43 protein-coding genes, 1 tRNA gene and 2 pseudogenes (2 of these 46 running past the window's edge) are annotated in these 57,671 nt (G+C 71.9%); 11 read left to right on the top strand and 35 right to left on the bottom strand.

Features of this window, described 5'->3' with window-relative positions:
- Window positions 1-1,245: the 5' portion of an NAD-dependent DNA ligase LigA gene (gene ligA / locus ACWIHY_RS02890; protein ID WP_454373756.1), read on the bottom strand. 846 nt of this gene lie to the left of the window's left edge; only the first 1,245 of its 2,091 coding nucleotides appear in the window; its start codon is at window positions 1,243-1,245; its stop codon lies off the left edge, out of view.
- Window positions 1,246-1,438: 193 nt separating this feature from the next.
- Between ligA and ACWIHY_RS02885 the strand changes: the two genes are divergently transcribed.
- Complete coding sequence (locus ACWIHY_RS02885) at window positions 1,439-2,161, top strand: transcriptional regulator (protein WP_454373755.1); 723 nt, start codon at window positions 1,439-1,441, stop codon at window positions 2,159-2,161.
- A 132-nt stretch (window positions 2,162-2,293) separates the two neighbouring features.
- Here ACWIHY_RS02885 and ACWIHY_RS02880 read toward each other — a convergent pair whose 3' ends face one another.
- Complete coding sequence (locus ACWIHY_RS02880; RefSeq protein ID WP_454373754.1) at window positions 2,294-3,748, bottom strand: nucleobase:cation symporter-2 family protein; 1,455 nt, start codon at window positions 3,746-3,748, stop codon at window positions 2,294-2,296.
- A 324-nt stretch (window positions 3,749-4,072) separates the two neighbouring features.
- Here ACWIHY_RS02880 and ACWIHY_RS02875 point away from each other — a divergent pair, with 324 nt between their 5' ends.
- Window positions 4,073-5,296, top strand: coding sequence for an ROK family transcriptional regulator (locus ACWIHY_RS02875; RefSeq protein WP_454373753.1), 1,224 nt, complete (start codon window positions 4,073-4,075; stop codon window positions 5,294-5,296).
- Between the two features lie 36 nt (window positions 5,297-5,332).
- Here the strand turns inward: ACWIHY_RS02875 and xylA are convergent, their stop codons facing one another.
- On the bottom strand, window positions 5,333-6,505 hold the full coding sequence (xylA, locus tag ACWIHY_RS02870; protein ID WP_454373752.1) for a xylose isomerase: 1,173 nt from the start codon (window positions 6,503-6,505) through the stop codon (window positions 5,333-5,335).
- A gap of 89 nt (window positions 6,506-6,594) precedes the next feature.
- Here xylA and xylB point away from each other — a divergent pair, with 89 nt between their 5' ends.
- On the top strand, window positions 6,595-8,079 hold the full coding sequence (xylB, locus tag ACWIHY_RS02865; protein ID WP_454373751.1) for a xylulokinase: 1,485 nt from the start codon (window positions 6,595-6,597) through the stop codon (window positions 8,077-8,079).
- 179 nt (window positions 8,080-8,258) lie between these two features.
- On the opposite strand, the gene ACWIHY_RS02860 is transcribed toward xylB, so the two are convergent.
- The 3 genes from ACWIHY_RS02860 to ACWIHY_RS02850 form a co-directional block, all read right to left on the bottom strand.
- A complete protein-coding gene (locus tag ACWIHY_RS02860; RefSeq protein ID WP_454373750.1) occupies window positions 8,259-9,068 on the bottom strand; it encodes an SAM-dependent methyltransferase in 810 nt (269 codons plus the stop codon).
- A 116-nt stretch (window positions 9,069-9,184) separates the two neighbouring features.
- Window positions 9,185-9,421: a DUF397 domain-containing protein gene (locus ACWIHY_RS02855; protein WP_028815506.1), complete on the bottom strand. Its 237-nt coding sequence runs from the start codon at window positions 9,419-9,421 to the stop codon at window positions 9,185-9,187.
- A 1-nt stretch (window position 9,422) separates the two neighbouring features.
- Window positions 9,423-10,283: a helix-turn-helix domain-containing protein gene (locus ACWIHY_RS02850; protein ID WP_454373749.1), complete on the bottom strand. Its 861-nt coding sequence runs from the start codon at window positions 10,281-10,283 to the stop codon at window positions 9,423-9,425.
- A gap of 207 nt (window positions 10,284-10,490) precedes the next feature.
- Between ACWIHY_RS02850 and ACWIHY_RS02845 the strand changes: the two genes are divergently transcribed.
- From ACWIHY_RS02845 to ACWIHY_RS02835, 3 genes are all read left to right on the top strand, one after another.
- Complete coding sequence (locus ACWIHY_RS02845; RefSeq protein WP_454373748.1) at window positions 10,491-10,931, top strand: ATP-binding protein; 441 nt, start codon at window positions 10,491-10,493, stop codon at window positions 10,929-10,931.
- A gap of 8 nt (window positions 10,932-10,939) precedes the next feature.
- Window positions 10,940-11,443 carry a hypothetical protein gene (locus ACWIHY_RS02840; RefSeq protein ID WP_454373747.1) on the top strand — a complete coding sequence of 168 codons (504 nt, stop codon included), beginning with the start codon at window positions 10,940-10,942 and terminating at the stop codon, window positions 11,441-11,443.
- Between the two features lie 120 nt (window positions 11,444-11,563).
- A complete protein-coding gene (locus ACWIHY_RS02835) occupies window positions 11,564-12,832 on the top strand; it encodes an SGNH/GDSL hydrolase family protein (protein WP_454373746.1) in 1,269 nt (422 codons plus the stop codon).
- Between the two features lie 190 nt (window positions 12,833-13,022).
- On the opposite strand, the gene ACWIHY_RS02830 is transcribed toward ACWIHY_RS02835, so the two are convergent.
- From ACWIHY_RS02830 to ACWIHY_RS02785, 10 genes and pseudogenes are all read right to left on the bottom strand, one after another.
- Window positions 13,023-15,650 (bottom strand): ATP-binding protein, encoded by a 2,628-nt coding sequence (locus ACWIHY_RS02830; protein ID WP_454373745.1) that lies wholly within the window; start codon window positions 15,648-15,650, stop codon window positions 13,023-13,025.
- A 113-nt stretch (window positions 15,651-15,763) separates the two neighbouring features.
- On the bottom strand, window positions 15,764-18,808 hold the full coding sequence (locus tag ACWIHY_RS02825; protein ID WP_454373744.1) for an amino acid adenylation domain-containing protein: 3,045 nt from the start codon (window positions 18,806-18,808) through the stop codon (window positions 15,764-15,766).
- Window positions 18,809-18,869: 61 nt separating this feature from the next.
- The gene (locus ACWIHY_RS02820) at window positions 18,870-19,700 is read right to left on the bottom strand and encodes a mycofactocin-coupled SDR family oxidoreductase (RefSeq protein WP_454373743.1); all 831 of its coding nucleotides are present in this window, start codon (window positions 19,698-19,700) and stop codon (window positions 18,870-18,872) included.
- A 5-nt stretch (window positions 19,701-19,705) separates the two neighbouring features.
- Window positions 19,706-20,419 (bottom strand): thioesterase II family protein, encoded by a 714-nt coding sequence (locus ACWIHY_RS02815; RefSeq protein WP_454373875.1) that lies wholly within the window; start codon window positions 20,417-20,419, stop codon window positions 19,706-19,708.
- Between the two features lie 54 nt (window positions 20,420-20,473).
- Window positions 20,474-21,163 (bottom strand): annotated as a pseudogene (locus tag ACWIHY_RS02810) (thioesterase II family protein); the annotation flags it as partial.
- 6 nt (window positions 21,164-21,169) lie between these two features.
- A complete protein-coding gene (locus ACWIHY_RS02805; RefSeq protein ID WP_454373742.1) occupies window positions 21,170-22,456 on the bottom strand; it encodes a M18 family aminopeptidase in 1,287 nt (428 codons plus the stop codon).
- Window positions 22,453-24,036, bottom strand: coding sequence for a condensation domain-containing protein (locus tag ACWIHY_RS02800; protein WP_454373741.1), 1,584 nt, complete (start codon window positions 24,034-24,036; stop codon window positions 22,453-22,455). Before ACWIHY_RS02800 ends, ACWIHY_RS02805 begins: the two co-directional genes overlap by 4 nt.
- The gene (locus tag ACWIHY_RS02795) at window positions 24,033-28,487 is read right to left on the bottom strand and encodes a MupA/Atu3671 family FMN-dependent luciferase-like monooxygenase (RefSeq protein WP_454373740.1); all 4,455 of its coding nucleotides are present in this window, start codon (window positions 28,485-28,487) and stop codon (window positions 24,033-24,035) included. The genes ACWIHY_RS02800 and ACWIHY_RS02795 overlap by 4 nt, the downstream gene beginning before the upstream one ends.
- Window positions 28,484-31,777 carry a type I polyketide synthase gene (locus ACWIHY_RS02790; protein WP_454373739.1) on the bottom strand — a complete coding sequence of 1,098 codons (3,294 nt, stop codon included), beginning with the start codon at window positions 31,775-31,777 and terminating at the stop codon, window positions 28,484-28,486. Before ACWIHY_RS02790 ends, ACWIHY_RS02795 begins: the two co-directional genes overlap by 4 nt.
- The gene (locus tag ACWIHY_RS02785) at window positions 31,719-32,984 is read right to left on the bottom strand and encodes an MFS transporter (RefSeq protein ID WP_454373874.1); all 1,266 of its coding nucleotides are present in this window, start codon (window positions 32,982-32,984) and stop codon (window positions 31,719-31,721) included. The genes ACWIHY_RS02790 and ACWIHY_RS02785 overlap by 59 nt, the downstream gene beginning before the upstream one ends.
- A 505-nt stretch (window positions 32,985-33,489) precedes the next feature.
- On the opposite strand from ACWIHY_RS02785, the gene ACWIHY_RS02780 reads away from it, so the two are divergent.
- Window positions 33,490-34,317 (top strand): LuxR C-terminal-related transcriptional regulator, encoded by an 828-nt coding sequence (locus ACWIHY_RS02780; protein WP_454373738.1) that lies wholly within the window; start codon window positions 33,490-33,492, stop codon window positions 34,315-34,317.
- Here ACWIHY_RS02780 and ACWIHY_RS02775 read toward each other — a convergent pair.
- The 3 genes from ACWIHY_RS02775 to ACWIHY_RS02765 form a co-directional block, all read right to left on the bottom strand.
- Window positions 34,248-35,030 carry a 4'-phosphopantetheinyl transferase family protein gene (locus tag ACWIHY_RS02775; RefSeq protein ID WP_454373737.1) on the bottom strand — a complete coding sequence of 261 codons (783 nt, stop codon included), beginning with the start codon at window positions 35,028-35,030 and terminating at the stop codon, window positions 34,248-34,250. The two genes, ACWIHY_RS02780 and ACWIHY_RS02775, sit on opposite strands and share 70 nt — an antisense overlap.
- Before the next feature lie 177 nt (window positions 35,031-35,207).
- On the bottom strand, window positions 35,208-35,780 hold the full coding sequence (locus ACWIHY_RS02770) for a cysteine dioxygenase (protein WP_454373736.1): 573 nt from the start codon (window positions 35,778-35,780) through the stop codon (window positions 35,208-35,210).
- An 86-nt stretch (window positions 35,781-35,866) separates the two neighbouring features.
- On the bottom strand, window positions 35,867-36,772 hold the full coding sequence (locus ACWIHY_RS02765) for a LysR family transcriptional regulator (protein WP_454373735.1): 906 nt from the start codon (window positions 36,770-36,772) through the stop codon (window positions 35,867-35,869).
- 316 nt (window positions 36,773-37,088) lie between these two features.
- Here ACWIHY_RS02765 and ACWIHY_RS02760 point away from each other — a divergent pair, with 316 nt between their 5' ends.
- Window positions 37,089-37,598: a CHRD domain-containing protein gene (locus tag ACWIHY_RS02760; RefSeq protein ID WP_454373734.1), complete on the top strand. Its 510-nt coding sequence runs from the start codon at window positions 37,089-37,091 to the stop codon at window positions 37,596-37,598.
- A gap of 69 nt (window positions 37,599-37,667) precedes the next feature.
- Here the strand turns inward: ACWIHY_RS02760 and rbsD are convergent, their stop codons facing one another.
- The 11 genes from rbsD to ACWIHY_RS02705 form a co-directional block, all read right to left on the bottom strand.
- Complete coding sequence (gene rbsD, locus ACWIHY_RS02755; protein WP_454373733.1) at window positions 37,668-38,057, bottom strand: D-ribose pyranase; 390 nt, start codon at window positions 38,055-38,057, stop codon at window positions 37,668-37,670.
- Complete coding sequence (locus ACWIHY_RS02750; RefSeq protein ID WP_454373732.1) at window positions 38,054-38,974, bottom strand: ribokinase; 921 nt, start codon at window positions 38,972-38,974, stop codon at window positions 38,054-38,056. Before ACWIHY_RS02750 ends, rbsD begins: the two co-directional genes overlap by 4 nt.
- Window positions 38,975-38,994: 20 nt before the next feature.
- Window positions 38,995-40,953, bottom strand: a complete 1,959-nt coding sequence (locus tag ACWIHY_RS02745) for an ABC transporter permease/substrate-binding protein (protein ID WP_454373731.1) — start codon at window positions 40,951-40,953, stop codon at window positions 38,995-38,997.
- Entirely contained in the window at window positions 40,943-42,478 is a 1,536-nt protein-coding gene (locus tag ACWIHY_RS02740; protein ID WP_454373730.1) for a sugar ABC transporter ATP-binding protein, read from the bottom strand. The genes ACWIHY_RS02745 and ACWIHY_RS02740 overlap by 11 nt, the downstream gene beginning before the upstream one ends.
- Complete coding sequence (locus ACWIHY_RS02735; RefSeq protein WP_454373729.1) at window positions 42,475-43,491, bottom strand: LacI family DNA-binding transcriptional regulator; 1,017 nt, start codon at window positions 43,489-43,491, stop codon at window positions 42,475-42,477. Before ACWIHY_RS02735 ends, ACWIHY_RS02740 begins: the two co-directional genes overlap by 4 nt.
- Before the next feature lie 145 nt (window positions 43,492-43,636).
- Window positions 43,637-44,329, bottom strand: coding sequence for a GntR family transcriptional regulator (locus tag ACWIHY_RS02730; RefSeq protein ID WP_454373728.1), 693 nt, complete (start codon window positions 44,327-44,329; stop codon window positions 43,637-43,639).
- A 61-nt stretch (window positions 44,330-44,390) separates the two neighbouring features.
- Window positions 44,391-45,389, bottom strand: a complete 999-nt coding sequence (locus ACWIHY_RS02725; RefSeq protein WP_454373727.1) for a proline racemase family protein — start codon at window positions 45,387-45,389, stop codon at window positions 44,391-44,393.
- A gap of 18 nt (window positions 45,390-45,407) precedes the next feature.
- The gene (locus ACWIHY_RS02720; protein WP_454373726.1) at window positions 45,408-46,334 is read right to left on the bottom strand and encodes a dihydrodipicolinate synthase family protein; all 927 of its coding nucleotides are present in this window, start codon (window positions 46,332-46,334) and stop codon (window positions 45,408-45,410) included.
- 168 nt (window positions 46,335-46,502) lie between these two features.
- Window positions 46,503-48,029, bottom strand: coding sequence for an FAD/NAD(P)-dependent oxidoreductase (locus ACWIHY_RS02715; RefSeq protein WP_454373725.1), 1,527 nt, complete (start codon window positions 48,027-48,029; stop codon window positions 46,503-46,505).
- Window positions 48,007-48,345 carry a (2Fe-2S)-binding protein gene (locus tag ACWIHY_RS02710; RefSeq protein ID WP_454373724.1) on the bottom strand — a complete coding sequence of 113 codons (339 nt, stop codon included), beginning with the start codon at window positions 48,343-48,345 and terminating at the stop codon, window positions 48,007-48,009. The genes ACWIHY_RS02715 and ACWIHY_RS02710 overlap by 23 nt, the downstream gene beginning before the upstream one ends.
- Window positions 48,342-49,535, bottom strand: coding sequence for an NAD(P)/FAD-dependent oxidoreductase (locus tag ACWIHY_RS02705; RefSeq protein WP_454373723.1), 1,194 nt, complete (start codon window positions 49,533-49,535; stop codon window positions 48,342-48,344). Before ACWIHY_RS02705 ends, ACWIHY_RS02710 begins: the two co-directional genes overlap by 4 nt.
- 152 nt (window positions 49,536-49,687) lie before the next feature.
- Here ACWIHY_RS02705 and ACWIHY_RS02700 point away from each other — a divergent pair, with 152 nt between their 5' ends.
- Window positions 49,688-51,058 (top strand): aminopeptidase P family protein, encoded by a 1,371-nt coding sequence (locus tag ACWIHY_RS02700; RefSeq protein ID WP_454373873.1) that lies wholly within the window; start codon window positions 49,688-49,690, stop codon window positions 51,056-51,058.
- Between the two features lie 42 nt (window positions 51,059-51,100).
- On the opposite strand, the gene ACWIHY_RS02695 is transcribed toward ACWIHY_RS02700, so the two are convergent.
- Together ACWIHY_RS02695 and ACWIHY_RS02690 are read right to left on the bottom strand one after the other, a co-directional pair.
- Window positions 51,101-51,580: a VOC family protein gene (locus ACWIHY_RS02695; protein WP_454373722.1), complete on the bottom strand. Its 480-nt coding sequence runs from the start codon at window positions 51,578-51,580 to the stop codon at window positions 51,101-51,103.
- Window positions 51,581-51,775: 195 nt separating this feature from the next.
- Window positions 51,776-51,860: transfer RNA gene (locus tag ACWIHY_RS02690), tRNA-Leu, on the bottom strand.
- 181 nt (window positions 51,861-52,041) lie between these two features.
- Here ACWIHY_RS02690 and ACWIHY_RS02685 point away from each other — a divergent pair.
- A pseudogene (locus ACWIHY_RS02685) lies at window positions 52,042-53,369 on the top strand (DUF2254 domain-containing protein).
- A 21-nt stretch (window positions 53,370-53,390) separates the two neighbouring features.
- Here ACWIHY_RS02685 and ACWIHY_RS02680 read toward each other — a convergent pair.
- The 3 genes from ACWIHY_RS02680 to sucC form a co-directional block, all read right to left on the bottom strand.
- Window positions 53,391-54,932 carry an aldehyde dehydrogenase family protein gene (locus tag ACWIHY_RS02680; RefSeq protein ID WP_454373721.1) on the bottom strand — a complete coding sequence of 514 codons (1,542 nt, stop codon included), beginning with the start codon at window positions 54,930-54,932 and terminating at the stop codon, window positions 53,391-53,393.
- A 159-nt stretch (window positions 54,933-55,091) separates the two neighbouring features.
- A complete protein-coding gene (gene sucD / locus ACWIHY_RS02675; RefSeq protein ID WP_454373720.1) occupies window positions 55,092-55,988 on the bottom strand; it encodes a succinate--CoA ligase subunit alpha in 897 nt (298 codons plus the stop codon).
- Window positions 55,989-56,005: 17 nt separating this feature from the next.
- Window positions 56,006-57,139: an ADP-forming succinate--CoA ligase subunit beta gene (gene sucC / locus ACWIHY_RS02670; RefSeq protein ID WP_454373719.1), complete on the bottom strand. Its 1,134-nt coding sequence runs from the start codon at window positions 57,137-57,139 to the stop codon at window positions 56,006-56,008.
- A 162-nt stretch (window positions 57,140-57,301) separates the two neighbouring features.
- Here sucC and ACWIHY_RS02665 point away from each other — a divergent pair, with 162 nt between their 5' ends.
- Window positions 57,302-57,671: the beginning of a thiamine pyrophosphate-binding protein gene (locus ACWIHY_RS02665; protein WP_454373718.1), read on the top strand. Its footprint extends 1,313 nt past the window's final position; the window shows 370 of its 1,683 coding nt (coding positions 1-370); its start codon is at window positions 57,302-57,304; its stop codon lies beyond the right edge, outside the window.

The raw sequence follows: 57,671 nt of genomic DNA, 5'->3' as shown, positions 1-57,671 counted from the left end.
GAAGACGATCGGCTGTTCGTCGCCGGTGCGCAGATGCGCGACGGGCGCCTCGATGCGCGGAATGATGTCGCCGGCCTTGTAGACCATCACCTGGTCGCCCAGGCGCAGATCGCGGCGCGTGATGTCGGCCGGGTTGTGCAGCGTGGCGTAGGTGACCGTGGAGCCGTCGATCTCCACCGGTTCCAGGACGGCGCGCGGCGCGATGATCCCCGTACGTCCGACGTTCCACTCGACGGCGATCAGCCGGGTGACCTTCTCGACGGCGGGCAGCTTGTACGCGATGGCCCACCGCGGCGCCCGCGAACCGGCCCCCGCCTCACGCTGGTCCGCGGCCGAGTCGGCCTTGACGACGATCCCGTCGATGCCGAACGGCAGCTCGGCGCGCAGGGCCGCGATCTCCTCGACCCGGGCCTGCACCTCGTCGGCCGTGGCCGCCGTGCGCGGCGGCACGGCGCTGTCCGCGGCGGTGTGCACGCCGAGCGCGGCGACGCGCCGCAGGATCTCGCTGTGCGGCCACTCCCGCAGTCCCTCGCCGAGCTCGCCCGACCCGGGGAGCGGCAGGGCGCCGTACGCGAAGAACGTCATCTCCACCGTGTACGGGCGGTCCTTGGCGCGCAGGGTTCCCGCCGCACCGTTGCGCGGGTTGGCGAACGGCTCGCCGCCGTGCTCCGTACGCACCGCGTTCGCCTTCTCGAACTGCTCGGTCGTCATGAGGACTTCGCCGCGCACCTCGAAAGTGGCCGGCTCGGTCAGCTCGCCGGGCAGGCCCACGATGGTGCCCATGGCGTGCGACACGTCCTCGCCCGCCGCGCCGTCGCCGCGCGTGATGAGCTGGACGAGCTTTCCGTGGCGGTAACGGGCGGCGATGGCGAGGCCGTCCAGTTTCGGCTCGACGCTCCACCGCTCCACCGGCCGGCCGAGTCTGCGCTCCAGGGAGGCCGCCCAGGTGGTGAACTGCTCGGCGGAGAACACATTGTCCAGCGACAGCATCGCCACGGTGTGCGGCACGTCCCCGACCGCCGCGCCGCCGGCCACCTTCCCGGTCGGGGATTCCGGAAGCACCTCGTCCGGGTGCTCCTGCTCGTACGCCTCGATCAGCCGCACCAGCCGGTCGTACGCGTCGTCGTCCAGGGCGCTGTCGCCCTGGGCGTAGTAGGCGGCGGCCGCGCGGGTCGCGGTCTGGACCGCCTCGGCGTATGCGGCGGTATGTGCGAGAACGGCAGAGGTGTTCGTCATGCCCTTCATCCTGCCTCCCACCACTGACAACGCCCTTGATCCCCGCAGTGGCGGCCGTGGCGGCCCACCTTCGTATCGAAGGCCACTAGGCGGTTCGTACCACTGGACCTTCTGTTAATCTGCCCGCTCCTGGATGTTCGTCCACCTGTCCGTCTCCCCCCAAGCGCCCATGGTCCGCAGGGTGCAGCGAGGTGTCTCGTCCGTGTACAGCACTCCGTTTTCCCCCGCAGAAGCCAGAGCCGCGCGCGCCCGGATGGGCCTGACCACGACTCAGGTCGCCCACTCCATGGCCGCGTGCGGGGCCCCCGCCCACCCCGACCTGATAGCCGGCTGGGAGCAGGGCACCCATGTGCCCTCGGAGTCGCAGCTCTTCGCACTGGCCGATGTCCTGTGGTGCACCTCGACCACGTTGATGGGCGTCGAACCGCGGACGCTCGCCGAGCACCGGCTCGCCAAGCTGCTGAGCGTGGAGCGGCTCGCGTACCGGATCGGCATGGACGCGGCCGAGTACCGGGCCGCCGAGGCGGCGCAGCGCTGGGACGGGGATCCGCGCCGGACCAGGGCTCTGGTGGACGCACTGGGGCTCTCCCTGCGGAAGCTGATCGGCATCATGGGACGGGTCGACGAGCTGGCCGAGCATCTGAGGACGGCCGTCGACGGGCGGTGGAAGGCGCATGTCGCACCGGTGGCGGAGATCGTGTGCGTCGACGAGACGCTGGTGGGTGACGCGCTGCGCACGATGCACGCGGAGTTCGCGGCGTTCTCCGAGCGCTACATGGGCCATCTGGTGGCACGCAACGACGACTCCCGGCTCAAGGAGATCGCGGCCGAGCGAGCCGCGTTCCTGCGCCGGCTGGTGGACCATTTCTGGGAGCTGATCGGCGAGGCGGGCGACGAGCCGCCGTTCAACGTGATGGGCCGCTGACCGGCGGCGTACCCCGCACACACCGCACGCATTCCGACAGGCCGACTGCGCCGCACGCCCCCGCGCCGACACGCCGGTCGCGGGCCGGTGAGGGACTGAACAGCCCTCCCGGCCCGCGACCATTGGCGCGGCTCAGCGGGTGGCGGCGCCGAGGTAGGGCTTCGCCGGGGCGTCCGTGTCCGCCGGTTCTTCCATGTCCTCCCAGTCGATCTCCATCGCCTTGCGGCGCGTGAAGACGTTGAAGAACAGGTTCAGCGTGATGGCGGTGAGGCCGCCCAGCGTGATCCCGCTGTCGAGGACCGCCTGTGCGTCGTCCGACAGCCGGTCGAAGAACGTCGGGACAGTGGTGGGCAGCAGGGCGGCGCCCAGGCTGACGGCCAGGATCAGGGCGTTGCGTTCCTCCCGCAGGTCCACCTTGCCCAGGATCTGGATGCCGACCGCGGCGACCATGCCGAACATCGAGATCGCCGCGCCGCCGAGCACGGGGGGCGGAATCGCGGCGACCAGACTGCCCGCCTTGGGCAGCAGCCCCAGGACGATCATGAAGACGCCGGCCGCGACCACGACGTACCGGCTCATGACTCTGGACATCCGCACCAGGCCGATGTTCTCGGCGAACGCCACGTACGGGAACGAGTTGAGAACGCCCCCGAGAACGGTCGCGACGCCGTCGGCGCGCAGCGCCCTGGCGACGGTGTCGCCGTCGACCTTCTTGCGGGTGATCTCCCCGATGGCGTACACGTCGCCGGTGGTCTCCACCATCGTGATCAGCATGACGACGGTCATCGCGACGATCGGCAGCAGCTCGAACTTCGGCATGCCGTAATGGAACGGCGTACTGACCCCGAACCAGTCGGCATGGGTCACCGCGCCGAAGTGCGCGTCGCCGACCAGCCAGGCTACGGCCGTACCGCCCACGAGTCCGAGCAGCACGGCGAGGCTGCTGAGGAACGGCTTGCCGACCCGGACCAGGGCGAGGATGAACAGGAGCGTGCCGAGCGCGTACGCGAAGTTCTTCGGATCGCCGTACTCCGGTTCGCCGATGAGCTGGGATCCGCCGGCCGCGTCCTGCAGACCCACCGGTATGAGGGTGAGCCCGATGATGGTGAGAATCGTGCCGATGACGACCGGCGGGAAGTACTTCACCAGCTTGCTGAAGAACGGCGCGAAGAGGAACGTCGCCATGCCCGCCGTGATCACCGCGCCGTAGACGACGAGCAGACCCGCGGTGCCGCCGCCCGCGCCCAGACCGATGGCGATCATCGGTGAGACGGCGGTGAAGGTGACGCCCTGGACCAGCGGCAGCCTGGCGCCGATCCTCCAGACGCCGAGGGCCTGGATGATCGAGGCGACACCGCAGGTGAGCAGGTCCGCGTTGATCAGGTACACGAGCTCCTCCCGGGACAGGCCCATGGCGTTGCCGAGGAGGATCGGGACGATCACGGCGGCCGCGTAGAACGCGAGGACGTGCTGGAAGCCGTAGAGGGTGAGCTTGGGTAGCGGGAGCAGGTGGTCGACCGGATGGGTCTGCTGCCGGGAGAGGTTCCGGGCGGACTGCCGGGCGGACTGCCGGGAGACTCGTGCCATCTCTGCCTTGCCTTCGCGAGGTAGGTGATTGAGAGAGGACCGCCGCCGTCGAGTCCCGGATGGCGGGAGGGAGGGCGGATCGGCTCGTACGGAAGCCGACGTCTGGCGGAGTTGCCGACACCACGTCGCCCTGCACTACACATTGCGTCCTGGATTGACAGGACTTCCTTCGATTGACACACCAAAGCCCGGTTCACCCATGGGATCCGCAGGTGGTGTCGATCGGAGCGCTCACCTTAGAGCAACCTCGTCGTTCCTCGCGAGTAACCGGCGCTCCGCCCGGACGGAGGGCCGCCGCACGGCGTCGCCTAGGCTCTCGGTGCCATGAGGAGCAACCCCCCGCGCCTGGAACCCAAGGCCGACAAGGACACCGTGCGCAGACACAATCTGAGCCTGGTGCTGCGTGCCGTCCACGACGGCGGTGAGGCGACGCGCGCCGGGGTCGCGGCCCGGGTGGGGCTGACGCGGGCCGCCGTCTCCTCGCTGGTCGAGCAGCTGCTGGACAGCGGATTCGTCACCGAGTCGGGGAAGACGTTCAGCGGACAGGCGGGCCGGCCCGGCACCGTCCTGCAGGTGGCGCGTACAGGTGTCGCGGGACTGGGGGTCGAGATCAACATCGACTACGTGTCGGTGTGCGTGACCGACCTGTCCGGTGACGACCGGGTGCGGCTCACGGAGCACACAGACAACCGGGGCGAGCGGCCCGCCGAAGTCCTGGCGCGCGCCGCGTCGATCGCCTCGCGCGCACTGGAGTCGGCGGCCGGGCTGGACCTGCGGCCCGTCGGCGTACAACTGGCGCTGCCCGGTCTGGTGTCCGGCGGTACGGTCCGCCAGGCACCGAACCTGGGCTGGAACGGGGTCGCGGCGCAGGAGATCTTCGCGCGGGCGCTGACCGTACTGCTGCCGGGACGACGGATGCTGCCAGTGGGTTCGGACAACGAGGCGAATCTGGCGGCGCTGGCCGAGCTGTGGTTCGGCGGCCTGGGCCGCGAGCGTACGTTCCTCTACCTGAGCGGGGAGATCGGCGTCGGGGGCGCGCTCGTCCTGGGCGGCGAACTGCTGCGCGGCGCGCACGGTTTCGCCGGCGAGATCGGGCATGTGGTGGTGGACCCGGCAGGGCCCGAGTGCCGCTGCGGCTCCCGGGGCTGTCTGGAGCAGTACGCCGGCCAGCGGGCGATACTGCGGGCCGCCGGCATCGACGAGAACGCCGGGCTGCCGGGTGTCACGGAGCTGGAGTCGCGGGCGCGCGCGGACGACGCCCGGGCGGTCGCGGCGATCCGCGAGGCCGGGGCGATGCTGGGCCTCGTACTGTCCGGCGCGGTGAATCTCTTCGATCCGGACGCGGTGGTGCTGGGCGGGATCTACCGGACGCTGATGCCGTGGCTGTCGCCCTCCGCCGGCGGGGAGCTGAACCGCCGCGTGGTGTCCGGCCTCTGGTCCGGCGACAGCGGCCGGCTGCGCGCCTCGTCCCTCACGGGTGACGCGGCGCGCGGCGCGGCGGCGCTGGTCGTACGGGATGTACTGGCGGACCCGGTGGCGTACGCGTAGGGCGGGCCCGCGGTCCCTCGCGCCTCGGAGCCGCCGTTACTGGCGTACGCCCAGCAGGTGGTCCAGCGCCAGTTGGTCCAGGACCTCGAACGACATGCTCCGCCCGGCGGCCGCCGTGACGTCGAAGTCCTCGTACGCACCTCGGTCGGCGAGCAGGGCGGCGAGGCCGTCGGCGGCGGTCGGTCGGGCGAGGTCGTCGAGCCTGGAGGCGCGCAGGGCGTCCTGGACCGCCGGGTCGGCGCGGAAGGCGGCGGCCCGCTCCTTGAGGATCAGGTAGTTGCGCATGCAGCCGGCGGCGGAGGCCCAGACGCCGTCGGCGCCGTCGGTGCGTACCGGCTTGAAGTCGAAGTGGCGGGGGCCCTCGTAACCGGCCGTCTCCAGCAGGTCGACGAGCCAGAAGGCCTGGCGCAGGTCGCCGGCGCCGAAGCGGAAGTCCTGGTCGTACTTGATGCCGGTCTGGCCGTTGAGGTCGATGTGGAAGAGCTTGCCCGCCCACAGGGCCTGGGCGATGCCGTGCGGGAAGTTGAGGCCGGCCATCTGCTCGTGGCCGGTCTCGGGGTTCACACCGACCAGTTCGGGCCGTTCCAGGCGCTCGATGAAGGCGAGGGCGTGGCCGATGGTGGGGAGCAGGATGTCGCCGCGCGGCTCGTTGGGCTTGGGCTCGATGGCGAAGCGCAGGTCGTAGCCCTGTCCGGTGACGTACTCGCCCAGCAGGTCGAAGGCTTCCTTCATACGGTCGAGGGCGACGCGCACGTCCTTCGCGGCGCCGGACTCGGCGCCCTCCCGGCCACCCCAGGCGACGTACGTCGAGGCTCCGAGTTCGACGGCGAGGTCGATGTTGCGGATCGTCTTGCGCAGCGCGTAGCGGCGTACGTCGCGATCGTTGGCGGTGAACGCGCCGTCCTTGAAGACGGGGTGGGTGAAGAGGTTGGTGGTGGCCATCGGCACCTTCATGCCGGTGGCGTCCAGTGCCTGGCGGAACCGCTTGACGTGCGCCTCGCGCTCGGTGTCCGAGGAGCCGAAGGGGATGAGGTCGTCGTCGTGGAAGCTCACGCCGTGGGCGCCGAGGGCAGCGAGGCGCTGGACGGACTCGACCGGGTCGAGGGCGGGGCGGGTCGCCGTGCCGAAGGGATCGACGCCCTGCCACCCGACGGTCCACAGACCGAAGGTGAACTTGTCGTCGGGGGTGGGGGTGAAACGCTCCGACATGTGACCGGCCTCCATTTGTTTGTTGACATGACTAATACTGCACGACCAATCTGTTCCACAGAAGCGAACCGAGGAAACGGAGGGGTCCCATGCCGCCGAGCACGGTCGTCATCGGGGTGGACAGTTCCACCCAGTCCACGAAAGCGGCGTTCGTCGACGCCGCGACCGGCGAGCTGCTGGCCGTGGGGCGGGCCCCGCACCAGGTCACCGGCGAGGCCGGAGCGCGCGAGAGCGACCCGGAGGTGTGGTGGCAGGCGCTGGGCGAGGCCGTCGCGGCGGGACTGCCGGAGTCGGGCGTCGCGGCCTCCTCGGTCGCCGCGATCGCGGTTGCCGGCCAGCAGCACGGCCTGGTCGTCCTCGACGGCGGCGGCCGGCCGCTGCGCCCGGCCCTGCTGTGGAACGACATCCGTTCGGCGCCACAGGCCGCCGCCCTCACCGGGGCGCTCGGCGGCCCGGCGGCGTGGACGGCCCGTACCGGATCCGTGCCGGTCGCCTCCATGACGGCGGCGAAATGGCAGTGGCTGCGCGAGAACGAGCCGTACACCGCCGAGTCGGCAGCCGCCGTACGTCTGCCCCACGACTTCCTCACCGAGCGGCTGGCCGGGGTGGCCGCGACCGACCCGGGCGACGCCTCGGGCACCTGCTGGTACTCCACCGCCACCGGCGCGTACGACGCCCAACTCCTCGGCCTCGTCGGCCTGGACGAGAAACTGCTGCCGCCCGTGGCCCCGACCGGCGCCACCCGCATCGGCTCCCTCACGCGCGCGGCCGCCGCGCGGCTCGGGCTGCCCGCCGGGATCGCGGTGGCGGCGGGTACGGGCGACAACATGGCAGCGGCGGTGGGGCTGGGCCTCGGCGGCGCCGGACTGCCGGACCATCCCGTGCTCAGCCTGGGCACGTCCGGCACGGTGTTCGCGGCGACCGGCAACCGGCCCGGCTCACCCGCACTGGCCGGCTTCGCCGCCACGGACGGCGGCTACCTTCCGCTCGCCTGCACCTTGAACTGCACGCTCGCCGTCGACAAGGTCGCGGCCCTGCTGGGCCTGGACCGCGACGACGCCGCACCGGGCGGCGAGGCGGTGCTCCTCCCCTACCTCGACGGCGAACGCACCCCCGACCTACCGGCCGCCTCCGGTCTCCTGACCGGCCTGCGCCACGACACGAGCCCGCGGCAACTCCTGGGCGCCGCGTACGAGGGCGCCACCGTGACGGTGCTCCGAGCCTTGGACGAAGTACTGCGCGCCTGCGGCCTGGACCCGGCCGACCCCGCGGTCGCGTCCCGTCCACTGCGCCTGGTCGGGGGCGGGGCGCGGGGCCGCACCTGGGTGGAGACGGTACGCCGCCTCTCCGGCCGCCCGCTCCTGATCCCCGATGCGGAGGAACTGGTCGCCCTGGGCGCGGCGGCACTCGCCGCGGGGGCGGCGAGCGGGCGTGACGCGGTTGCCCTCGCCACTGACTGGGGCGCCGGGGACGGTACGGAGGTTCCGCCCCTGGAACGCGACCTGGCCACGTGGGACCGGGTGACGTCGGCGATCGACGCCCTCACGGGCGGCGGATCGCGATTGCCGGCGTAGGGCGGAGTGTCCGCCGCGTGGCGTGTTCCCCCGCCCGGCCCATCCCGGGAGCGGGGGCGAGCCCCAGGCCCCGTACGCCCCTCGCGCATGTCCGTCGAACGCCGGACGGGCCGGACGGCGCCGTGTCGCGGCACTCGTCCAGCCCGTCCGGCGCCTCACGGTGAACGGCGGTCGCCCCGTCAGGCCTTGCGGGCCACCCCCGTGTAGCCCGGGATCGGGTCGTCGCCCGCCACGGGGACCACTTCGCCGAGCTCGGGCCGCCAGTCAGCGGCCAGCGAGACGCCCGGCTCGACGAGTTCGAAGCCGTTGAAGAACTCGGCGAACTCGGCGCGGGAGCGCGGCCGCAGGGTGAGCCCCTTGGCGGAGTACAGCGCCGATGCCTTCGCCGCGCCCTCCGGGTCGAAGTCGCCGGTGACGTGGGACAGGACCAGGTAACTGCCCGGCGCCAGCCGGTCCATGAGCCGGGTCACCAGCTCGTGCGCACCGTCCTCGTCACCCACGAAGTGCAGCAGCGCGACAAGCGACAGCGCGACGGGCTGAGTGAAGTCGAGCGTCTTGCCCGCCCGCTCCAGGATGACATCGGGTTCCCGGGCGTCCGCCTGGATGTACTCCGTGGCGCCTTCCGGCGTGGAACGCAGCAGCGCCTCCGCGTGGGCGAGCACGATCGGGTCGTTGTCGCAGTAGACGATGCGCGCGTCGGGGGCGGTTCGCTGGGCGATCTGGTGCAGGTTCGGCTCGGTCGGAATGCCCGTACCGATGTCGAGGAACTGGCGTACGCCGTTCTCGGCGAGCCACCGCGTGGCGCGGTGCATGAACGCCCGGTTGACCCGCGCCATGTCGCGTCCCCGCGAGTCGAGGGTGAGGAGCTGGCGCGCCATCTCCTCGTCGACCGGGTAGTTGTCCTTGCCGCCCAGGAACCAGTCGTACATGCGCGCCGGGTGCGGCTTGCTGGTGTCGATCTCGACGGCGATACGGTCTTGCCCAGTCATACGGCACTCCATGGTCGCGGATGAACGGTGAACGGGTGAACGGGTGAGCAGGTGAACGGGGGACGGGGAGACGGGGGACGGGGGAACGGCTGGGCGGGCGGCGGGCCGGTGGCGGATCAGGTGAGCAGGAAGTCGGCCTGGCCGGCCTTCGCTCCCTGGATGAACGCGGCGATCTCGCCCGGCGTGTAGATCAGCGCGGGCCCCTCGGGATCGGCGGACTGGCGGACGGCGACCCTGCCGTCGGCCAGCTTCATGGCTTCGATGCAGTTGCCGCCGTTGCCACCGCTCCACGGCTTGTACCAGCCCTCCGCGGGCAGGTCGTTCGCGGGCATGCCGTTGTAAATCCGGTCCATCTCACAGCTCCTTGCGGAGATTTTTGAGAATCTCCTTTGTGCGTTGTGCAGTCGCGGCCTGAGCCGCCATGCGGTCCATGACCTCGAGGTGGGCCGCCACCTCGGGGCGCGCGTCGAGATAGACGGCGCCGGTCAGGTACTCGCTGTAAACCATGTCCGGAAGTTCCGGTACGGCGAAGCGGAAGAGGACGAACGGGCCGTAGGTGCCCGGGTGGTGCCCGGTGGCGAACTCGGCGATCTGGAGAGTGATGTTGGGCATCTCCACGGCCTCCAGGAGGCGGTCGATCTGCTCCCCCAGCACATCCGGGCTGCCGACCGGCCGGCGCAGGACCGTCTCGTCCATGACGACCCACAGTCTCGGGGCGTCGGAGCGGGTGAGCAGGCTCTGGCGCTCCATGCGCAGGGCCACATGCCGCTCGATGGCGTCGGGTCTGGTCCGACCGACGGCTCCGCTGCGCATGATGGCGCGGGCGTAGCTCTCGGTCTGCAGGAGGCCCGGTACGAACTGCGGCTCGTACGCCCTGATGAGCGACGCGGCGCCCTCGAGGCTCACGTACATGCTGAACCAGTCGGGCAGGATGCCGTGGAACCGCTGCCACCAGCCGGGCCTGTTGGCCTCCTCGGCCAGCTCGACGAAGGAGTCGATGTCCTCGGCGCTGTGCCCGTACGCCTGCAGTAGGAGCTGCACATAGGGGATCTTGAGCGCGACCTCGGCCGTCTCCATCCTGCGGATGGTGGCCGGGGTGACGCGGAGGACCTTGGCGGCCTCCTCGCGGCTCAGGCCGGCTCTCTCGCGCAGGTCCAGCAGGCGCTTGCCGAGAACGACCTGACCCACCGTCGGGGCGGACCTCGGTTCACTCACTTCAGACCTCCCCATGGGCTGTTGCGAGCAGTGTGCCACGCGGTTGCGGCCAAGGAAACGACACTCTGTAATTTTCATAGTGGCCCTTGCCAAGTGTCGCTTTCGGAGGGAGAGTTGCGCGGTGAACCAGTTCACGCGGATGCCGCGCGCTGCCCACCGGGGGGAAGCAGCTGTCCGGCGCTGCCCCCACACCGTGAGGAAACGCTCGTGGCACCAGGCACTGCGCTCGTCCCCCCGCTCATGGACCGCTGCCGGGGAACGGCCATACGCCGGTACGGGTTCGCATTGCCGGCACGGGGCGAATTCGTCGCCGCTGCACGGCGCCTGACCGGACGGCAGCTGGCCGAGTGGGGCGTCGACGAGGACACGTGTAACACGGCGGCGCTGATCGTCTCCGAACTGTTCACCAACGCCGTACTGCACACCGCGAGCGAGCAGGTCCTGTGCGAACTGCGTGACAGTGACGGCCGTTTGCGCGTCGCCGTGAAGGACCAGGGACTGCGCCCCACCGGGCCGCAGCTGCGCCAGGCCGGCGACGAGGAACACGGGCGCGGGCTGCAGCTGGTGGACACCCTGAGCAGCTTCTGGGGAACGCGCGATGCCGCGGACGGTCCCGGGCGCGTCGTCTGGGCGGAGCTTCCTTGCTGAGGTCCGTGATGACCGGTCTGCCGGCCGGCCGCCTGTCGCGCGGGCGACGCCACGGCAGCGGCGTACGGGCCGATGCGCGGGGCGACGGCGCACTGGGGAACGCGCAGGGGGACGGCGCGGACGCTGGTGCGCGAAGCGGCGACCGGGGCCGCCGCGGGCGGGTCCGCCTGCCCGTACCGCCCGGCCTGTCCACACCGCTCGGGTGCGACGCGGTGGGACTTCCCGCGCGGCACGGGTTCCGTACGATGGCGCACCTGTCCCGGCCGGGATGCGTCTTCGCGGACGCCGACTGGTGGTGGTGGATCGTGCCGTCCGAGTCGGACCTCGGACTCGTCTGGCCGCAGCCCGCCCGGTACGTCCCCGGGGCGTACGTTCCCGCGACGCGTCCGCGCCTGATCCACCTGCCGGAAGGCAGCGCGCCCTACACGCCGCCGATTCCGCTCTACCTGATGGTCTGCCGGGTCGCGGGCACCGCTCCGGCATGGTCCACTGTGCCGCATCAGGGGTCCTGACCGCGCCCGGGCGAGCGACTCTTCCGGTGTCGCACCCTGGACAACACCCGCCGGGGCGCGAGTCAATTCCCTGAGTGCCGGATCTCGCATGACCATGCCCAGGGGAGGAATCTCCGCGCCATGAAAAGAACCCCGTTACGTCCGTCAACACCGTTGCTCGCCCACGCCCTGCGCGCTCTGACCGCCGCAGCCGTCGCGATCGGCGCGGTCCTGGTCTCCGGGCCGCCCGCCGTCGCCGCCGAGCCCTCCCCCGGGGCCGCCGAGCCGGGCAGAACACCCGTCGTGACATGGGCGGCCAGCACGGACAGACTCTCCACCGCCGGCGCCGCCCCGGAGCGCACGTACCGGCTGATCGTGCGAACCAGCGCGGGCGGCAGCGGGCTGCGGATCCGGCTCTCCAACACCTTCGGAACCCAGCCGGTGACCTTCGGCCGGGCGTACGCCGGACTGCGGGCCACCGGCGCCGCGCTGCTGGCGGGCACCAACCGGCCCCTGTCCTTCGCCGGATCGCCTTCCGTGACCGTCCCGCCCGGCGGATCGGTCTACAGCGACCCGCTGCCCGGCACGGTGCGGGCGCGATCCGACCTGGCCGTCAGCCTGTACGTGCGGAGCGCGGGCGGCGCCGCCACCGGCCACAAGATGGCGTTGCAGACGTCGTACATCGCCCCCGCCGGCGACCACGCCGCCGACGACTCGGCCACGCCGTACACCCAGCAGATCACCTCGTGGTTCTACCTCGACGCGGTGACCGTGGGCGCCCGGCGCGGCACGGGCGCCGTGGCGACGCTCGGCGACTCGATCACCGATGGCGCCATCTCCACCCGTGACACCAACCGCCGTTGGCCGGACTTCCTGGCCCGCAGGCTGAACGCCGATCCCGGCTCGCGCGTCAGGGGCGTCGCCAACGAGGGGATCTCGGGCAACAAGGTCCTCAAGGACGGCTCCGGCGAGAGCGCGCTCAAGCGGCTCGACCGTGACGTGCTCTCGCAGCACGGCGTGCGCACGATGGTCCTGCTCGAAGGGGTCAACGACATCAAGGCCGTGCCCGCGCCGACGGCCGCCGAACTGATCGCCGGTTACCGGCAGCTCGTCGACAGGTCGCACGCCGCGGGCGTGTGCGTCGTCGGCGCGACGGTCATGCCGTACGAGGGCTGGCGGGAGTGGACTCCGGCGGGCGAGGCCGTACGGCAGGAGGTCAATGCCTTCATCCGCACCGGCGGCGCGTTCGACGCGGTCGTGGACTTCGACACGGCGGTCAAGGACCCGTCCGCGCCGTCCCGGATCCTCCCGGCGTACAACAGCGGCGACCATCTCCACCCCAACGACCTCGGGATGCGGACGATGGCCGACACCCTCGATCTGAAGAGCCTGCGCTGCTCGAGGCGGTAGCGCTCCGCACAAGCACGGGCGGGCGCGATGGAAACCCTCCCCGCGAGGAGAGGGTCGTGATCATGACACATGGGCGCCGTCGCGGACCGGCGCGGGCGGCGCGCCGCGCTCGCCGCCATCCTCCTGGTGGGCGGCAGCATCCTGCTGGTGGGCCCGACTCCGACGCACGCCCCATGGCGGGCACCGCTCCTCAGAGCGAACGCAGCGCCTCCCGGGCGCGCTTCACCAGTCCGTCGGCGCTGCACTTCTCCGCGAGCGCCAGGCCCCGGGTGAGCTCGCCCTCGGAGCGCACGGCGATGCCGTACTCGACCCGCGCCACCGCGTGCTCGTACGCACAGGGAGACCCTTCGAGGAACGCGACCGACTTGGCCAGCAGCTCCACTGCCTGCTCGCCCTCCTCCAGGGCCGCCGCACAGCGCAGTGACTCCCCGATGGCGGTGTCCGTGCCGAAGCGTTCCGCGCGGTCCCGTACGTAGCCGGCGAGGGCTGCGGCGCGGCCTGGGTCGTCGGCGGCCACCGCGCGGGCGAGATCGCTCGCCCAGGGGGCCATGACACCGTTGTGCCGACCCCGCGCGGTCAACGCTTCCCCGGCCGCTTCGAGTTCGGCGACGGCCTCCTTGGTACGGCCCTGGGCGAGCAGCAGCCTGCCGCGTACGCACTGTGCGTCGGGAATGACGATCGACGACGGGTAGGGCGGTGCGAAGGCGTGGTGATCGGCCGCCTCCTGGGCGGCGTCGATCCTGCCCCGTGCGAGCAGCGTGTCGATGAGCATGCACGCGGCGTCCCAGTGCATCGGCAGGCCATTGCCGACGCGCTCGGCAAGACGCAGGCTCTCGCGCAGGTACATCTCGGCCTGGGCAAGCCTTCCGCGCCTGCGCTGGAGGTAGCCGACGAGGGCATGGGCGAAGGCCAGGTGGCCGCCGCTCCAGCCGGAGATCTCGAAGGCGCGCAGTGCCTCGTCGAAGAGGCTCTCGGCCGGGTCGAGCCGGTCCGCGAAGGCGTACGTGAGGCCGAGCAGCGCCGGTGGCTCGAAGCCCCAGGCGGTGTTGGTCCAGCCGAGGCCCGGTGCCAGCGTGCCGTCGAGCAGGGCGCGGTCGCAGATCTGGATGATCTCCTCGGCGTTCTCCCCGCGTGCGGTCCCGTCGAAGGCCCTCAGTATGAGCAGCACGCGCTCGGAGTTGTCGCGGCCCTGGAGGCCGTCGGCCATCTCGGCGAGGCGCCGGGAGCGTCCGGGGCCGTCGTCCTCGGCGGCCTGTACGCCCTCCCACAGGAAGTGCACGGCCTGGAGCCGCATCCTGGCGGGGCCGGGGGTGGTTCTGGCCACCTCGGCGGCCACGACCTGCGCCGCTTCCCGCGTCTGGTTGTTGTGCGTGAGCGCCTGGGACAGCCGGAAGACCGCGTCCACGCGCTGGCCGGCGTCGAGGCCCGGCATGTCGAGGGCGTCACGGAGGTGCCCGACGGTGGTGACGGGCGAGGTCAGGAGGGTGGCGCAGCCCAGTTCGTACAGCACGTGGGCATGCTCTTCGGGCAGCGGAGGTTCCTGGAGGGCACGCTCCAGGCAGCGCCTGGCGGCGTCCGGAGCGCCGACGGCGAGGTGTTCGGACGCGGCCTCGCGCAATTGGGCGACCAGCTCCGGATCGTCGTCCGGGTGCACTTCGAGGAGGTGCCTCGCCGCGGCGGCCGCGCCCCGGCCCGCCCGGGTGACCGCCCAGGCGGCCCGGCCGTGCATGGCGGTACGGGTGGCCGCAGGAATGGCGCGGTAGACGGCGCCCGCGATGAGCGGGTGGACGAACTCCATCGGGTCCGTACCGGCCAGGATGCGGGCGGCGCGCAGCCGCTCGGCGCAGTCGGCCGCCTGGTCGCCGCCCAGGCCGGCGAGCGACGCTGCCAGATCCAGTGAGATCTCCGTGCCCAGGATGGCCGCCGCCCAGGCGAACCGCGTGGTGGCGGTGCCCAGTTCTTCGAGCCTGGCGATCAGGCCGGTGCCGCGCGCCGACGCGCCGAGGGCGCGCAGGGCGCCGGCGGAGCCCTCGACCGGGTCCAGCCGCTCGTCGTGCACCTTGGCGACGAGCTCCACCGTCTCGTAGAGATTGCCGCCCGTGACGGCCCACACCTCACGGCAGAACGGATCGTCCGCGTGTTCGCCGAGGGCGGCCCGTGCGAGGCTCGCCACGGCTTCGGGGGTGAGCGCCCGCAGGCAGACGCACCGCCCGGCGGCGGCCTCCATCGCCCGGATGAACTCCGCGGTGTCGCCCGTCGGTTCCTCGGTGCGGTACGCGATGACTACGAGCACGGGAAGGTCGGCGCGCCGGACGAAGGACGCCAGCCAGCCGAGGGTCTCCAGGTCGGACCAGTGCGCGTCGTCGATGATCAGGACCAGCGGCCGGTGCGTGCCGGCGAGGCGCAACAGCAGGTTGTCCAGGCCGTCACGGACGCCCTGGGGGTCGGCCCGCCCGTCGGGCGGCGCCACACCGAGCGCGGGGCCGATGATCTCGTATCCGTCGCCCAGCAGCTCCCTGGCGTCGACCGTGCCCGGCAGCGCGAGTACCGGTTGCAGGAGTTGTCGTACGACGTGGAAGGGGACGGAGGTGACGGTCTCGCCACCGCGCGCGGACCATACTGTGCACCGTCCGGCGGCGAGTCGCCGGATCTCGGACAGCAGGGCTGTCTTTCCGAGGCCGGCCTCGCCGCTGCAGACGAGAACCCCACCGGCAGGCACGTCCGCGCAGAGCGCTTCGACGGCGTGTGCGGCGGCGGCGAGTTCCGTCTCGCGTTCCAGCAGCGGGACGGTGACCGGGTGCTCCGGGCCGGACACCATCATCCCTCCCCAAACCGTGGCGGACCTCGAGCGTAGCCCGGCCGGGCTGTGGGTGGAATCGTTCCGAGCACTTTGGTCCTGTACGAGTGAACGACCGTTACCCGATGACTGCGTCACTGGTCGGCCCGGCTTGCGGATTCCGCGGCTCCGGTCAACGCGCGTACGGTCGGAGTCGTATACAACCGGCGCAAAGAGACCGGCGCAAGCCCCCGTTCCCGCAGGGCGGCGGCGACGCGGACCGCGTAGAGGGAGTTGCCGCCGAGTTCGAAGAAGTTGTCGTCGGGGCCTACAGGTACGCCCAGGACGGCCTCCCAGACCTCCGCGAGCGCGCGGGCTGATTCCCGGGGTACCGGTGGTCGTTCACCGGAAGCGTCCGGGGCCGCGTCGGCGGCCGTTCCGGGAACGGGTTCGGGCAGTTCACGTACGTCGAGTTTGCCGTTCGCGGTGAGCGGCAGCGCGGGCAGCACGGTGACCGTGGCGGGCACCATGTAGTCGGGCAGCAGCTCGGCCGCGCGGCGGCGTACCGCGTCCGTGTCCAGCCCGCGCGCCCGCCTCCGGCCGTGGCCCTGCCCTTGCTCTTGCTCTTCTTGAGGTACGACGTACGCGTCGATACGGACGGCCGCCGCGTCCTTGAGAGCGTCGCCGCCGAGCACGACGGCGGCCGAGGCGACCGAGGGGTCGTCCAGCAGGACGTTGCGGATCTCGTCCAGTTCGATGCGGAAGCCTCGCACCTTCACCTGGCTGTCGAGCCGGCCGAGGTGTTCCAGGGTGCCGTCGGGACGGAGCCTGCCGAGGTCTCCGCTGCGGTAGAGGCGGCCTTCCGCGTACGGGTCGGGTACGAATCGTTCCGCGGTGAGCTCGGGTCGGCCGAGGTACTCCTGTGCCACACCCGCGCCGCCGACCCAGATCTCGCCCTCGGTACCGGCCGGAATGGGGCGGCCGCGTCTGTCGAGCACGTACACGTACCAGCCGGCCAGAGGCCGGCCCACCGAGCGGGACCCGGCCATCGCCTCACGACGGGTCACCGTCTGCGCCGTCACGTGGACCGTGGTCTCCGTGATGCCGAACATGTTGACCAGCCGGCAACGGTTCTCCGGGTAACGGTCGAACCAGCCGGGGAGCGTGCGCGTGTCCAGCGGTTCACCGCCGAGGACGACCAGGCGCACGGGTAGTTGGGGTGGGTGCTGACGGTCGGCCTCCATGAGCTGCGCGAAGGCCGAGGGTGTCTGGTTGAGCACCGTCACGTGCTCGCGCACGAGCAGCTCATGGAACTCCGCGGGCGACCGGGACACCCAGTAGTCGACGACGACCAGCCGCGCTCCGGTGAGCAGCGCGCCCCAGATCTCCCAGACGGAGAAGTCGAAGGCGCTGGAGTGAAAGAGCGTCCAGGTGTCGTCGGCGGAGAGCGCGAAGTCGTCCCGGGTGGCGTCGAGGAGCGCACCGACATTCGCGTGCGGTACGACGACGCCTTTGGGGCGTCCTGTGGAGCCGGACGTGTAGATGATGTACGCCGCCTCCCGCGCGGCGTCAGCGGGACCCGCGGGAACGGCGTGCGGGTCGTTCCCGGGAACGGCGAGTTCGGCGAGTGCGGCGGGGGTGAGAGTACGTACACCGGGATCACCGGGGAGGTGACCGATGTCGGTCACGATCACCCGCAGCCCCGCGTCCCGCGCGGTGTACGTCAGTCGGCCCGCCGGGTGCGCCGGGTCCATCGGGACGTACACGGCACCCGCCTTGAGCACCGCGAGCATGGTCACCACGAGTTCCGCGGAACGCTCCAGGCAGATCCCCACGCGCTCCCCCGGACTCACCCCGGCGGCGCGCAGCCCTGCGGCGCGGTGTTCGGCGCGGTCGCGGAGCTCCGCGTAGGTGAGGGTTACGCCGTCGTGGGTGAGGGCGGGGGCGGTGGGCCGGAGGGCGGCCTGCTCGTCGAAGAGCGCGTCAATGCGGCGGGGCGGAGGCGCGGGTGCGGGGGCGGGCTTGGACTCGGTTTCGGACTCGGACTCGGTCGCGGGACCGGGCTGGGGACGGCTTGTGCGACGCTCCGGACGGCCCAGGGCCAGCTGCGCCTGCGCCTCGGCCTCGTCGAGGAGCGCGATGTCCGCGATGGAGGCCCGCCCGGGCGCGTCGCTCAGCTGACGGTGGACGTGCGCCAGGTGTCTCGCGAAAGCGCGGGCCGACCGATCGTCGACGTAACGGAGCAGGTGGTGAACGTCGAGGAAGAGCGCGCCGTCGGTTGTCGTGCGCAGGACCAGCGTCACGGGGAAGGGGGCGGTCTGGCAGGGGAGATGGAGCGTGCCGTGCGCGGGCGTGCCGTCCATCAGGACACCGACGAGGGGACCAGGTTCGTCGTACGGGCCGGTCGGCTCCGCGTGTACGTCCGTCGGCAGCTCCGCCACCGTGCGTCCCCCGGAGAGGCCCACGGCCGTCACCCAGGCCGTGTCGAGGGCACCCAGGGCGTTCCAGGGGGCGTCCGGCGCGGCGGCGAGTACGCCGATGTCCGGTGCGTCCTGGTTCTCGTAACGCCCCAGCACGAGAGCCGCTGTTGCGACGAGCGACGGCGACGGCTCGTGCGCCGCCGCCCCGAGCGCCACGCTGACCACTCCGGTCAGCTCCTCGGCCCGGTCGTCACCCACCGCCCACGCGACGCGGTGACCGCGGCCGCCCGCGCCCGACCTCGTGGCGGGTCGTTGAGTGCCCACCGTGCCGGTCTCTGGTGAGCGCACCACCTCGAGTTCCCCAGGAGCCAGGCGGCCCAGGAGCACGTCCGCTGTCCGTTCCAGGGAACGGAGGTCCAGGAACCCGCGGTCGGCGGTCAGGATCAAATCCGCGGGGCCGTCCGCGTACTCCACCAGGACAGCGCGCAACAGTGGCCCCGGGGCGCTCGCCGACCGGTGGGTCTCCGCGTGCCGACGGTGGTCGGCGGCGGCGCTGGTGGAGGCGGCAGGGACCGGCTCCCGCCACAGCACGGGCGGGCACGACGCCAGTTCGGGCCACCAGAGGCGGGCTCCTTCCGCGAGCGCCCGCTCGAGCGCTCCGAAGTCCGCGCCGTCCGGCAGCCGCACCGACAGGGCGTGGCAGTGGGCGGACGGCGGACGGCCCGGCGGCAGGAGCCGTGCGAGCGCGGACGGGGGCGGGCCGGTGGGTGAAGGGCGCACTGCTGGGGCTCCGGAATCAGCGGGTCGGCAAGTCGGCAGAGCCGGCGAGGCCGGCAGGGGGTCATCGGGCCGTGAAGCCTCCGTCGACGGTGAGGGTGCTGCCGGTCACCTGGCGGGACTCGTCCGAGGCGAGCCAGACCGCAGCGCCCGCGACGTCCTCCGGCTCGACGAGCGCGTTCATCGGCTGGGCCTCCACGAAGGTCTCCTCGTGTTCGGCGACCGGCACGTCCAGGGACCTGGCGATCTCGGACAGCATCCGCCCCTCCACCTGGGAGTCGTCACGGACCGATCCGGGGCACAGCGCGTTCACGCGCACCTTGCGCGGCGCGTAGTCGAGGGCGACGGCCTTCGTCAGGCCGACGAGGCCGTGCTTGGCGGCGACGTACCCCGCGAAGTGGCGGTAGCCGACAAGGCCGGCGGTGGAAGCGACGTTGATGATGCTCCCCGAACCCTGTCCGGTCATCAGTCCGCCGACCGCGCGGATGGTCCGCCACGCGCCGGAGAGGTCCACGTCCAGCATCAGCTGCCACTCGTGTTCCTCGATTTCGTGGGCGGCTCTGCCGGAGGGGGCGGCGATTCCCGCGTTGTTCACGAGTACGTCGATGCGCCCGAACCGTGCCACGGTGTCGGCCACGGCCGCCTCCACGTCCGACAGCTCGCGCACGTCCACCGGGCGGGTGAGTACGGCCGCCCCCTCGTCCCGGCAGAGTCCGGCCGTGTGCGCGAGCTGGCTCGCCGAGCCCAGCGGGTAGGGGACGCCGGGCAACTCCCCGGCCACGTCGACGAGCATCAGGTCCGCCCCTTCGCGTGCGAACGCGACGGCGCAGGCGCGCCCCAGGCCGCGCGCGGCTCCGGTGATCAGCGCGGTCTTGCCGGCCAGTCGCCCGTTCATCGCCGTCAGTTCTCCCGCGCCGTGCGGAGTTCGTCGGTGATCAGCCGGAGCAGCTCGTCGGCCTGCTCGGTCACGTACATGTGCCCGCCGTCGAGTTCGGCGGTCGTGAGCTTCCCGGTGGTCGCCGTCGACCACTGCGCGGCCTCCACGGCGCTGACGAGGTCGTCGTCGCGACCCCGCAGCGAGGTCACGGGCACGGACAACGGCCGGTCCGTGGACGGGCGGTACGTCTCCTGCATCCGTACATCCGCACGGAGTGTCGGCACCAGCAGCTCCCGCATCTCGGGGTCTTCGAGCGCCACATGGGAGTACCCGGCGAAGGCCCGGACGCGGGCCACGAATTCGTCGTCGGGCAGGCCGCTCACCTGGGCGGTACGCCGGGTCCAGGGGCCGGGCGAACCGCTGACGACCAGCCCGTCGAGGCGCGCGCCCGCGTCCGCCTCGAGGCGGTGCGCGAGCTCGTACGCCAGCACCGCGCCGAGGCTGTGCCCGAACACGGCCACCCGGGCGCCCGCACCGAGCTGCGCGGCTGTCAGGGCGTACGCCTCGTCCACCGCCGCGGCGACGTCGGTGTGCGCGGGCTCCACGAAGCGCTGCTCGCGCCCCGGGAGCTGCACGGGCAGGATGCGCAGCCCCTCCGGTGCCAGGTCGTGCCACGGCGCGAAGAAGGACGCGCCCGCGCCGGCGAAGGGCAGGCAGATCAGGAAGGTCTCTTCCACGGGTGGGGTGTCTCCGTTTCGGGTCGGTGCGAAGGACGCGACGATTTCGGCTGCCACGGCGTCCCTGTTCACGTGATCGAGCAGATAGAAGTGGCCTCCGGGGAAGGCCCGTCGGCGCTTCCCGGGAACGGCCGAAACGGCCGCGGTGACGAGCGCGTCGTCCTCACCCGTCAGGACCGTCACCGGCACGGGCGGCACGCACCCCGTATTGCGGCGGCCCAAGCGTGCGCCGAGGGTGAGGTCGTACCGCAGGAGGTCCAGCACGTGCTCCCGCAGGAACGGGACAGTGAAAACCTCGGCCGGGGTGCCGCCCCCGCGTCGCAGGACGTCGAGCAGAGCGTCCTCGTCCCATGCCTCCGTCTCCGCGGACGTGCCGCGGTCCGGTGGCGCGCTGAGGACCAGCCCTTCGCACAGTTCCGGCGCTTCCAGTGACAGGGCGGTCGCGAGGACCGACCCCAGGCTGTGCCCGAAGTACACGGTGGGCAGCACGGACAGGCGGCGCAGTTCGCCGACGACCGCGCGCACCACGTCCCGCGGGTCGTCCGGTACGTCCGGGAGCGCCTCGCCCAACCGCCGTTCACGTCCCGGCAGGGTGACGCCGACGACCTCGATGGTGCGGGGCAGCAGGTCGAGTACCGGGAGCAGGGCGTTGGGCCCCGCGCCCGCGTGCGGCAGCGCCACGACTCGGCCGCGCGCGGCGCCGTGCGCGGGCCGCAGCAGGGCCGTCCAAGGCTGAGCGGTCATGCCTGTTCAGCCCGCCGTGACGAACTCGGTGAGGACCTTGGCCAGCAGCCACGGGTCCTGGGCCCCGCACAGCTCGCGCGCCGAGTGCATGGAGAGCCCGGGCACGCCCACGTCGACGGTCGGGATCCCCGTCCTGGCGGCGGTGAGCGGGCCGATCGACGTACCGCACGGCATGGCGTTGTTGGAGACGAACGACTGCCACGGCGTCCCGGCCCGTTCGCAGGCCGCGACGAAGACGGCGATGCCCTGTCCGTCGGTGGCGTACCGCTGGTTGACGTTCACCTTGACGACCGGGCCGCCGTTGGGCAGTGGTCGGTGGTCCTGGTCGTGGCGTTCGGGGTAGTTCGGGTGCACCGCGTGCGTCATGTCGGCCGATACGCAGAACGCGCCCGCGAAGGCCCGTTCCCTGTCCTCCTGGGTACCTCCGCGCGCCGCGATCGAGCGGCTCAGTACACGCTCCAGGAGCGGGCTCTGCGCGCCGCTCTCCGAGCCGCTGCCGACCTCCTCGTGGTCGAAGGCCGCCAGCACGGGGACGTACGCGCTCCCCCGCCCGGCGGCGGCCGCCAGCGCGGTGACCCCCGCGTGGACCGACACGAGGTTGTCGAGCCGCGACGACACGACGAACTCCTCGTCCGCTCCCAGATACGTGGGCGGCTGGACGTCGTGGAACATCAGGTCCCAGCCGAGGATCTCGTAGAAGTCCGCGTCGGCCTCCTCCGCCACCCGGCTCAGCAGGGCGCCCTGTTCGGCCCCGCCGAGCCCCCACACGGGGGCGGTATGACGCTGCCGGTCGAGGGTGAGCCCTTCGTTGACCGTACGGTCGAGATGGATGGCCAGCTGCGGTACGCGCAGCAGCGGCCGGTCCACGCAGACGAGCCGACTCGTCCCGTCCCGCATCGTGACGCGTCCCGAGATGCCCAGGTCACGGTCGAGCCAGGTGTTGAGCGGCACTCCCCCGTAGATCTCCACGGCGACCTGCCGCCAGCCCACGGAACCGGTGTCCGGCGCGGGCTTGACGCGGAGGTTCGGCGAGTCGGTGTGCGCTCCGACGATCCGGAACGGGGCGTGCGCGGGGACGCCGTCCGGGACGTACCACGCGATGAGCGCTCCACCGCGTACGACGTAACAGCCGCCCGTCGCACCGGTCCAGCTGTCGGTCTCCCGGAGTTCGCGGAAGCCGGCCTTCTCCAGTCGCAGTGCCGCGCTCGCCACCGCGTGGTACGGCGAGGGGCTCGATCGGATGAAGGAGAGCAGGTCGTCACTGTGGGTGCGGTCGTCCTGCGTCAGGGTCATGCGGTTTCTGCCTTTCCGGTCGCCTGCAGCAGAGAGACGACCGGCGCGTCGGGCCGGGAGCACAGCTCGCTCAGGAGGGTGATGTATGCGGCGAGCAGCGCCTCGGCCGCTTCCGCGTCCCACAGGTCCGCGGAGTATTCGAGGAACGTCCGGTAGCCCAGAGCGGGGTCTTTGCGCGGCGCGAGACCGAAGCACAGTTCGCTGCGGGCGAGCGGCGGCGCCAGGTCTTCCACCTCGACGCCGAGGCCGGGGATCTCGATGTCGGTGTCCACGGAGTTCTGGAAGGCCAGTACGTACGGCACCCGGTCGGGTACGTCCCGCGCGCCCGCGTCGCGCATGGCCTGCATGATCCGCGCCGTGGGCAGCACATTGGCCATGGCCTCCATGGCGCCGGCGCCGGTGCGTGCGACGAGGGCGGCGCAGCTCTCGTCGGGGTCGAGGCGTACCCGGACCATGAGGGCGGTGGAGGTCATCGCGACGAGCCCTTCGAAGACGGTGGCCTCGCGGTTGGCGTAGGGAACGCCGAGCAGGATGTCGCGCTCGCCGGAGAGCCTGGCCAGGAAGACGCCGAGCGCGGCCGCCGCGACGGCGAAGGGTGTGGTGTGCCGGGCGGCCGCGAACTCCTCCACCGAGGAACGCAGTTCTCCGGAAGCGAGACCCCGGGTCGTGTCGCCGCGTCCGCTGAGCCGGTCGGGCCTGGGATGCGCGGTGGGGATGTCGATGCGGGCCGGTACGCCGTCGAGGTAGGCGGCGCAGTGTGCGGCCCTGCGGGCGTCGGCGGCCGGGTCGTAACGGGCGCGCTGCCAGCGGGCGTAGTCGGTGGACTGGGAGGCGGGGGGCGGAAGGCTGTGCGGGGTGCCCGCGGCGGCCGCTGTGTAGAGCTCGGCGATCTCGGCGAGGAGTATCGAGAGGGACCAGCCGTCAACGCAGATGTGGTGCAGGACGAACATCAGCGCCCACTCGTCGGGTGCCGTCCGGATCAGGCGCAGGCGGGGCAGGACGGGCCTGGTGAGGTCGAAGCCGGCGGCGGCCGTCTCACGGCACAGGGCGTCCCGCCTGCCCCACCGTTCGGCGGCGGGGAGGTGGGTGAGGTCGTCGACGGGCAGGTCGAGGGGCGGCGGCGTGACGACCTCCTGCCACCAGACGCCGCCGTTGCCGTCGTCCTCCTGTCCTTCTGCCCCCTCCCGCACGAAGCGTGTGCACAGGCCCTGGTGGCGGGCTGTCAGCGCCGCCAGGGCGGTCCGGAGCGCGTCGGGGTCGAGGGGACCGGTGAAGCGGATCCTGGTCGGGATGTTCCAGACGCCGGCGTCCGGCGCGGTGTAGTGGCCGGCGATCATCCGGGCCTGCTGGTCGCTCACCGGGGCCCGGTCGGTCACTTCGGGGCCCGAGAGGCGCGCGATCAGTTCGGGTTTGCGTGAACGCATCTCGTCGAGCAGGGCGTCGGTCAGGGCGCCCTGTGGCGCGTCGTACCGCAGGGCGCCGTCCGGTCCCGCCGACAGGCGTACGTCGAGTGCCTCCAGGCGGTCGAGCAGGGAGTCGAGGGTGTCCGGAGGTGCAGCCCGCTCCGATGTGGGCGTCACAGTTCCCCCTGTACGCGACGCGGCGCGTCCTCGGCGGCTGCGCCGTCGAGCTGGTTCGTCATGGCGCGCAGTGTCGCCTCCTGGAAGAAGTCCGCCATCGGGTATTCGGTGCCCAGGGCGTCGCGGACACGGTTGACGAGTCTGATGGCGGTGATCGAGTTGCCGCCCAGGTCGAAGAAGTTGCTGTCGTCAGGGAAGCCGGACGTTCCCAAGACGCTCTCCCACACCGCGCGGACCGTTCCCGCGACCGTTCCCGCGACCGCTCTCGGGCCGTTCCCGGGAAGGGCCTGCGGGCGCCCCTCGGGTGCGGGCAGTTCGCCCACCCGTTCCGCCGTCCCCTCACTCATCGCCACCAGCACCCGCCCGAGCTGGTCGAGATAGCCGCGGACTGTGGCCTCCTCGAAGAGGTCGGCGTCGTAGCGGATGCGGAGCTTCAGGCCGGCGGCTGTTCGGGTGGCCATCAGGGCGAGTTCGAGGGGGGCCGATTCGGTGCCGCCTTCGACGCTTTCGGTGCGCAGTCCCGGGAGTGCGATCCGGGCGAGCGGCTCTGTGTCGAGATCCGCCGATACGGTCACGAGGGGACGGGGGTTCCCGGGGTCCGGGTGCGCGTCGGCCAGCAGCGCGTCCAGGTCGACGTACTGATGCTCGTCGGCCGCGAACAGTGTGTCCCTGATGGCGCGTACCGCGTCGGTCAGTGCGGTGCTCTCCGTGAGCGGCGTACGCAGCGGCAGCAGGGCCACATGGAACCCCACGGTGTCGCGCTGTTCCGGGGTGCGCCGGCCGAAGGTGCTGCCGACGACGAAGTCGTCCTGTCCGGCGTACTGGCGCAGCACGATCCGCCACCCGGTGAGGAGCGTCGCGAACAGCGTGACTCCCTGCCGGCCGCTCCACTCCTGGAGCCGCGCGCAGCGCTCCCGCCCGAGCCCGGCCGACACCGCGGCGCCGCGTCCCGTAACCGTGCGTCCGCGCGGGCGGTCGGCCGGCATCAGCAGTACGGGCGGTTTGTCGCCGAGGTGGGCACGCCACCACGCGATGTCGTCGGGTGTGCCCGCCGGAGAAGCCGCTTCGAGTGTCGTTCCGGCGACGGGGCGGGCGAAGACCGGCGCGCGGTCCTCGACGGCCGCCCGGTACAGCTCTTGCACGTCGGCGGCGAGGATCCCGGCCGAGTGGCCGTCCGTGAGGATGTGGTGCATGCCGAGGAGGAGGGCGTGGTCGTCAGGACCGAGCCGGATCAGCCGGGGCGTGAACAGCGGCCCCTCGGCCAGGTCGTACGGCCGTTCACTCTCCTCCCGCAGCGCCTCCGCGATCGCCTTGTCCGCGTCCTGCCCTTCGGCGTCGGTGACGAGCAACGGGTTCGCCGGCGCGTCGCGGCGTACGACCTGGAGCACCGTCTCGTCGCCGTGCCCGGCGCGGAAGACCGTACGCAGCGCCGCGTGCCGTTCGACGAGGGCGGCCACCGCGGTACTCAAGGCGGCCGTGTCGAGCGGTCCGCGCAGCCGGACGGCCTGGATCTCGTTGTACGCCGCCGGGTTGCCGATGAGCTGCGCGGCGAGCCAGAGCCGCCGCTGTGGGGTGGTGGCGGGCGCGGTCGCCGGGGCGGGGGGCCGGGGCGCGGCGGGGGCCGGGGCGGGGGCCGCGTCACGCGTCGGTGCTGACTCCGCGCGGTGCGTCGGGACCGTCTCCGCGCCGCGCGTCGGGACCGTCTCCACGTCGCTCGCCGGTGCCTTCGCCGTGCCTCGCACAGGTGCCGACTCCGTGCCGCGCGCCGGTGCCTTCGCCCTGCCGGGAGCCAGACGTTCCCGGGCGCGTCCGCGCAGTACGTCCAGTTGTTCCAGCCCGGGGCGCATCAGCTCGCGGGGCATCCCGAAGTCGACCAGGGCCGCGATCTCGTCGGCCCCCGCCGCGTGCAGGGCGTCGACGAGGGCCGCGCAGGTCTCGGGGGTGCCGATCAGTGCGCGCTGGTCGCAGTAGCGGTCGTACGCCCGCCGGAAGAGGTAGTCGAGGTCCTCCTCGCTCGCGGCGGCCACGTCCTCGGGGCTGCGGCCGAGCGCCGTGGCGGCGGAGCGCATCAGCAGCGAGGAACGCAGATAGCGGCTCATCGGCTCCAGCGCGTCGGCGCGCGCCGTCGCGTGGTCCTCGGCGAGATATGTGTGGACCAGGACCGTGACGCGGCCGGAGTCCGGGTCGAGGCCGTGCTCGGCGCGGAGCTGCCGGTAGTGGCGGACGTTCTCCGCGAGTTCGTCGACGCTCTGGTTCATCAGGTTCGTGACGATCCCGAGGTCGCGTTTGGCCGCCTCGGCGTACGAGACGCGCTGTCCTGACGTCGCGAGGAACATCGGCGGCATGTCCTGGACCGGGCGCGGCCGGATCCGTACGCCGACGTCGTGGCCCTCGCCGCTACGGCGCCGTACGCTCTCGCCGCGCCAGAGCCGTCGTACGTCGTCCAGATGCGCGAAGGCGATCTCCCTGCGGTCCTGGAAACGGTCCGGGTGAAGGACGAAGTCGCCCGCGTGCCATCCGGTGGCGCAGCCGATGCCTACGCGGCCGCCGGAGAGGTTGTCGGCCACGGACCATTCCTCGGCGACGCGCACCGGGTCGTGCAGGGGCAGGACGACCGATCCGGCGTTCAGCCTGATGTGGCGGGTCTCACGGGCGAGGGCAGCCGCGAGAACGGCGGGGTTCGGGAACAGACCGCCGAAGGAGTGGAAGTGACGCTCGGGAAGCCAGAGGCTGCTGAAGCCGCGCTCGTCGGCGAACTGTGCGGTGTCGATGATCTGGGCGTACTTGTCGCCGCCGGACTCCTGCCCCGGGGCTGCCTCCTCCTCCGGATAGTCGCCGAAGAAGTACACGCCGAAGTCGGGGGCGGGGCGCCGCTCGCGCGGGGCCGGCGGCACGGTCCGGGGCTTTGGTGCAGTGGGGAAGTAGCCGCCGCGGCGCAGTTCGCGCAGGGAGTCCTTCACGGCGTCCGCGACGCGCTCGGTGTCGGCGTCGGTGTGCGCGGTGGAGAGGTAGAAGCTGCGCCACTCCCACACGTAGATTCCGCGCAGCATCAGGTGGTGGTAGAGCAGCTCCATGTCGGCGCGGTGCGTGAAGCGGAACATCGACCCGAAGTGGGCGACCTCCAGGGGGAATTCCTCGTCGCTGAAGAAGCGGTTCAGATCGTCGGCGAGTGCGTCGGTGCGCGCGTTGAGCCGCTCCTGGAGCGCGGGGCCCTCATCCTTGAGGTGAGTGAGGACCGCCCTGGCCGCCGCCATGGAGACGGGGTGCTGGATGTACGTACCGCCGAAGAAGGTGGTGTCCCGCGTCGGGTAGCTGTCGTCGCCGTACCGCCAGAAGCCGCCGTCGACGCCGTCCATGATGTCGGCGCGGCCCGCGACGGCGCCGATGGGGAAGCCACTGCCGAGCGCCTTGCCGAATGTGGCGAGGTCGGGGACGACGCCGAAGTGGTGCTGAGCGCCGCGCGGGTGGGGGCGCAGGCCGGTGAGCATCTCGTCGAAGAGGAGCACGATGCCGCGACGGGTGGTGAGTTCGCGCAGCGAGCGCAGGAACTCCACCGGACGCAGGGCGGGGTTGCGGCACTGGACGGGCTCCACGAGAACGGCGGCGACGGTGTCGCCGAGCGACTCGATGGTCTCCAGGCTTTCCTGGGCGCCGTATTCGAGTACGAGCAACTCCGACACGGCGCTGTCGGGGATGCCGCGCGACACCGGCACGGCGTGGTGTCCGTCCGGGCCCGGGCGCCCCAGTACGGAGTCCATGTGGCCGTGGTACGAGCCCCGGAACATGACGACACGGTCGCGGCCGGTGGCGGCGCGGGCCAGCCGGACGGCGGCGGAGTTGGCCTCGGTGCCGGAGTTGGCGAACGCGACCCGCTCCAGGCCGGTGGCTTCGGCGAGGAGCGCGGCGGCTTCGCCGGTGTCGGCGGAGCGGGGGCCGAGGCGCAGGCCGCCGGCGAGATGGCGGCGTACGGCATCGGTGACGAACGCGGGTTCGTGGCCGAGGAGCAGCGCGCCGAATCCCATGGTGATGTCGGTGTACTCGTTGCCGTCGATGTCGGTGAGACGGGCGCCGTGCGCGGAGCGGGCCGCGATCGGGTACAGCATCTCCTTCGTCGCGCGGCGGAAGCCGACGACGGCCCGGCTGTCGGCGAGGACGGAGCGGTACCGCTGGGCCAGTTCCTTGGACCCCCGGGTCCGCTCGGTGACCCGCCGCACCAGCTCGGCGGCGTGGGCCCGCTGCCGATGGCCGGCCCCGGCCCCGGCCATGCCGCCGTCTTGGGGGACAGTGACGCGGGGGCCGTGCTGCTCGGGGGGCGCGGGCGGGGGTTCCGGGGCGGGCCCGGCTGCCGTACGGCGGTGCTTCCTGGCGGCGGCCAGTTGGGCGGTGAGCCGCTGCGAGAGGGCGACGGCGTCGGCGACCTCGGCGGCGGACTCCTGCGCGGTGGTACTCATCGGCCCGCCACCTCGCGGTCCCCGGCGAGGAGTGCGACGGCTTCTGAGAGCTGGGTGAGCATCAGTGCCTGGGTCGCGGCCAGCTGACGTATCTGCCGGGTGAGTTCTTCGACCTCGGCCCGGGTCGCGTACGCCGGACCGCCTTCGGCGGGCTCGGCCGCCGGGGCGGCAGCAGCGGTCGCGAAGCCGGCGGGCTCAGGCGCCGCCGCCGATGAGGTCAGGTGTTCCGCCTTGCCTGTGGCAGCGGCAGCGGTAGCGGTAGCGGTAGCGGTGCGGGAGGCTATCAACGCCGCTGTCAGGGCCGGTGTACCCGCGTCCTCCAGCATCTCCCGCATCGCGATCTCGACGCCGAACTCGGCCTCCAGCCGACGCAGCACTCCGATCAGCTGCAGCGAGTCCGCGCCGAGCCCCACGAACGTCTCGTCGGGTGCGACCCGCGACGGCGCGTAGCCCAGGTGTTGGGCCGTGAGCTCCAGCACCCGCCGCAGTACGGCGGTCGTCGGCGTGGCCTGTTCAGTCATGCGCTTCTCCGTGGCTCGACGGTGTTCGGGTGCACTCCGGGCCCCGGCCGGGCCGGTGAAGGCCGGCGGCCCGATCCAGTGCGACTGGTGCTGGAACGGATAGGTGGGCAGCGGCACCCGGCGGCCCCCGCAGCCTTCGAGCAGGGCCGCCCAGTCGATGTCGTGGCCCGCGCAGTGCAGTTGGGCGACGGCGGTCCACAGCGGGGTGAGTGCGGCGCTGTCACCGCGTCGCTGCGTCGGCACGGCCACGGCGTCCGGCAGTACCCGCCCGGCCATGGTGCTGAGCGGGGCGTCCGGCCCGAGTTCCAGCAGTACCGTCGCCACCGGGGCGAGCGTCCGGAGCACCGCGTGGAAGTCGACGGGCTGCCGTGCCTGCCGGACCAGATAGTCGACGTCGGGCAGCCAGCCGGCGGGGCGCAGCCCACCGTCCAGGCCGCTGACGAACGCGCGGCGGGTCGGACGGAGTTCCGCCTTGTACGCCGCCGAGCGGAACTCCTCCAGCACCGGGTCCAGCAGCGACGTGTGAAACGCCCGGTCCACCGCCAGCGGGGCCCCCGCCTCGCCGTGTTCCGCCAGCCACGCCCGCGCCGCGGCGACCGTGTGCTCCGGACCGGCCACGACATGGTGGGCGGGGCCGTTGACCGCGGCCAGTTCCAGGCCCTCGACCTCCGCGAGGAGCCGCCGCACGCGCCCCTCGGACGCCGGCACCGCGATCATGCCGCCGGGCGGCGTGCCGCGTCCCATCAGGCGGCCGCGCCGGCACATCAGCCGCAGCCCGTCCTCCAGCGTCAGGGCGCCCGCGACGCACAGGGCGGCGTACTCCCCCATGCTGTGGCCGGCGACCACGGCGGGTTCGACCCCGAGCCAGTGCCACAACCGCGCCTGCGCCACCTGGAGGGCGAAGATCGCCGGCTGCGCGAACTCGGTGTCCCACTGCTCGGGTCCCGTGCCGCCGAGAAGCCGCCCGGGGAACGTGTCCTCGCCGGTCTCGTCCCGGTGGATCCGCGCGCATTCGCCGAGCGTCCTTGCGACGACCGGGAAGCGCGCCGCGAGGGCGGCGCCGGTCCCGGGGCTGCCGCCTCCCTGCCCGCTGAAGAGGAACGTGGGTCCGGTCCCGGCCGGGGTGCCATCCTCTCCGGCACGGCCCACGACATAGGGGGTCCCCCGGCCCTTCGCCGCAGGGGCTGCCAGGAAGCGGTCGATGGCGTCGGCCAGGCCCTCCGGTCCGGCCGTCACGACGAGCCGGTGCCGCAGGTGCCGACGGCCCAGCGCCGTACTGGTGAGCAGATCGGCCGGGGCCGTTCCCGGGTGGCGTACGAGGTGGTCCCGGAAGGCACGCGCGTACGCCGCCAGGGCATCCGGATCGTGCGCCGACAGGGGAAGCACTTCCGGTACGGCCCGGAGCTCCCCCCGCACCCCCGCTCCGGGCGGCGCCGCCTCCAGGACCACGTGCGCGTTCGTGCCCCCCATGCCGATGGAGTGCACCCCCGCGCGGCGCACCGGCGCGGCGCCCCCGGCCGGCCACGCGCGGACCCGGTCCGGCAGCACGAACGGGCTGTTCGCCACGTCCAGGGCCGGGTTCGGGCGCGCGTAGTTGACCAGCGGCGGGATCTCGCCGTGGCGCAGCACCAGCACCGCCTTGATGAACCCCGCGAGACCCGCGCAGCTGTCGAGGTGGCCGATGGCGGGCTTGGTGGAGCCCAGGGCGCAGAACCCGGTCCGGTCCGTGTGCCGCCGGAACGCCTCCGTCAGCGCCGCGAACTCGATCGGGTCGCCCTTGAGTGTTCCCGTGCCGTGCGCCTCCACGTAGCCGATCGACTCCGCGGGGACTCCCGCGGCGCTCAAGGCCGCCAGTACGGCGTCGCGCTGCCCGGCCACGCCCGGTGCGGCGAAACCGCCCTTGTCCGCGCCGTCGTTGGTGACGGCCGAGCCGAGGATCACCGCGTGCACGGTGTCGCCGTCGGCGAGCGCCCGGTCGAGCGGTTTGAGGACCACAGCGGCCGCGCCGTTGCCGCCGACCGTGCCGTCGGCGTCCGCGTCGAAGGCGCGCACTGTACCGGTCCGGGAGATCGTCGATCCCTTGACGTACGGATGACCGGTCACCTGCGGCAGATGCAGCGCCGCGGAGCCGACCACCATCAGATCGGCGTCGCCGTGGGCCAGTGCCTGGCAGGCGAGGTGCACGGAGACGAGGGAGCTCGAACACGCCGTGGCGACGTTGACCGCGGGCCCGGTCAGACCGAGCCGGAACGCCGCCCGGTTGGCGGTGAAGTCCGGGTAGTTGCCGACCTGGACCTGCTTGAGCTCGTGCCAGTCCGTCGAACGCGCTTCCTGGGCAAGGTTGTTGGCGAGGTAGCTGTGCAGGGAGTAGAGGCGGTAGCCACTGCTCGCGTATACGCCGATGCGGACGGCCGGAGCACTCCCGGCCCCCACGGCCCCATTCCCTGCGTACCCGCTGTCCTCCAGCGCGTGATAGGCGCACTCCAGGAACAGCCGCTGCTGCGGGTCCGTGACGGCGGCTTCCCTCGCGCTCATCCGGAAGAAGCCCGCGTCGAAGCCGTCGATGTCCCGCAACGGGGCGCCGGCCCCCACGAAGTCCGGTGCGCGGAACACCTCCTCGGGGACGCCCGCGGCCGCCAGCTCCGCGTCGGTGAAGCGGCGTACGTACGAGGCGCCGGAGCGGATGTCCTGCCAGTACTCCCCCGGGCTGTCAGCCCCCGGAAACCTCAGCGCCATCCCGACTACCGCTGTACGGACGGTCTCCTCCATCGCCGCTCCCTCCCCCCGCGGTGTTCTTCGCCCGCCCACCGGTGAGCCGGATCAGGAAGACGACGGCGACGGCAATGGCGACACCGTGGGACCAGGCGACGACCGTGAACGGCGAGAACGCCTCCAGGGCCGCGGCGACGCCGATCATGCCGATGCCGAAGCCGAGGTTCTCCACGGTCGCCGAGATCCCGAAGGCGTGCCCGCGCAGGGTCTCCGGAAGCGTCTGGAGATGCGAGGTGTACGACACTTCGGTGAGCCCGTCGGCGGCGCCCGCCAGCAAAGCGATCACCAGGGTCGCGGCCAGCGGGAACCCGGCGAAGCCCAGGATGAACGCCGAGGACATGGCCACCGTGCCCAGACCGAACCCGACAGCGCCGACGGACCGCCCGGTGTGCTTGGCCCACCGCTGGATCACCTGCTGGGCCAGTACGTTCCCGAGCGCCCAGAAGAGCCAGAACCGGCTGACGAACGCGGCCGGGTCACCGGGGTCGAGCGCACTGGAGTACACCGGGAGCGCCGCGTTGTGCGAGGAGGAGCCGAGGGCGTCGACACCGCGCAGGCTCACCATGAGCCCCATCGCGGGAACGGCCGCGAGCGCCGTGAACGCGACGGACATCCGGCGGCGGCCCTGGGGCCCGGCTCGGCCCCCCTCGCCCTTGGCGGCTACGGGCATCGCCCGGCTCCCCGCCTCCGCCCCGTCCGTGCGCAGCCCGCTCGCCCGACCTGTCGCCGGCAGCCAGATCACCGTCGCCGCGCACACCAGGAAGCTCGCCGCGTCGAGCAGGAACGCGGCGGTGAACCCGAGCAGTGACACCACGACGCCGGCCGAGGCGAACCCCGCCACCATGGCGAGCGAACGGCCGCCCACCATGAGGGAGTTCGCCCAGCTGCGCCGGTCCTCCCCCACCAGGTCGGGGATCGAGCTGCGCAGCGCGACCATGAACACGGTGCTGCACGCACCGATCGTCGCGGAGGAGACGAACAGCGCGGCCGTGCGCAGCCCTTCCGGCACGAAGGCCAGTACGAGCATCGCGGCCGCCTGCGCCACGTTGGTCCACAGCATGACGAGCCTGACCGGGAACCGGGCCAGCAGGGTGCCGGCCGCGAGGCCGGTGAGGAATCCGGCGCCGAGGCGTACCGCCATGAACAGGCCCATGGCGAGTGCGCTGTTCGTCGTCTCGTAGACGAACAGATTGAGCGCCACCATGTTGAGGAAAGTGCCGTACGAGGAGACGGAGTAGCCGCCGACGAGAACCCGGTAGCGCCAGTCCGCCGTCACAGCATCTGCGACATCGGAACGGACTTGCCCCACCCCGAATCGGCGCGGCACAGACACTGACACAGGCGCGCCAAGACCGTGGCAGGTGTTGTGTCAGGTGCCGTGGAGCGGTTCACGTGACGCATATTCCCTCTTCCTCGAGGCATGAGCGAGCGGGCCCTCCCGCTCCCGCTCATGCTGCCCGGACCGAGTGGCGCCGTCCGTGATCCGTGAACGCACAAATGTAATCTGCATAGTTGTGAACGATGACCATTCCACCCCGATGGCGTTCGATTGCGACAATTCGCCGCAGGAAGGCCCGTGCGCCACCGCGCTCGCGTGCTACCGACGCGCACTCACAGAAGGCCGGCTGCCCCGGAACGGGGTACCGGATTGCCTGCGGAGATTTCACCTTGTCGCCGAAGACCCTTATTCGCCCGAATTCGTCGTGCCCGTGCCCGCGGAGGCAGCCGCCTTTGCCGTACTCGCGCCCGTCGAGAGCGCGATATCCGAGCAGCGCAGGACGCTGAATTCGGTACGCGCGACGCTCGCCGCCTTCGGCGAGGTGTACACCGAGGCGAGGAGTCGTGAGCAGCCGCCGCTGACCCTGCTCACCGGGGGCGAGCTGATCAGCAAGGCGCTGGAGGCGGCGGTGGACGGCTGCCGGCACGAGTTGCTGACAGCGCAGCCGGGCGGCGGGCGCGCGCCGCAGATGCTCAGCGAGGCGCTGGAGAGGGACCTGCGGCTGCTCTCGCGCGACGTACGGCAGCGGACCATCTATCAGCACACCGTTCGGTCGCACCAGGCGACACTGTCCTACATCGAGCAGGTCACGGCGGCGGGCGCCGAGGTCCGCACGCTCGCCGAGGTCTTCGAGCGGTTCATCATCTGTGACGAGCGGGTCGCCTTCATCCCCGTGTCGGAGGAACGCGGCAGCGCGGCCCTGGAGATCCGGCATCCCGCCCTGGTGCGTTTCCTGGCGCAGTCGTTCAACAACGCCTGGGCCAGGTCCGTCCCGGTCCATCCGGACACCTCGCCACTGCGGTCGCCGGGCATCACGTCCGACGTGCAGCGCACGATTCTGCTGGCCGTGGTGTCCGGCGAGACCGACGACTCCATCGCGCGGCGCCTGGGCATGAGCCGCCGCAGCGTGGCCGAGCACATCCGGAAGGTGTCGCTGCGGCTCGAGAGCAACAGCCGCGCTCAGCTCGGCTATCTTCTGGCCGCCTCGGGGCTGCTCGAAGCGGAAGCGGAAGGAGAGTCGTTACCGGAAGCGCGCTGAACGGCGACGGCGGCCGCGAAACCGTCCGGCGCCGCCACATCCCCGATCAGCCACCCCACCGGGTTCACCGCCACCGGCCGGGTACCGAGATAGTCGAGCGAGAGGCCGCGGGACAGTCCGGTGCCGAGGCCCTTGAGGTACGCCTCCTTGCGCGCCCATACGCGAGCGAACGCGGCCGGCCGCCCGGCCTCGGGGACGGCCGAGAGCTCAGCGGTCTCGCGCGGGTGCAGGTCCCCCGCGACCTCGCGCACCACGCCGGGTCGCGGAAGCGCCTCCACGTCCACACCCACGGGTACCGCGGCGCAGGCGAGCAGCGCCACGTTGCCGCTGTGCGACAGCGAGAAGTGCACCGGGCCGTCCGCCGTGGCGGGCCGCCCGTGCGGGCCGCCGCAGGACGGGCACGGCTCACGGTGCAGACGTACCGCGCCGGGTTCCCTGCCCAGCCAGGCGCCCAGCAGCGTCCTGAGCGCCACATGAGCCGTGACGTAGCACCTGCGGTCGGCCTCGCGGACGAACGACGCGGCACGCTCCTTCTCACCGTCGTCGAGTACGCCGACGGCGAGCCGCTCTGCCGCGTCGCCCTGCCGCTCGGCGTCCACACTCCACAGCACGGGGGCCGCCCCGGCGCCTTCGACGGGCAACGCCTGCCCGTCGAATGAAGAGGGCTCTCCGAGAACCGGAGTCAGGGGCACGTACATCACGGTTCCGCTCACCGGGCAGAGCATAGGCAGTACGCACGGAATTCCGAAGCGGTCGACCCGAGGACGACCGGAGACGACCGGAAGTCGACCACGGGACGGCACGGGGACGGCCGGATCCTTTCGACCGTATTTCCCCGGGAATTCATCGGCGGAGGGGCTGCAGGGGAAATCCGCCCCGAATTCCGGGACTCAGGCACAGCCCCCGTCGGGGTTCGCGTACACGCGGCGGACGCTCGTGCCGAGGCGCGACAGGTCCGCCCCGTACACGTGCAGGGAAATCGCCACGTCCGTACCCGCGTTCCACACCTGGTGGATGTCACCGGGCGGCGCGAACCCGCACACCGCCCCCTGCGGGTTGACGACGTCCTCCGTGGCGACCAGCCGCGCCGCCGTGCCGTCCCGGTACGGGACGAGCCGGTAGCGCCGCTCGTGTTCGGCGCCCGCGTGCACGCCGGTCGTGCACCACGCCACATGGTCGTGCACGGGCGTGCGCTGGCCGGGCAGCCACACGAGGGCGACGACCGAGAAGCTGCCGTCGTGCTCCGCGTGCAACAGATGCTGGCGGTAGCGCTCGGGATCACTCGCGCGCTGCCCGGCGGTGAGCAGGTCGTCGGCACCGAGGTGCGGTGTGAGCCGCTCGCCCACGAGGTACGCCGTCGGGTCGGGCGGCAGGCCGAGGGCGACGGCCTCGCGGACTTCGGAGATCAGTACGGCGAGACGGGTGGTCGTACGCTGCGTTGTGGCCGCGGTCGTCGAGGTCATACGGGCAGCCTCGCGCCGCCTCGCGCACGACGTCCAAGGAGGGTTTGTGCGGCGTCGGCCAAGCTCCGCTTATGAGTGGGCAGTTGTCAGCAACCGATCTTGTTCGCCGCCACAGCCCTGAGCTCGCCCAGCACGAGTGCGGTCGCCGGGATACGGAGGTGCTCGCGCAGGACGTACGCCGAGACCTGCCGCCGGGACGCCGGCTGCAACGCGCGCCCCGCCACCTTGGGGTGGCGGAGGAAGTTGAGCACGAGGCCGGGCATCATGGCCGCACCGAGACCTTCCGCGACCAGGCTCTGCACCACCAGGTTGTCGTCGGTGGTGAAGGCGATGTCGGGAGCGAAGCCCTGTTCGGCGCACGCGTGCAGGAAGTGGATGCGGCAGCGCGGGCAGCCCGCGATCCAGCGCTCCTCCGCGAGATCGGCGAGCCGCACCGCACGGCGCCGCGCGAGGGGGTGCCCGGCCGGCAGCAGCACCAGCAACTGGTCCTCCATCAGCGGGACTTCCATCACCTCCTCCGGTACGTCCTCGCGCAGCCCCGGATAGGTGAAGGCGAGCGTGATGTCGCATTCGCCGCGCACGAGGCGCCGCAGCGACTCGGGCGGCTCGTCCTCCAGGAGTTCCACGCCCACCCCGGGGTGGCCGGCGGCCAGCAGAGACATGGCCTCCGGGACGAGGGTGGCGTTGGCGCTGGGGAAGGCACAGACGCGCACGCGCCCCGCGCGGAGCCGGGTGAGGGAGTTCATCTGCCGCCGCGCGGCGGACATGTCGTCGAGGATGACGGCCGCGTGCCGCGACAGTGTCTCGCCGGCCTCGGTGAGCCGGAGGCCGCGCCCGACGCGGGTGAACAGGGGGGTTCCGACGTCGCGTTCGAGCGCCTTCATCTGCTGGGTGATCGCGGGTTGCGTGTATCCCAGGGCGCGGGCGGCGGCGGAGTACGAGCCGGCCTTGACCACTTCGTGGAACGTCTTGATGTGCCGCGTGTCGAACACCCGTGCACCATAAGCAGAATTTGGGGTGTCCGGACACCGCCCCTTTCAGCCGTGATGGCCGACGGTGGTCGGGGGCGGCGGTGCGGTGAGCGACGAGGGAGGTGCGAAGCCCGCCCTCACGGCCTGCGGCCTGCGCGCCACCCCTGCGCCCTCCCCGGACACGGCACCCCCCGCCTCTGGCCGACGCACCCATCCAGCCGCGCAAATGTTGAGGGACGGTCATGGGTGACCTTGTGTGGGGACCAGCGATCCGACCTTGGTGCGGGCCACCGGGCTCCGTGCTGCTCCGGTCACCCCACACAGAGATGAGACGTCCATGCGTGTTCAGACCACCCTCATGGTCTCGGCCGTTTCCTGCGCGGCCGCCCTCGCCACCTTGACCGTTCCCGCCGCCGCGGCGGGTGCCGGCCCCGTCGGCGACGGCCACGACCGGGTCTCCCACGGCCGGGCCGACCTCACCGGCCGCCAGGAAGTGCCCGGCCCGGGCGACCCCGACGGCAGCGGCGAGTTCTGGTACGAGATCAAGCACGGCACCCTGTGCTACTCGCTGAACGTGCGCAAGATCGCGCAGCCCACCGCCGCGCACATCCACGCCGGCAAGCGCGGTACGGCCGGCCCGATCGTCGTCGCCCTCAAGACGCCCAAGTCCGGGGCGTCCCACGGCTGCATCAAGGCGCAGCGGAAGCAGACGACCGGCAACGCCGCCACGGTCCTGACGCACCGGGAGCTGAAGGAGATCGACTGCAAGCCGGGCAAGTTCTACGCGAACGTCCACAACCGTCCCTTCCCGGACGGGGCCATTCGCGGACAGCTGCGTCACCGGTAGGACGCCGGACGGCCGCCGGACGGGCTCAGTGTGAGCGCGACCGGCGGCCGTCCGTCGGTGCTCCTCGCGTCAGAAGAAGACGCCGCAGCGCAGCAGCACGTTGGCGTACGGCCGCGCCTCGCCGGTCCGTACGACCAGCCGCGCCTGTGCCGACCGTGCCTTCAGCTCGTCGTGCGGCACGAGGACAAGCCCCGGAAGGCTCGCCTCCAGCAGCCCGGCCGCCTCCGGATTCGCCTCCCGGACCTCGTGCGCGGCCGTGGCGCCCTCGATGACCAGCTCGTCCAGCAGGCCTTCCAGTACGTCGGCGAAGGAGGGTGTCCCGGCCCGGAAGGCCAGGTCCACGAGCTGCGGACCGGCCGGAACCGGCATGCCCGCGTCGCAGACCAGAACCCCGTCACCATGGCCGAGACCGGCCAGCTCCCCCGCCAGACGGCGGTTCAGAATCCCGGCCTTCTTCACAGCGCCACGACCTCCTCGGCGGTCGGGAAGGACGCCTGCGCGCCCTCCTTGGTGACGGCCGCGGCCCCCACCCGTACCGCGAAGGCGGCGGCCGTCGCCAGCTCCTCACCGAGGCTCAGCCGCCAGGCCAGAGCGGCGGTGAAGGCGTCACCGGCTCCCGTGGTGTCGACGGCGTCGACCCGGGGGCTCGGAACCCGTACCGCGGCGGTCTCCGTGCCGCCCCCGGCGACCAGCGCGCCCTCCGCACCCAGGGTGACGACGACCGACCGCGCGCCGAGCGCGAGCAGCGCCCGCGCCCAGTCCTCGGGCTCCTTGCCGGTGTGCCGGCCGGAGTCGCCGCCGAGCATGAACCAGGCCTCGTGCTCGTTGAGGACCAGCGGATCGCAGGCGGCGAGCACTTCGGCGGGCAGCGGCGCGGGCGGCGACGGGTTCAGTACGAACCGGCTACCGGCCGCCCGTGTACGGACCACCTCCGCCACCGTCTCCAGGGGGATCTCCAGCTGCGCCGAGACGACGCGGGCCCCGGCGAGGAGGCCGGCGGCGTCGCGGACGTCCCCGGGTGTCAGCCGGGCGTTGGCTCCGGGCGAGACGACGATGCTGTTGTCGCCCGAGGGGTCCACGGTGATCAGCGCGACGCCGGTGGGCGCTCCGCCGGTCCGTACCCCCGCGGTGTCCACGCCGGCCGCGCGCTGCGACTCCAGCAGCAGCCGCCCGTGGGCGTCGTCGCCGACGCGGGCCAGCAGTGCCGTCCTGGCGCCGAGGCGGGCGGCCGCGACGGCCTGGTTGGCGCCCTTGCCGCCCGGGTGGACGGCCAGGTCGGAGCCGAGCACGGTCTCGCCGGGCGCGGGGCGGCGCTCGACGCCGATCACCAGGTCGGCGTTGGCCGACCCCACGACCAGCAGGTCGTAGTCGTACATGCCTGTCCTGCCTTTCGCGGTCACGAGAAGTCGGCGACGTTCTTCTTCGTCACGACCTTGACCGGCACCTTTACCACGCTGTCGACCTTCTTGCCCCGCGCCGCCCCGACGGCGTTGCGGACGGCGATCCTTCCGACTTCCTTCGGCTGCTGGGCCACGGAGGCGTACAGCGTGCCGGCCTCAACGGCCTTCAGGCCGTCCGGCGTCCCGTCGAAGCCGACGACATCGACCGACGTGCCGGCCTTGGCGCCGAGCGCCTTGACCGCGCCGAGCGCCATCTCGTCGTTCTCGGCGAAGACTCCGGTGATCCCGGGGTGGGACTGGAGCAGGTTGGTCATGACGTCCAGGCCCTTCGTCCGGTCGAAGTCCGCGGGCTGGGAGGCGGCGATCTTGATGCCCGGGTACGCCTCGAGTCCCTCGGCGAAGCCCTTGCCACGTTCGCGGCTGGCGGAGGTGCCGGCGGTGCCCTGGAGGACCACGATCCGGCCCTTGCCGCCGAGCTTCTCGGCCAGCGCCTCGGCGGCGAGCCTGCCGCCCGCGACGTTGTCGGAGGCGACGAGCGTGGCGGCGTCGGCCTTGTTCACGCCGCGGTCGGCGGCGACCACCGGGATGTCCGCCTTGTTGGCGGCCCGTACGGCAGGGCCGACCGCGTCCGAGTCCACCGGATTGACGATGATCGACTTCACGCCTTCGCTGGTGAAGTTCTGCAACTGATTGGCCTGCTGGGAGGCGTCGTTCTGCGCGTCCGTGACGGTCAGGTCGACACCGGCGTCCTCGGCTTCCGCCTGGGCGCCCGCCTTCATCTGCACGAAGAAGGGGTTGTTGAGCGTGGAGAGCGACATACCGACCTTGGTCGTCGTGGCGGACGAGCCGGTATTGAGGAAGGACACTCCGGCGACGACGGCCGCCACGCACACAGCGGCGATCCCGAGTCGCGCCGCACCCTTACGGCCGTTCCCGGACGCGCCCGCGGAGGAGGCCGGGTACGCCGCCCCACCGCCCGTCCGCCGGCGCAGCGTGTCCAGCAGCACGGCGAGCGCGATGACGACACCGATGACGACCTGCTGCCAGAAGGCCGAGACGGACAGCAGGTTCAGCCCGTTGCGCAGTACGGCGAGTATGAGCGCGCCGATCAGGGTGCCGGACGCCTTGCCGACACCGCCCGCGAGGCTGGCGCCGCCGATGACGACCGCGGCGATCGCGTCGAGTTCGTACCCCTGCGCGGCCTGCGGCTGTGCGGAGACGAGACGGGACGCGAGGACGATGCCGGCGACGGCGGCGAAGAGGCCGGACAGGGCGTAGATGACGAGCTTCTGCCGCCTGACGCGCAGCCCCGAGAGCCGGGCCGCTTCCTCGTTGCCGCCGATCGCGTACATCGAACGTCCGATGTACGTACGCCCGAGGACGAGCGCGGTGACGAGCCCCGTCGCGATCATCACCAGAACCGGGACCGGCAACCAGCCGCCGAGTGTGTCGCCCAGTACCGAGACGGAGTCGGGGAACGCGATCGGCCTGCCCTGCGAGATGACCAGGGACAAACCGCGGCCGATCGAGAGCATGGCCAGCGTGGCGATGAACGGCGGGAGTTTGCCGTACGAGACGAGGGCTCCGTTGACGAGGCCACAGGCGATGCCCGTGGCGACGGCGAGGATCACGGCGATCCACACCGGGACGCCCTCCGACGTGGCCGTCCAGGCGAGGACGGTCGCCGAGAGCGCGGCCACCGATCCGACCGACAGGTCGATGCCGGCCGAGACGATGACGAAGGTGACGCCGAACGCGAGGATCGCGGTGACGGCGGCTTGCACGCCCACATTGAGGAGGTTCTGCGTGGTCAGGAAGTCGCCGGAGAGCAGCGACATCGCCACCACCAGGACGACCAGGGCGCTGAGCGCGCCGTTGTCGAGCAGGATGCGGCGGACCGAGGTCGCGGTGGCGCCACGCGCGCCCGTGCCGCTCTTGAGCGTGTCAGTGGCCACGGGGGCCCTCCACTTCGTTCTTGGTTCCGATCAGGTCCGGCGCGCCCACGGCGAGTGCCATCACCGCGTCCTGGGTCGCGTCGCGTGCGGGGAGCTCGCCGGCGATCCGGCCCTGGGCCATGACCAGCACCCGGTCGCTCATGCCGAGGACTTCGGGCAGGTCGCTGGAGATCATCAGGACGGCGTGCCCGGAAGCTGTCAGCTCGTTGATCAGCTGGTAGATCTCGACCTTGGCGCCGACGTCGATACCGCGTGTCGGTTCGTCGAGGATCAGCACTCTGGTGTCGGCGAGGAGCCACTTGCCGATGACGACCTTCTGCTGGTTGCCGCCGGAGAGCGTGCGGACGTGCTGGCCGAGGCCCGCCATCCGTACGCCCAACTGCTCGGCGATGCGGGCGGCCGCCACGCGCTGCCCCTTGCGGTCCACGAGGCCGGCGCGGGTGGCCGAACGCATCGTGACCAGACCGAGGTTCTCCTGCACGGAGGCGTCGAGCACCAGCCCCTGGCCCTTGCGGTCCTCGGGTACGAGCCCGATACCGGCGCACATGGCGGCGTTCACGTCCCCCTTGCCGAGCCGCTCGCCGCGCACCTCGACGCTGCCGGCGTCGTAGGGATCGGCGCCGAAGACGGCACGTACGACCTCGGTGCGTCCGGCGCCGACGAGCCCGGCGAGACCGACGACCTCACCCGCGCGCACCTCGAAACTGACGTCGTGAAAGGCACCACCGCGGGTCAGACCGCGTACGGAGAGCAACGCGTCGCCCGCGTCCGGACGTTCGCGCGGATACTGCTGCTCGATGGAGCGCCCCACCATCAGCCGTACCAGTTCGGCCTCGGGCGTGGAGGCGGGCACCTGCCCGATGCTGCGGCCGTCGCGCAGCACAGTGACGCGGTCGCCGAGCGCCGCGATTTCCTCAAGATGATGGGTGATGAAGACAACGCCCACCCCGTCCTCGCGCAACTGCCGCACGATCCGGAAGAGTTTGTCCACTTCCTCGCTGGTCAGTACGGCGGTGGGCTCGTCCATGATGAGGACACGCGCGTCCAGGCTGAGCGCCTTGGCGATCTCCACCATCTGGAGTTGGGCGATGCCCAGTTCGCACACCTTGGCCTTCGGCGACACCTGCACGCCGACGCGCTCGAGCAGTGCCTGCGCGTCGGCCTCCATCCGCTTGCGGTCGATCACGCCGAAGCGCCGGGGCTGGCGGCCGAGAAAGATGTTCTCGGCGACGGTCAGTTCCGGCACCAGGTTGAACTCCTGGTAGATGGTGGCGATGCCGAGCCGCTCGGCGTCCTGCGCGCCCTGGACGCGCACCTCGTGCCCGTCCACGAGAATCCGGCCGCTGTCGGGCCGGTAGGCACCGGACAGCATCTTGATCAGCGTGCTCTTGCCCGCGCCGTTCTCACCGAGCAGCACATGCACTTCACCGCGCCGCAGGTCGAAGTCGACGGAATCGAGCGCGACGACGCCGGGGAAGGTCTTGCGTATGCCTTCGACGCGCAGCAACTCGTCCTGGCTGCTCACAGGCTGCTCCTCTGGCTCAGCTCGCCCTCGCCGCAGGAACGGCGTACGACGAGTCGGGCGGGAAGGGTGACGGACTGCGGGGGCCGGCCCTCGATGAGGTCGACCAGCGCCCGTACGGCGGCCCGGCCGAGCTCGCCGGTCGGCTGGGCGATGGCGGTGATGGGCGGATCGGTGTGGACGAACCACGGGATGTCGTCGAAGGCGGCGAGCCCCACATCCTGCGGAACCCGCATGCCGCGCGCCCGGATCGCGTCCAGGGCGCCGAGCGCCATCAGGTTGTCGGCGGCGAAGACCACTTCGGGCGGTTCCGGCAGGGCGAGGAACCCCTCGGTGGCGCGCCGCCCGCTGTCGGCCTGGAAGTCGCCCTGCCCGATGTAGGCGTCGGGCAGCGGCAGCCCGTGCTCCCCGAGCGCCTCCCTGAAGGCTTCGACGCGCTCGCTGCCGGTGGTGGTGGCCGCCGGTCCCGCGATGATGGCGAGCCTGCGGTGGCCGAGGCCGTACAGATGGGCCACCAGGTCACGTACGGCGGGACAGCCGTCGGCGCGTACGACGGGCACGTCCACACCGGGAATCCAGCGGTCCACGAAGACCATGGGAGTGCCACCGCGCGCGGCGTCGAGAATCTGCGGCGATCCCCCGTCCGTGGGCGACACCAGGAGCCCGTCGATCCGGCGGTCGAGGAGCGTGCGGACGTGGTGGTCCTGCAACTCGGGCCGCTCGTCGGCGTTTCCGATGATGACGCTGTAACCGAGGGCGCGGGCCGCTTCCTCCACGGACCGGGCCAGGGCGGTGAAGTACGGGTTGAGTACGTCGCTGATGACGAGCCCGAGGGTGCGCGTCTGGTCGGTACGCAGGGACCGCGCGACGGCGTTGGGCCGGTAGCCGAGTGTCTCGACTGCGGCGAGGACACGGGTGCGCGCGTCGGGACTGACGGACGGGTGGCTGTTGAGGACGCGCGAGACCGTGGCAACGGACACGCCCGCCTCAGCAGCGACATCTTTGATGCTCGCCACGACCCGGACCACCTCCTTGTGGCTCGTGGAATCGATTACACACACGCATGGAATCGATTACACGCCCCAGACGCAAGACCCGGCCCCTACAGCGAGACCGGATCGTGACGAAGGTGCGCTCACATGAGCGCGGGGCCCCGGCCGGTCAGCCGGCCCACTTGTCACGCACATGACCCAGATGGCGGGTCATGATGGCGTGCACCTGCCCGGCGTCGCGGGCCAGCAGGGCGTCGAGAAGTTCGAGATGCTCCCGCGCGGACGCTTCCAGCAGCCCTCGCTCGACCAGGGCGGTCAGTCCGTACAGCCGGGAACGCTTGCGCAGGTCGCCGACCACCTCGACCAGGTGCGCGTTGCCGGCCAGCGCGAGCAGGCCGAGGTGGAACCGGCGGTCGGCCTCGACGTAGGCGATGAGATCCCCGGCGGCGGCGGAAGTGACGATGGACAGCGCCACGGACCGCAGAGCTTCCAGCGCAATGGGGTCCGCGGTGGTGGCGAGCGCCGTGACCGTCGGGATCTCGATGAGCGAGCGGATCTGGTTGTACTCGTCCAGCTGCTGATCGGAGACGGCGGTGACCCGAAACCCCTTGTTCGGGACGGTGTCGACCAGCCCCTCCTTGACGAGGTCCAGCATCGCCTCGCGTACGGGCGTCGCCGAGACCCCGAAGCGGGCGGCGAGGCTGGGCGCGGAGTGGACCTCGCCCGGGCGCAGTTCACCGGCGATCAGGGCGGCGCGCAGTGCGTCGGCGACGCGCTCGCGGTAGCTCTCGCGCCGGCCGCCGAGCGACGGCAGCTCCGGCCCTGCGGGCTGGGCCGCGACATGCTTCCGCTCAGCGGCCATGGGGTCCTCCTCGGTCTGGTGCGCGTCGACCGACCGATCCTAGTGCTATGTCACGTACCGCTTACAGCAGGAAGCCGGCGGGGAACGGATCGGCCGGATCGAGGAGGTACTGAGCGGTTGCCGTGATCCAGGCGCGTCCGGTGACGGCGGGCAGCACAGCGGGCACCCCGGCCGCCTCGGTCGTGCCCAGGAGCCGGCCGGTGAACGACGTACCGATGAAGGACTCGTTCACGAAGTCCTGGAGCAGGGGCAGTTGACCACGGGCGTGCAGCTGCGCCATCCGCGCGCTGGTGCCCGTACCGCAGGGGGAGCGGTCGAACCAGCCGGGGTGGATGGCCATCGCGTGCCGGGAGCGCTCGGCCGTGGACCCGGGGGCGAGCAGCTGGACGTGGTGGCAACCGGTGATCGTCGGGTCCTCGGGATGAACCGGAGGCTCCGCGTTGATCGCCTCCATGAGCGAGAGGCCCGCCGCGAGGATGTCGTCCTTGCGGCCCCGCTCGAAGGGCAGGCCGAACTGCTCCAGCGGCAGGATCGCGTAGAAGTTCCCGCCGTACGCGAGGTCATAGGTGACGGTCCGCCCGTCGGCGAGCGTCGCCCTGCGGTCGAGGGCGACAGCGAAGGAGGGGACATTGCCCAAGGTCACGGCGGTCGCGGCGCCGTCCTCGACTGCGACCTCGGCGGTGACCAGCCCTGCGGGAGTGTCGAGACGGATGGTGGTGACGGGCTCGACGACCGGAACCAAGCCGGTCTCGACGAGTACGGTCGCCACCCCGATCGTGCCGTGCCCGCACATCGGAAGACAGCCGGAGACCTCGATGAACAGCACACCGAAGTCCGCGTCCGGCCGGGTGGGGGGCTGGAGGATCGCGCCACTCATCGCCGCGTGGCCGCGCGGCTCGTACATCAGCAGGGTCCGCAGATGGTCGAGGTGCTCCACGAAGTAGCTGCGGCGCTCGGACATGGTCGCACCGGGGATGGTTCCCACACCACCGGTGATCACCCGGGTGGGCATGCCTTCGGTGTGCGAATCAACGGCGTGCAGGACGAGTTTGCTGCGCATGTCTGGACTCCCGGTAGGTCAGCACAATCCGGCGGCGACGGCTTTCCCGGTGGCGGCGCGGACGGCCGCCTCCTGCTCGGGGAGGAGGGGGACGCGCGGCGGCCGGCAGGGGCCGCCGGGGCGGCCGACGATGTCCATGGACAGCTTGATCGCCTGCACGAATTCGGTCTTGGAGTCCCAGCGGTGCAGCGCGTGGAGCTGCTTGTAGAGGGGTACGGCGGTGGCGAGATCGCCCGCGATCGCGGCGTGATAGAGCTCCACGGTGGCCTTGGGGAGGGCGTTCGGGTAACCGGAGACCCAGCCCTTGGCCCCGCCGATGGCGAGTTCCACGACCACGTCGTCGGCGCCTATCAGGACATCCAGCTCGGGGGCGAGCTCCGCGACCTGGTAGATGCGGCGGACGTCGCCGGAGAACTCCTTGACGGCGTGGATGTGCCCGGCCGCGTGCAGCGTGGCGAGCAGTTCGGGGGTCAGGTCGACCTTGGTGTCGTGCGGGTTGTTGTACGCGACGACCGGGACGCCTGCCTGGGCGACCTCTTCGTAATGGGCGAGTACGGAGCGCTCGTCCGCGCGGTAGGCGTTCGGGGGCAGCAGCATCACGGAGGCACATCCGGCGTCCCGGGCCTGTTCGGCCCAGCGGCGGGCCTCGGCCGAGCCGTACGCGGCGACGCCCGGCATCACGCGCTGCCCGCCGACGGCGGCGACGGCGGTCTCGACGACCTTGGCGCGCTCCTGCGGAGTGAGTACCTGGTACTCACCGAGCGAGCCGTTGGGTACGACGCCGTCGCAGCCGTTCTCGACGAGCCAGGCGCAGTGTCCGGCGAAGGCGTCGTAGTCGACGCTGAGGTCCTCGCGCAGGGGCAGCGCGGTCGCGACCAGGACCCCGCGCCAGGGGCGGAGTACGGGGTGGGTGACGTTCGGGTTCATCAAGACCTCACGGTTCATCAAGACCTCACTTCGAATGGCGCGGAAGGCACGTCGTTGCGGGCGCCGCGGGACCGTCCCGGCTTCCTCTCCAGCGGGTCGGGGGCAGCACCCGCACCCGCCTCCGCGCGCCGATGTGCCGCGATGGGACGCGCGGAAACCCCCCGGGCCCTGCGGGCAGAATGGTGTTCACGGCGGCGGAGCCTCCTCCCCCGCCCGCGCCAGCACCGACAGCGGAACGGGGCGTGCGAACGGTCGCCGGGACAGCGCCGGGGGACAGCCGGCCACACCCGCGACGCCGGGTGCGCACACGCGGCCCTGGCACCAGCCCATTCCGGCGCGGGTCAGCAGTTTGACGGTGCGCAGGTCCGTGGCGCCCAGTTCGTCCACCGCCTCGCGGACTGCGCGGGCCGGAACCTCCTCGCACCGGCAGACGATCGTGTCGTCGGTGACCTGCTCCGCCCAATGAGCGGGCGGCGTGAAGACGGCGTCGATCGCCGCGCAGAAGGACCGCAGCCGTGTACGGGTCCTGGCCGCCCCTGCCCAGTCCCCGGGATCGGGCACACGGCCCCGGAGCCGGGCCGCGATCGACCGCCCCGCGATCTCCCCCTCGGCGAGGGAGAGCACCGCTCCCCCGACACCGGTCGCTTCGCCCGCCGCCCACACGCCCGGTACCTCCGTACGCTGCTCGTCGTCGACGGCCACCGCCCACTCACCGTCGTCGCCCCTGCTGTCGATGCGACAGCCGAGTGCCCCGGCAAGGTCGGTGTGCGGCAGCATGCCGTGCCCGACCGCGAGCGTGTCGCAGGCGATCCGCCGCCCGGTGCCGGGCCGTACCCGCCCCTCGGTGTCCAGTGCCGCCACGGTCACGGCCTCCAGCCTGTCGGTGCCATGCGCGGCGACGACCGTGTGGCGGGTCCTGACCGGCACCCTGTGCCGGAACAGCCCGGCTGCGTACCGGGCGCCCTCGGCCAGCTTCGCGGGGTGCGCGGCGAGCGTCCGGGCCTGCCGTACAGAGGACTTGGCGTCGGCCGACTCGATCAGCGCCGCCACCTTCGCTCCCGCCGCCGCGAGCCCCGCGGCCACCGGCAGCAGCAGCGGGCCGGTCCCGGCCACCACCACGGTACGGCCGGGCAGTACGAGGCCGCCCTTGAGCATGGCCTGCGCACCGCCCGCCGTGACGACTCCGGGCAGCGTCCAGCCGGGGAACGGCAACACCTTCTCGTACCCGCCGGTCGCAAGGAGCACGGCATCGGCGCGTACCGTCCGGGGCTCCACCTGCTCGGGCCCGACGAGAGCGTGCACGGTGAACCCGCCCCCGCCGTGCGGCTCCACGAACCAGACGTGCCGGTCGGCGAGATGCGTGATCCGGCCGGCGGCGACGTGAGCGTCCAGCCGGGACCGCAGGCGCTCCCAGGTTCCCCACGCGTGATGCAGCGCCTGCGGCCGCCGGGCGCCCAGCCGCGCGTCGGACTGCCGGTAGAACTGCCCGCCCGCCTGGGCCGCGGAGTCGACGAGGGTGACCCGTACCCCGAGGTCGGCGGCCATGAGCGCGGCGGCAAGCCCTGCGGGTCCGGCGCCGATGACGGCCACCGTCTCCCCCTCGGCACCGGCGCCGACCGTACGTCCGTCGCCGCGCCGCGCGCCAACCGTACGGTCATCGCCCTCACCCGAGCCCGCGGGCACCGGGACCTCACTCGGCGGAGGCATCGGCATCGTGACCCGTCCCTTCCTGCGTCCGGACGGCGTCGCCCGGCGACACCTGCACCAGGCAAGCCCGTTGATTCGGGCGGTCGTTGACCGTCACCAGGCAGTCGAAGCAGACGCCGATGCCACAGAAGACGCCACGCGGCCGGCCCCCGTCACGCGTCGTACGCCATGAAGTGATGCCCGCCGACCACAGCACGGCGGCGATGTTCTGACCCGGCAGCGCATCGACGGGCCGCCCGTCCAGGGTGACCGTGAATCCCGGCTCGGGCCGGGCCCGTACCAGATCCAGCGGCGTACGACGCGGGACGCGACGGGGCGTCATCCGGCCTCCTCCTGAAGCATCGGGAAGCGATCGGGGCGAAAGGGTGCGAGGTCCAGATCCGGCGTCGCCGCCCCCGTGAGGGCCTGGGCGATCACGTACCCCGTGCCCGTGGCAAGTCCGATCCCCGCCCCCTCGTGCCCGCACGCATGGTGCAGACCGGGCACGCGCGCGTCGGGGCCGATCGCCGGCAGGTGGTCCGGCAGGTAGGGCCGGAAGCCCAGATAGCCGCGTATCGCGCTGACCCGCCCCAGCACGGGGAACAGCTCGGTCGCCTGCGCCGCGAGCCGCCGCACCACCGGCAGGGCGAAGGTGCGGTCGAAGCCCACCCGCTCCCGGCTGGCGCCGATCAGCACGGGGCCCGCTGCCGTACCCTCGACCACCGCCGAGGCCTGCAGCGCGGAGGAGTCACTGGCCACGTCGGCGACGTAATCCGCGGCGTACACCTTGTGCCGGATCAGCCTCGGCGGCAACGGCTCGGTCACCAGGACGAATCCGCGCCGGGGCAGTACCGGCAGGTGGACCCCGGCCAGCGCGGCCAGTTCGCCGCCCCAGGTCCCGGCCGCGTTGACGACGGCCGGGGCGTGAATGTCCCCCTGGCCGGTACGCACGCCGAGCACACTTCCGCCGGCTGTCCCCGTACGCCGCAGCACCGCGGTGACAGCCGTGCCGGTCCGCAGCTCGGCGCCGGCCCGCCTGGCCGCCCGTACGAAATACGCGGCGGCAAGACCGGGCATCACCTGGCAGTCCTGCGGGTAATGGACGCCACCGGCAAGGCCGGGCGCCAAACAGGGCTCCAGGGAGTGGAGTTCACTCACGCCGACAGACCGCGCCTCGACGCCGGCCGCGCGCTGCCGCGCGGCGAAGGCATCCAGAGCGGTCAGCGCTTCCGGCCGGGAGGCGACCACGACACCACCCTTGGGCTCGTACTCGACAGCACTGCGGAACCCGGGCTCGGCGGCGGCGAGTTCCCGCCACAACCGCCCCGACAGCAGCGCGAGTTCGAGCTCCGGTCCCGGTTCCTTGTCGGACACCAGCAGATTACCCTCGCCCGCCCCCGTGGTGCCGCCGGCCACCGGCCCGCGGTCGACGAGCACGGTACGCAGGCCCGCCCGGGCGGCGTAGAGGGCGCAGGCAGCGCCCACCATTCCGGCCCCAACGACCACAACGTCGCAGGTCAGTCGGTTGCTCACGTCAGTACAATGTCACATGTTCCCTTGCGCGCCAAGGGTGTCTACGCTGATTCCACGACTGTGAGCAGGCAACAGCGAAGAGAGGACCTCACGTGTCCAAGGGCCGTAAGAACAGCCTCTGTCCGACCGTCTCCGACGAACTCGCCGAGCTGATGAGGACAGGCTGGGCCGACACCGAGCGGCGTGACCTCGAACCGGACAGCCAGGCCCCGTACGCGGCCAAGCGCCGCGCCGCGCTCTGTGCCCGCTTCCCGGGCGAGCGCCTGGTGATCCCGGCCGGGAACCCCAAGGTGCGCGCGAACGACAGCCACTACCCCTTCCGTCCCTCCAGCGAGTACGTCCACCTCACCGGCGACCAGACCGAGGACGCGGTACTGGTCCTGGAACCCCTCGCGGACGGCGGCCACGAGGCGACCGCGTACCTCCTCCCCCGCTCCGACCGCGAGACGGGCGAGTTCTGGCAGGACGCGGCCAAGGGCGAGTTGTGGGTCGGCCGCCGGAACAGCCTCTCCGAGGCCGCGACGCTGCTGGGCCTGCCGTGCGGGGACGTCCGCAAGGCCGCCGACGAGCTGCGCGCCGCAGCGAGCGACCCCGCCACCCCGACCCGTATGGTGCGCGGCTACGACGCCGGCCTCGAGACAGCCCTGGCCACGGACGAAGAGCGCGACTGCGAACTCAAGACCGTCCTGGCCGAGCTGCGTCTCGTCAAGGACGAGTGGGAGATCGGTGAGCTGCGCAGGGCCTGCGACTCGACCGTCCACGGATTCACCGATGTCGTACGGGAGTTGGCCACCGCTGTCGCCACCTCGGAGCGGTGGATCGAGGGTACGTTCTTCCGCCGGGCCCGCCTGGAGGGCAACGACGTCGGCTACGGCTCCATCTGCGCCGCGGGCGAGCACGCCACGATCATGCACTGGGTGCGCAACGACGGCGAGGTACGCCCGGGCGACCTGCTCCTCCTCGACGCGGGTGTGGAGACCCGTACCCTCTACACCGCCGACGTCACCCGCACGCTCCCCGTCGACGGCACCTTCACCCCGCTCCAGCGCAGGATCTACGACGCGGTGTTCGAGGCCCAGCAGGCCGGCATCGACGCCGTGCGCCCCGGTGCGCGCTACCGGGACTTCCATGAGGCCGCCCAGCGCAGCCTGGCGGAAAGGCTCGTCGAGTGGGGCCTGCTGGAGGGGCCCGCCGAGCGCGTGTACGACCTCGGCCTGCAACGCCGATTCACCATGGCCGGCACCGGCCACATGCTGGGCCTCGACGTACACGACTGCGCCACGGCGCGCACGGAGTCGTACGTCGACGGAGTCCTGGAACCCGGCATGGTCCTGACGGTCGAGCCGGGCCTGTACTTCCAGCCGGACGACCTGACCGTGCCAGCCGAGTACCGCGGCATCGGCGTGCGCATCGAGGACGACATCCTGGTCACCGCCGACGGCAACGAGAACCTGTCGGCCGGCCTGCCCCGCACCTCCGCCGGGGTCGAGACGTGGATGCGGGACCTCACGGCACGGCAGTAGCCGCACGACTCCGCGCCGACGGCTCACCCGGGCCGGCGAGGACTACTCCCCCGCGTAGGCCCTGCGCAGAGCGGCGATGTCGAGCTTGACCATCGAGAGCATCGCCTCGGTGGTCCGCTTCGCCTTCTGCGGATCGGGGTCGCCGACCATCTCGATGAGCCCTGCGGGGACGACCTGCCAGGACACCCCGAACTTGTCCTTGAGCCACCCACAGACGCTCTCCGCGCCACCTTCCGTGAGCCTGCTCCAGTAGTGATCCACCTCGTCCTGGTCGTCGCAGAGGATCTGGAACGAGACGGCTTCGCTGAAGGTGAACTCGGGCCCGCCGTTCAGGGCCACGAACTTCTGCCCGTTGGCCTCGAACTCGACGGTGACCACCTCGCCGACGCGCCCGGGCCCGGCCTCGTTGTAGCGGGTGACTCGTCCGAGCCTGGAGTCCTTGAAGACCGAGACGTAGTGGTGCGCGGCCTCCTCGGCCTGACCGTCGAACCACAGACACGTCGTGAAACCCTTGGCGACCATCGGTACCTCCCGCGTATGAGTGTGTGTACACAGGGAAGACCGGCCCGGCACGCCAAACTCATCGGTTCCACGACCGGAGAAATCGCGGGCCGGCTTTCATGTCACGGGGGGAGCACGAGAACGTGCGCACTCCGCTGAGCACGCGCAAAAACGAATTGCCGACAGGCCTGGGGCCTGCCGGCAAAACGTCGCATGTGTCCGAGGGGGGACTTGAACCCCCACGCCCGATAAAGGGCACTAGCACCTCAAGCTAGCGCGTCTGCCATTCCGCCACCCGGACCAGGTGGTCGGCCCCGGTTTCCCGCGGCGACATGGCAAACAATACCAGGGGTTCGGTGTGCCTTTCACCTGCGTATCCCGTGGTCAGTGGCCTGCGGCGGGCACGCGCGACGCGAATCGCCCCAGGTCGCGCCACCGCCATTACAGCGTGTTGCGGGACGGGGACGCGTAGCGTTCGCGCGGTGAGTTACGGATACGGATTCGGCCGCGCCGGGCGTCGGTACCGCCGGCCGCGCACGCTGTCGCCGTTGCGTGAGCATCTGCGGGACACGTTCTGGTTCGCGCCGGCCCTGGGGCTGGTGTGCGCGTTCGCGCTGTGGTGGGCGGCGTCGGCGCTCGATGCGGAGATCGTCGCGTACCTCCAGGGCGAGGAGGCGTACGACGAGGTCGGCGACCTGATCGGGATCGCCGAGGACGCCAGGACGATCGTCACGACGATCAGCTCGGCGATGATGACCTTCATCGGTGTGGTCTTCAGCATCTCGCTGGTGGCCGTACAGATGGCGAGCGGCGAGTTCACGCCCCGGGTCGTACGGATCTTCGTGCGGAGCCGGATCACCAAGCTCACGCTCACCGTCTTCCTGGCGACGTTCCTCTTCTCGCTGCTGGTGCTGAGCCAGTACGACAGCGAGGACGACCCCCGGCTCGTCACCACCGTGCCGCTCGTGCAGAGCGTCGTCACCATGCTCCTGGTGCTGCTGAGTCTGCTGCTGTTCATCGCCTATGTGTCGGCCACGCTGCGGCTGATGCAGGTGGGGCCCGTCGTCGACCACATCGCGCGTGAGGCCTTCCGGGTGCTGGCCAGGCAGCCCGACCGGGAAGGGGAGGGCGGCCCGCTCGCTCCCGGAGCAAATCGATCCTGCACCGGGGCCGGGCGGGGGTGCTGCGGGATGTGAATGTCGCGCGACTGGTACGGGCGGCCAGGCGCGGGGGTGTCGTCCTGCGGCTCGTTCCGCGGATCGGGGACTTCGTCGTTCCGGGGACGCCGGTGCTGGCTGTCCACGGTGACGGGGCGTCGTCGCGGCGCGCGCTCCGGTACACGGCGTACGTCGGGGTGGAGCGCACTTCTCATCAGGACCTGGGGTTCGGGCTGCGGCAGCTGTCCGACATCGCGCTGCGCGCGCTCTCGCCGGCCGTCAACGATCCGACGACCGCCGTGCAGTGTCTGGACCGGATCGTCCAGTTCCTCGCCGCGGTGGTGGACAGGCCGCTGGGGGCCGTGCATCACCGGGACGGCCTGGGTGCGGTGCGGCTGGTGCAGGACGTACCGGGGTGGGCCGATCTGGTGGATCTCGGGTTCACCGAGATCAGGGGGTGCGCGGCCGGCAGTCCCCAGGTGTCGCGGCGGCTGCTCGCCGGGATCGACGATCTGCTGCTGCTGGCGCCCGAGGACAGGAGGGAGCCGCTGGTGCGGCACCGTACGCTCCTCGTCCAGGCCGTGGAGCGTACGGTGCCGGAGGCCGCCGACCGGGCGTTCGCCCTGCTCCCCGATCACCAGGGCATCGGCTAGCCCGGAGCCGGGGCGGCCCGGCTAGGGCATCAGGTGGTAGTCGGGGAAGTTGCCCGGCAGGCGTTCGTCCCGCGGGCCCTCGGTGACGGAGCGGATGAGGAGCTCTCCGCCCACGAACGCGCCTCGCCAGGACGCGCCGAAGCCGCCGAAGAGTTCGTCGCGGTCGCCGCGCGAACGGGGCTTCCCGTGGCCCACCTTGAAGGAACGGATCTGGGGAGCGAGGCGTTCGTACGTCGAGGGGTCGTCGGTGGAAAGTGTCGCCACCAGGGCCCCGTTGGAGGCGTTCATCGCGGCGAGGAGTTCCGCCTCCGTGTCGACCAGGACGATGGTGTCCACCGGGCCGAAGGGCTCCGCGTGGTGGAGGGGGGACGAGCGTGGCGGGTTCAGCAGGGTGACGGGCGGCACGTAGGCGCTGGTGTCCTGGCCGGGGAGGAATCGGGCGTCGGCGAGTGAGCCGCGGTGGAGCGGCACCGCGCCCCGGTCGATCGCCTCGCTGACCTGGTCGGCCAGCTCCTTGGCCTTGGCCGCGTTGATGAGCGGGCCGAAGTCCAGGGTGGGGAGCGGGTCTTCGGGGTGCTCCACGGCCAGGGGGTGGCCGGTGCGGATGGAGCGTACGGCGGGGAGGTACGCCGCCAGGAACGCGTCGAACAGCGCGCGCTGGACGACGAAGCGCGGGTAGGCGGTGCAGCGCTGCTTGCCGTAGTCGAAGAGCTTGGGGATGAGGGAGGTCAGGGTGGGCCAGTCCGTGTAGTTCCAGATGCCCCAGGTGTTGAGTCCCTCCTGTTCGAGGATGTGGCGCTTGCCGAGGTCGGCCACGGCGGTGGCGATACGGGCGCCCGTGTCGCGTCCGCCCACGAACGAGACGCAGCCGATCTCCGGCGAGCGGACGAGGGAGGCGGAGAGTTCACTGCCGCTGCCGCTCACGAGGGTGACCGGGATGCCCTCGCGCGCCGCCAGGGCCGAGGCCAGGGTGAGGCAGGCGACGCCTCCGTCGGTGGGGGCCTTGGCGATGACCGCGTTGCCGGCCAGGGCCTGCACCAGCATGGCGTGGACCAGTACGGACATCGGGTAGTTCCAGCTGGCGATGTTGGAGACCGGGCCGGAGAGCGGGGTACGGCCGGCCAGCATGGGCTCGATGCCGTCGACGTACCAGCGCACGCCGTCGATCGCGCGGTCGACGTCGGCCTGGGCGAGGCGCCACGGCTTGCCTATCTCCCAGACCAGGAGGAGGGCCAGCAGTTCGCGGTGCTCGGTGAGGGCGTCGAGGGTGGCCGCCACCCGGGCGCGGCGTTCGGGCAGCGGGACGTGGCGCCAGGCGCGGTGCTGGTCCAGGGAGGCGCGTACGGCCTGGCCGGCGGTGGCGGCGTCCAGGCGCGGCGGGCCGGCGATGGGACTGCCGTCGACGGGCGAAGTGGCGCCGAGCGCACGGCCGTCGGGCTTCCACGCGGAGGCCCAGAGATTGAGTACGCGGTCGTCCTTGAAGGCCTCGGGGGCGACGGCGAGGCATCGCTGCCACGCGTCGGCCCAGGCCGTGCCCGGCTTGAGGGTGAGGGTGGGTGCCATCTGGTGTCTCCGCTCGTGAAGGGGGCGGGGCTGAGTGGCGCGGTGGGCCGCCCCTGCACGGGGGCGGCCCTGGACGGACGTTAGTGACGCGGGCGGCGCGGCGGTACCGAAGGCGCCCTGACTGTGCGTGACGTCACGTGCGCCGGACCGGACGTGACGTCACGTGCGCCGGGCGAGGTGGGAGAGGTGCTCGAGGGCCAGGCGTGCCGTCTCCGACGGGGTGCTGCCCACGCGTACGCCTGCCCCTTCGAGGGCCTGCTTCTTCGCCTCCGCGGTGCCCGACGATCCGGAGACGATCGCGCCCGCGTGGCCCATCGTCCTGCCCTCCGGGGCCGTGAAGCCCGCGACGTAGCCGATGACGGGTTTGGTGACGTGAGCGGAGATGTACGCCGCCGCGCGTTCCTCCGCGTCGCCGCCGATCTCTCCTATCAGGATGATGATCTCGGTGTCGGGGTCGTCCTCGAAGGCGGCGAGGCAGTCGATGTGCGTGGTGCCGGTCACCGGGTCGCCGCCGATGCCGACGGCCGTCGTGAAACCCGTCTCGCGCAGTTCGTACATCAGCTGGTAGGTGAGGGTGCCGGATTTGGAGACCAGCCCGATGGGGCCGGGTTTGCTGGCGATGTCCGCCGGGATGATGCCCGCGTTGGACTGGCCGGGGCTGATCAGCCCAGGGCAGTTGGGGCCGATGACGCGGGTACCGCGTGCCGTGGCGTAAGCGTGGAACGTGACGGCGTCGTGGACCGGGATGCCTTCCGTGATCACGACGGCCAGGCCGATGCCGGCGTCCGCGGCCTCGATGACCGCCGCCCTGGCGAAGGGCGGGGGCACGAAGACGATCGTCACGTCGGCGTCCGTGGCGGCCATCGCCTCGGACACCGTGCCGAAGACCGGGACCGTACGATCGTCGAAGTCGACGACACGGCCGGCCTTGCGCGGGTTGACGCCGCCCACGACGTCGGTGCCCGCAGCGAGCATGCGGCGGGTGTGCTTCATGCCCTCGGCCCCGGTCATGCCCTGGACGAGGACCTTGCTCTCCTTGGTCAGGTAGATCGCCATGTCGGTCTCTCCTCGGCTCAGGCTGTGGTGGCCAGTTGGGCGGCTCGGCGGGCTGCGCTGTCCATCGTGGTGGCCTGGTGGACGAGGGGATGGGCGCGGTCGTCGAGGATGGCGCGGCCGCGGGCTGCGGCGTTGCCGTCCAGGCGTACGACGAGGGGACGGGTGAGCCGCACCGACTCGAGGGCCTGGACGATGCCGTCGGCCACCGCGTCGCAGGCCGTGATGCCGCCGAAGACGTTGACGAAGACCGACTTCACCGCGGGGTCGGAGAGGATGACGGACAGGCCGTCGGCCATGACCTGGGCCGACGCCCCTCCCCCGATGTCGAGGAAGTTCGCGGGGCGGGCGCCGCAGCCGGCGACCACGTCGAGGGTCGACATGACGAGACCGGCGCCGTTGCCGATGATGCCCACCTCTCCGTCGAGCTTGACGTAGTTGAGGCCCTTGGCTGTCGCCGCCGCTTCGAGCGGATCCGTGTGCGGGTCGGGTGCCTGCGACCCCCGGCGCGCCTGCCGGAACCGGGCGTTGTCGTCGACCGTGACCTTGCCGTCGAGGGCGAGGATCCGGCCGTCCGTGGTCCGTACGAGCGGGTTGACCTCCACCAGGAGGGCGTCTTCCCGGGTCAGGACCTGCCACAGCTGCTGGAGTACGGGCGCCACCTCCGGCGGGAGCCCCGCCGCCGTGGCGATCTCGGCGGCCTTGGACGGGGTGACGCCCTCGTCCGGATCCACCGGGATGCGGACCACCGCGTCGGGGCGGGTCGCCGCGACCTCCTCGATGTCCATGCCACCCTCGGCCGCCGCGATGGCCAGGAAGCGGCCCGAGGCTCGGTCGAGGACGTAGGAGACGTAGAACTCCGTCTCGATGCCGACCGGCTGGGCCAGCATGACCGTGCGGACCGTGTGGCCCTTGATGTCCATGCCGAGGATCCGGCGGGCGGTCAGTTCAGCCGCCGCCGGGTCGACGGCGAGCTTCACCCCGCCCGCTTTGCCGCGGCCCCCTGTCTTCACCTGCGCCTTGACGACGACGCGGCCGCCGAGGCGCTCCGCCGCGTGACGGGCCTCGCGGGGTGTGCCGGCCACCTCGGCGTCCGGCACCAGAACGCCGTACCGCGCGAAGAGTTCCCTTGCCTGGTGCTCGTACAGGTCCATACCGGCTCCTCAATGCTCCGTCGGAAAGTGCCGCACGCCCCCTGGACACCACCCACCGGATGCGGGATAACAAGCTTCATACAGTATTCGTCGACTGTATGCAATCTACGCGGGACCGCTCCAGCACCGCTCCAGCACCCCTACGAAGGGACGGACTTCGCCATGCCCGACGACAGCCAGGAACTCATCTCCGGTGGGCATTTGGTCGCCAAGGCGCTCAAAGCAGAAGGGGTCGACCGCATCTACACCCTCTGCGGCGGCCACATCATCGACATCTACGACGGCTGCGTCGACGAGGGCATCGATGTCATCGACGTACGCCACGAGCAGGTCGCCGCCCACGCCGCCGATGGCTACTCCCGCATCACCGGAAAGCCGGGATGCGCCGTCGTCACCGCCGGCCCCGGCACGACCGACGCCGTCACCGGTGTCGCCAACGCCTTCCGCGCCGAGTCGCCCATGCTGCTGATCGGCGGCCAGGGCGCCCACACCCAGCACAAGATGGGGTCACTCCAGGACCTGCCGCACGTCG

This window comes from Streptomyces sp. NPDC055287 (assembly GCF_053646035.1).
The sequence above is the reverse complement of the archived record's forward strand: the minus strand, read 5'-3'. Positions and strand labels throughout refer to the sequence as shown.

Bases quoted from the DNA above. Each gene is read 5' to 3' on its own strand.
- ACWIHY_RS02880 (WP_454373754.1), bottom strand. From the start codon at position 3,748: ATGGCACGAGTCTCCCGGCAGTCCGCCCGGCAGTCCGCCCGGAACCTC.
- ACWIHY_RS02875 (WP_454373753.1), top strand. From the start codon at position 4,073: ATGAGGAGCAACCCCCCGCGCCTGGAACCCAAGGCCGACAAGGACACC.
- xylA (WP_454373752.1), bottom strand. From the start codon at position 6,505: ATGTCGGAGCGTTTCACCCCCACCCCCGACGACAAGTTCACCTTCGGT.
- xylB (WP_454373751.1), top strand. From the start codon at position 6,595: ATGCCGCCGAGCACGGTCGTCATCGGGGTGGACAGTTCCACCCAGTCC.
- ACWIHY_RS02860 (WP_454373750.1), bottom strand. From the start codon at position 9,068: ATGACTGGGCAAGACCGTATCGCCGTCGAGATCGACACCAGCAAGCCG.
- ACWIHY_RS02855 (WP_028815506.1), bottom strand. From the start codon at position 9,421: ATGGACCGGATTTACAACGGCATGCCCGCGAACGACCTGCCCGCGGAG.
- ACWIHY_RS02840 (WP_454373747.1), top strand. From the start codon at position 10,940: ATGACCGGTCTGCCGGCCGGCCGCCTGTCGCGCGGGCGACGCCACGGC.
- ACWIHY_RS02835 (WP_454373746.1), top strand. From the start codon at position 11,564: ATGAAAAGAACCCCGTTACGTCCGTCAACACCGTTGCTCGCCCACGCC.
- ACWIHY_RS02830 (WP_454373745.1), bottom strand. From the start codon at position 15,650: ATGGTGTCCGGCCCGGAGCACCCGGTCACCGTCCCGCTGCTGGAACGC.
- ACWIHY_RS02820 (WP_454373743.1), bottom strand. From the start codon at position 19,700: ATGAACGGGCGACTGGCCGGCAAGACCGCGCTGATCACCGGAGCCGCG.
- ACWIHY_RS02805 (WP_454373742.1), bottom strand. From the start codon at position 22,456: ATGACCCTGACGCAGGACGACCGCACCCACAGTGACGACCTGCTCTCC.
- ACWIHY_RS02795 (WP_454373740.1), bottom strand. From the start codon at position 28,487: ATGAGTACCACCGCGCAGGAGTCCGCCGCCGAGGTCGCCGACGCCGTC.
- ACWIHY_RS02790 (WP_454373739.1), bottom strand. From the start codon at position 31,777: ATGGAGGAGACCGTCCGTACAGCGGTAGTCGGGATGGCGCTGAGGTTT.
- ACWIHY_RS02785 (WP_454373874.1), bottom strand. From the start codon at position 32,984: ATGGTGGCGCTCAATCTGTTCGTCTACGAGACGACGAACAGCGCACTC.
- ACWIHY_RS02770 (WP_454373736.1), bottom strand. From the start codon at position 35,780: ATGACCTCGACGACCGCGGCCACAACGCAGCGTACGACCACCCGTCTC.
- ACWIHY_RS02760 (WP_454373734.1), top strand. From the start codon at position 37,089: ATGCGTGTTCAGACCACCCTCATGGTCTCGGCCGTTTCCTGCGCGGCC.
- ACWIHY_RS02750 (WP_454373732.1), bottom strand. From the start codon at position 38,974: ATGTACGACTACGACCTGCTGGTCGTGGGGTCGGCCAACGCCGACCTG.
- ACWIHY_RS02730 (WP_454373728.1), bottom strand. From the start codon at position 44,329: ATGGCCGCTGAGCGGAAGCATGTCGCGGCCCAGCCCGCAGGGCCGGAG.
- ACWIHY_RS02725 (WP_454373727.1), bottom strand. From the start codon at position 45,389: ATGCGCAGCAAACTCGTCCTGCACGCCGTTGATTCGCACACCGAAGGC.
- ACWIHY_RS02720 (WP_454373726.1), bottom strand. From the start codon at position 46,334: ATGAACCGTGAGGTCTTGATGAACCCGAACGTCACCCACCCCGTACTC.
- ACWIHY_RS02715 (WP_454373725.1), bottom strand. From the start codon at position 48,029: ATGCCGATGCCTCCGCCGAGTGAGGTCCCGGTGCCCGCGGGCTCGGGT.
- ACWIHY_RS02710 (WP_454373724.1), bottom strand. From the start codon at position 48,345: ATGACGCCCCGTCGCGTCCCGCGTCGTACGCCGCTGGATCTGGTACGG.
- ACWIHY_RS02700 (WP_454373873.1), top strand. From the start codon at position 49,688: ATGAGGACAGGCTGGGCCGACACCGAGCGGCGTGACCTCGAACCGGAC.
- ACWIHY_RS02695 (WP_454373722.1), bottom strand. From the start codon at position 51,580: ATGGTCGCCAAGGGTTTCACGACGTGTCTGTGGTTCGACGGTCAGGCC.
- ACWIHY_RS02680 (WP_454373721.1), bottom strand. From the start codon at position 54,932: ATGGCACCCACCCTCACCCTCAAGCCGGGCACGGCCTGGGCCGACGCG.
- sucD (WP_454373720.1), bottom strand. From the start codon at position 55,988: ATGGCGATCTACCTGACCAAGGAGAGCAAGGTCCTCGTCCAGGGCATG.
- sucC (WP_454373719.1), bottom strand. From the start codon at position 57,139: ATGGACCTGTACGAGCACCAGGCAAGGGAACTCTTCGCGCGGTACGGC.